The sequence below is a fragment of the Collinsella sp. AM44-11 genome, from assembly GCF_003467145.1.
In the GTDB taxonomy this organism is placed as follows: Bacteria; Actinomycetota; Coriobacteriia; order Coriobacteriales; family Coriobacteriaceae; genus Collinsella.
In genome coordinates this window covers 1-42,789 of sequence record NZ_QSFE01000017.1, presented here as the reverse complement: position 1 = coordinate 42,789, position 42,789 = coordinate 1, and the positions used below count along the sequence as shown (strand labels likewise).

At 58.2% G+C, this 42,789-nt stretch carries 34 protein-coding genes and 1 pseudogene; 17 read left to right on the top strand and 18 right to left on the bottom strand.

From position 1 onward, the window contains the following. The 3 genes and pseudogenes from DW943_RS09305 to DW943_RS09295 all read right to left on the bottom strand — a co-directional run. Positions 1-422 (bottom strand): annotated as a pseudogene (locus tag DW943_RS09305) (hypothetical protein); the annotation flags it as partial. Then, positions 410-1,108, bottom strand: a complete 699-nt coding sequence (locus DW943_RS09300) for a hypothetical protein (protein WP_117786441.1) — start codon at positions 1,106-1,108, stop codon at positions 410-412. The pseudogene DW943_RS09305 and the gene DW943_RS09300, both read right to left, overlap by 13 nt. Before the next feature lie 3 nt (positions 1,109-1,111). After that, entirely contained in the window at positions 1,112-2,128 is a 1,017-nt protein-coding gene (locus DW943_RS09295) for an NAD-dependent protein deacetylase (protein ID WP_117862859.1), read from the bottom strand. A gap of 92 nt (positions 2,129-2,220) precedes the next feature. Here DW943_RS09295 and DW943_RS09290 point away from each other — a divergent pair, with 92 nt between their 5' ends. The 3 genes from DW943_RS09290 (at position 2,221) to DW943_RS09280 (ending at position 4,980) form a co-directional block, all read left to right on the top strand. Next, positions 2,221-2,772: a TetR/AcrR family transcriptional regulator gene (locus tag DW943_RS09290; protein ID WP_117862856.1), complete on the top strand. Its 552-nt coding sequence runs from the start codon at positions 2,221-2,223 to the stop codon at positions 2,770-2,772. 207 nt (positions 2,773-2,979) lie between these two features. Further along, positions 2,980-3,510, top strand: a complete 531-nt coding sequence (locus DW943_RS09285) for a flavodoxin family protein (protein WP_117862855.1) — start codon at positions 2,980-2,982, stop codon at positions 3,508-3,510. Between the two features lie 180 nt (positions 3,511-3,690). Continuing rightward, a complete protein-coding gene (locus tag DW943_RS09280) occupies positions 3,691-4,980 on the top strand; it encodes an ATP-binding protein (protein WP_117583295.1) in 1,290 nt (429 codons plus the stop codon). A gap of 99 nt (positions 4,981-5,079) precedes the next feature. On the opposite strand, the gene DW943_RS09275 is transcribed toward DW943_RS09280, so the two are convergent. Beyond that, a complete protein-coding gene (locus tag DW943_RS09275; protein ID WP_117805939.1) occupies positions 5,080-7,320 on the bottom strand; it encodes a DNA gyrase subunit A in 2,241 nt (746 codons plus the stop codon). A 45-nt stretch (positions 7,321-7,365) separates the two neighbouring features. Then, a complete protein-coding gene (locus tag DW943_RS09270) occupies positions 7,366-9,363 on the bottom strand; it encodes a type IIA DNA topoisomerase subunit B (RefSeq protein ID WP_117862854.1) in 1,998 nt (665 codons plus the stop codon). Between the two features lie 234 nt (positions 9,364-9,597). Between DW943_RS09270 and DW943_RS09265 the strand changes: the two genes are divergently transcribed. Continuing rightward, entirely contained in the window at positions 9,598-10,158 is a 561-nt protein-coding gene (locus tag DW943_RS09265) for a sugar O-acetyltransferase (RefSeq protein ID WP_117635853.1), read from the top strand. 175 nt (positions 10,159-10,333) lie between these two features. On the opposite strand, the gene DW943_RS09260 is transcribed toward DW943_RS09265, so the two are convergent. Both DW943_RS09260 and DW943_RS10610 read right to left on the bottom strand, forming a co-directional pair. After that, complete coding sequence (locus DW943_RS09260) at positions 10,334-14,701, bottom strand: hypothetical protein (protein WP_117862853.1); 4,368 nt, start codon at positions 14,699-14,701, stop codon at positions 10,334-10,336. Positions 14,702-14,856: 155 nt separating this feature from the next. Next, positions 14,857-15,861 (bottom strand): helix-turn-helix transcriptional regulator, encoded by a 1,005-nt coding sequence (locus DW943_RS10610; protein ID WP_199407862.1) that lies wholly within the window; start codon positions 15,859-15,861, stop codon positions 14,857-14,859. Positions 15,862-16,157: 296 nt separating this feature from the next. Between DW943_RS10610 and guaA the strand changes: the two genes are divergently transcribed. After that, complete coding sequence (gene guaA, locus DW943_RS09250; RefSeq protein ID WP_117862852.1) at positions 16,158-17,138, top strand: glutamine-hydrolyzing GMP synthase; 981 nt, start codon at positions 16,158-16,160, stop codon at positions 17,136-17,138. 116 nt (positions 17,139-17,254) lie between these two features. Here guaA and DW943_RS09245 read toward each other — a convergent pair whose 3' ends face one another. Further along, entirely contained in the window at positions 17,255-18,403 is a 1,149-nt protein-coding gene (locus DW943_RS09245; protein ID WP_117862851.1) for a cell wall metabolism sensor histidine kinase WalK, read from the bottom strand. After that, positions 18,400-19,074: a response regulator transcription factor gene (locus DW943_RS09240; RefSeq protein ID WP_117636921.1), complete on the bottom strand. Its 675-nt coding sequence runs from the start codon at positions 19,072-19,074 to the stop codon at positions 18,400-18,402. The genes DW943_RS09245 and DW943_RS09240 overlap by 4 nt, the downstream gene beginning before the upstream one ends. Before the next feature lie 59 nt (positions 19,075-19,133). Between DW943_RS09240 and DW943_RS10825 the strand changes: the two genes are divergently transcribed. The 4 genes from DW943_RS10825 to DW943_RS09220 all read left to right on the top strand — a co-directional run bounded on the left by DW943_RS10825 (position 19,134) and on the right by DW943_RS09220 (position 24,720). After that, the gene (locus tag DW943_RS10825) at positions 19,134-19,310 is read left to right on the top strand and encodes a CD1871A family CXXC motif-containing protein (RefSeq protein WP_055252401.1); all 177 of its coding nucleotides are present in this window, start codon (positions 19,134-19,136) and stop codon (positions 19,308-19,310) included. Beyond that, a complete protein-coding gene (locus tag DW943_RS09230) occupies positions 19,255-20,214 on the top strand; it encodes a 4Fe-4S binding protein (protein WP_199572874.1) in 960 nt (319 codons plus the stop codon). Before DW943_RS10825 ends, DW943_RS09230 begins: the two co-directional genes overlap by 56 nt. A 35-nt stretch (positions 20,215-20,249) precedes the next feature. Beyond that, positions 20,250-21,212 carry a redoxin domain-containing protein gene (locus DW943_RS09225; protein ID WP_117799872.1) on the top strand — a complete coding sequence of 321 codons (963 nt, stop codon included), beginning with the start codon at positions 20,250-20,252 and terminating at the stop codon, positions 21,210-21,212. A 253-nt stretch (positions 21,213-21,465) separates the two neighbouring features. Beyond that, positions 21,466-24,720, top strand: a complete 3,255-nt coding sequence (locus tag DW943_RS09220) for an ABC transporter ATP-binding protein/permease (protein WP_117862849.1) — start codon at positions 21,466-21,468, stop codon at positions 24,718-24,720. A gap of 43 nt (positions 24,721-24,763) precedes the next feature. On the opposite strand, the gene DW943_RS09215 is transcribed toward DW943_RS09220, so the two are convergent. After that, a complete protein-coding gene (locus DW943_RS09215) occupies positions 24,764-25,897 on the bottom strand; it encodes a hypothetical protein (protein WP_117862848.1) in 1,134 nt (377 codons plus the stop codon). A gap of 258 nt (positions 25,898-26,155) precedes the next feature. Between DW943_RS09215 and DW943_RS09210 the strand changes: the two genes are divergently transcribed. After that, positions 26,156-27,109, top strand: a complete 954-nt coding sequence (locus tag DW943_RS09210; protein ID WP_117862858.1) for a tRNA-dihydrouridine synthase — start codon at positions 26,156-26,158, stop codon at positions 27,107-27,109. A 75-nt stretch (positions 27,110-27,184) separates the two neighbouring features. On the opposite strand, the gene DW943_RS09205 is transcribed toward DW943_RS09210, so the two are convergent. The 3 genes from DW943_RS09205 to DW943_RS09195 form a co-directional block, all read right to left on the bottom strand. Then, entirely contained in the window at positions 27,185-28,069 is an 885-nt protein-coding gene (locus tag DW943_RS09205; protein WP_117862847.1) for a Sir2 silent information regulator family NAD-dependent deacetylase, read from the bottom strand. Beyond that, on the bottom strand, positions 28,011-28,796 hold the full coding sequence (locus DW943_RS09200) for a protein-ADP-ribose hydrolase (RefSeq protein WP_117862846.1): 786 nt from the start codon (positions 28,794-28,796) through the stop codon (positions 28,011-28,013). Before DW943_RS09200 ends, DW943_RS09205 begins: the two co-directional genes overlap by 59 nt. A 141-nt stretch (positions 28,797-28,937) precedes the next feature. Next, complete coding sequence (locus DW943_RS09195) at positions 28,938-29,270, bottom strand: helix-turn-helix domain-containing protein (protein ID WP_117862845.1); 333 nt, start codon at positions 29,268-29,270, stop codon at positions 28,938-28,940. Positions 29,271-29,468: 198 nt separating this feature from the next. Between DW943_RS09195 and DW943_RS10765 the strand changes: the two genes are divergently transcribed. Genes DW943_RS10765 through acgM form a run of 3 tightly spaced genes read left to right on the top strand, consistent with a single transcriptional unit; the run spans position 29,469 to position 31,340 of the window. Beyond that, positions 29,469-29,603: a hypothetical protein gene (locus tag DW943_RS10765; protein WP_255415011.1), complete on the top strand. Its 135-nt coding sequence runs from the start codon at positions 29,469-29,471 to the stop codon at positions 29,601-29,603. Positions 29,604-29,627: 24 nt separating this feature from the next. Further along, complete coding sequence (locus DW943_RS09190) at positions 29,628-30,248, top strand: 4Fe-4S binding protein (RefSeq protein WP_117862844.1); 621 nt, start codon at positions 29,628-29,630, stop codon at positions 30,246-30,248. A gap of 45 nt (positions 30,249-30,293) precedes the next feature. Next, on the top strand, positions 30,294-31,340 hold the full coding sequence (gene acgM / locus DW943_RS09185) for a radical SAM/SPASM domain protein, ACGX system (protein WP_117862843.1): 1,047 nt from the start codon (positions 30,294-30,296) through the stop codon (positions 31,338-31,340). 179 nt (positions 31,341-31,519) lie between these two features. On the opposite strand, the gene DW943_RS09180 is transcribed toward acgM, so the two are convergent. From DW943_RS09180 to DW943_RS10530, 3 genes are all read right to left on the bottom strand, one after another. Next, positions 31,520-31,786, bottom strand: a complete 267-nt coding sequence (locus DW943_RS09180) for a ribbon-helix-helix protein, CopG family (protein ID WP_117862842.1) — start codon at positions 31,784-31,786, stop codon at positions 31,520-31,522. Between the two features lie 860 nt (positions 31,787-32,646). Beyond that, entirely contained in the window at positions 32,647-32,892 is a 246-nt protein-coding gene (locus DW943_RS09175) for a glutaredoxin (protein ID WP_117862841.1), read from the bottom strand. Positions 32,893-32,943: 51 nt separating this feature from the next. Next, positions 32,944-33,771: a TipAS antibiotic-recognition domain-containing protein gene (locus DW943_RS10530; protein WP_158566151.1), complete on the bottom strand. Its 828-nt coding sequence runs from the start codon at positions 33,769-33,771 to the stop codon at positions 32,944-32,946. 140 nt (positions 33,772-33,911) lie between these two features. Between DW943_RS10530 and DW943_RS09165 the strand changes: the two genes are divergently transcribed. From DW943_RS09165 to DW943_RS09150, 4 genes are all read left to right on the top strand, one after another. Next, on the top strand, positions 33,912-34,649 hold the full coding sequence (locus tag DW943_RS09165) for a tRNA (N6-threonylcarbamoyladenosine(37)-N6)-methyltransferase TrmO (RefSeq protein WP_233543645.1): 738 nt from the start codon (positions 33,912-33,914) through the stop codon (positions 34,647-34,649). A gap of 130 nt (positions 34,650-34,779) precedes the next feature. Next, positions 34,780-35,994, top strand: a complete 1,215-nt coding sequence (locus DW943_RS09160; RefSeq protein WP_117862840.1) for a MalY/PatB family protein — start codon at positions 34,780-34,782, stop codon at positions 35,992-35,994. A 142-nt stretch (positions 35,995-36,136) separates the two neighbouring features. Then, positions 36,137-37,006 carry an ABC transporter substrate-binding protein gene (locus DW943_RS09155; protein WP_117862839.1) on the top strand — a complete coding sequence of 290 codons (870 nt, stop codon included), beginning with the start codon at positions 36,137-36,139 and terminating at the stop codon, positions 37,004-37,006. Further along, complete coding sequence (locus DW943_RS09150; protein WP_117862838.1) at positions 37,003-39,195, top strand: ATP-binding protein; 2,193 nt, start codon at positions 37,003-37,005, stop codon at positions 39,193-39,195. The genes DW943_RS09155 and DW943_RS09150 overlap by 4 nt, the downstream gene beginning before the upstream one ends. A 69-nt stretch (positions 39,196-39,264) precedes the next feature. Here the strand turns inward: DW943_RS09150 and DW943_RS09145 are convergent, their stop codons facing one another. Then, entirely contained in the window at positions 39,265-39,744 is a 480-nt protein-coding gene (locus DW943_RS09145) for a pyridoxamine 5'-phosphate oxidase family protein (protein ID WP_117766836.1), read from the bottom strand. A 42-nt stretch (positions 39,745-39,786) separates the two neighbouring features. Next, positions 39,787-42,591, bottom strand: a complete 2,805-nt coding sequence (locus DW943_RS09140; protein ID WP_158566150.1) for a transporter substrate-binding domain-containing protein — start codon at positions 42,589-42,591, stop codon at positions 39,787-39,789. Between the last annotated feature and the right edge of the window lie 198 nt (positions 42,592-42,789).

Here is a 42,789-nt window from a genome sequence, read left to right as displayed (position 1 = left end):
GGCTGCTTGCACTGAAGGTGCGCGAAGCTTCCCTGATAGTTACAGGTTCTCTCGTCGGGAAACGTCTTCTCGACTTGGGTGTCTACATTGGTGCTCAGGATGAAGTAGTCCTTATGGCCGATGAGGGACCGTAGGTCGAGATAGGGCTGCGAGGTCGGCTCGCGCAGCATGAAATCGATATATCGCGCGTAGTAGGCCCATTGCTGCTCGAGGCTGGGGTAGAGGTGGTAGAAGCCGTCGAAAAGGCTCTTGAAGCCAAAGGCTTGCTGCCAGTCCGCCATTCCTGCGCGCGCCATGCCCGCGCGGTTGTAATGGTTGAACCCGGCGGCGCTCGACATGCCCGAGCCGATGCCGACGATGATGGCGTCGGCATCGTCGATAAGGCTTCGAAGCCTACGCGCTTCTCTTTCTAGGGGTGGCATCGGGCGATCTCCTCGAAAGCCGGGGCCATATCGCCGTCAACGAGAATCGTCTCGCACGATGCATCGGGCGCCATAGCCTGGCTGTAGTTGAACACGATGTAGGTGGCGTGCTCGCAGACGTTCGCGATCTGGGCGAGCATGTGCTTTATGATGCCGTTGCGCAGTCCCACGCCAAGTTCGAGGATGGCGACCCTGCCGTTGCGATGGGCTTGCACAAGGCGCTCGAGCTCCTCGAGCTGGGCCGTGGCGAGGGCGTCTGGATGGGCGAGACGCCGCTCGTCGATCGACGTGCGTATGCTCCCCTCCGTCTCGAGCACGCGCTCCTCGTCGAACCCGGCGCGCGCGAAGTGCCCGTCGATGTTGCATGTGACCACGAAGGTGTCGGCGTGCTCCGTAAGACGCCGCAGCCCGTTCATGAGCGAGCCGGGCTCATATTCGAGATACTCCTTTTGATGGAACCGCTCGGCCCATCGGCGTCGCACGCTGGCATCCGGGGAAGCGAGCCCCTGCAGTATGCAGCCGATGCCGTCTGCCTGGGCGAGGTCCCCGTACGCCTCTTGGAAATGAGCATCGGCGCAGAAAAGGTTGAGCCCCTCCGCCATGTCGAGTCCGTTGCTAGCGCCGATGATGACAAGATCCGCTTCGGCTAGCGCCCTGCCTATGCGAACTGCTTTCGCCGTCTCCATGCGCTACCTCCCCAGCGTCTTGCGCACGTCGGCGAGCACGTCGGCGATGTCGGCGCGAACGGCGAGCCCCCGATCCTCGATCGCGCGGGGGAGAAACTGCGTCTTGTTGTTTACGGCGATGTAGCTGGCCTGCGGTAACTGCGCCGTGAGGGCCCAGAACGGCTCCTGGATAAACGCGGGCGTCATGCGGCCCACACCCAGCTCGAGGAAGAGGATCCTCTGCCGTGCGTGCGCGTCGAGCCAGTCGGACACCTTGCGGTACTGCTCCTCGTAGAGTTCGCCCTGCAGGAAGTTGCCGTAGCCGCGAACCCAGGGGAACGCCTCTGCCCCGCAGTGCGGGCAGCGCGGCACGAGCTCTGTCGGAACCTCCAGACCGTCTCCCATGGCCTCTACCATGTGGGAGACCGGCTCGACCGCGTTCCACACCTCGTCGGTGCAACAGTGGGAGCACTGAAAGAAGCGGTGGTCGCCTTGGATCTCTGCCACTTTCTCCCAGGGATAGAGCTTCACAAACTGCGTGTCCTGGTTGGTGGTGAGCACGAAGAAATCCTTCTCGGCGATAATGGTGTCGAGGTCCCTGTAGGGCTTGCGCAGCGGGGCGTTGAGCGTGGTGTCGAGGAAGGTGGCGAGGTATCCCCAGCGCGCCTCGGCGGTGGGCCAGCGGTAGAACGACCCCTCGAAAGCGCCCTTGAAACCGTAGCGCTCGGCGAATTTGCCGAAATGCCTGCGATAGGTTGCGTTGTCCTCGTAATAGAAGTCGCCGCCGCCCGCCGCGGAGAGCCCAGAGGCCCCGCCCACCAGCACGCAATCGGCTTCCTCGATCATGCGGGCGAAGTCCCTGATTTGCTGGTCGTAGGGCTCGGGCTCGCGGTCACTCAGCTCATAGGGCGTGCCGCCGCTGCGGTAGGCGGCCTGAAGGGAAAACGATTGGTTGGTGAGCTCGATAACGAGCTGCTCGTACAGGGTCACTGGATACCTTCTTTCAGCTATTATAAACAGGTGTCTATAAAAAGTATCCATGTCGATTTGCTTAAGAGCAATGAACAGCTTCGGCCTGCTGTCGATAAACGAGCGTTTGCCGGGCATTGTCGAGCGTTACAATTGGAGGGGTAATGGAAGCGGGGAAGATCGATCGTCGCCGACGCTATACACTCTTGGTCATACGGGAGGCGTTCTTCGCGCTGCTGGCCGAGGTCGGCTTCGCGAAGATGACGGTAGCGGATATCTGCCGCCGCGCCGATATCAACCGTGGCACGTTCTATCTGCACTACGAGGACAAGTTCGCCCTGCTCGACGCGCTTATCGACGAGGCCTTGGCGGCGGTGCCGCCGCTCGAGGGAACGGAGGCGGGTGCCCTCTGCCAGCGTCCGCCGGCAAACGATGACTATTATCTGCTCTACTCGGATGACGACGCGTACGCCCGGGTGGCACAGCGCGTCGTCGAGCGCGGCGCCGAGCAGATGGTTCCCTCGATCATGGAGGAGACTGGGCTTTCGCGCGAGGACGCCTATCTGCTCTTCGTCCACAACGTCCAGGGAAATCTCGCGGTCAACCGCCTGCTCGGTTGGAGGCGAGGGCCCGAGTTTGCCCACGCTCAGGAGCTGCTCAGCGCCTATTCCGAAGGGGGCATGCGGGCGGTATCGGCTCGTCACGATCCCCTGTAGTTGATTTTGACCGCAGGCCATTTCAGGCAGGCGACGTTGCTATGGCCCCTCTTTGGTTTTCGATGTTGTATGAGGCAATCGCAATCGTTTTGAGCTTCTTTAGGGAACTTGAACAAGAGATATGGTCTGCTGGCGATTGATTAACTCCATTCGTTTTGGTTACAAAAAACATGCCGCGCGCCTGCAGCATGAAGGAGAGGGAATCCTATGAAAATCGTTGTATTGAGCGGCAGCCCGCGTAAGGGCGCCAATACCGACACCATGGTCGAGGCGTTTGCCGAGACCGCGCGTGAGGGCGGTAATACGGTTGAGGTCGTTCGCGTTGCCAGCAAGAAGATCGCCGGCTGCTTGGGATGCCAGTACTGCTTCGCCCATGGGGGCGTCTGCGTGCAGAAGGATGACATGGCCAACGTGATCGAATCGCTGAAAGATGCAGATATGGTCGTCTTTGCTTCGCCTATCTACTGGTTCGATATCACCGCGCAGGAAAAGGCCGCCATCGACCGTCTGTACGCTTTCGGTGCCACGGGATTCCCGTTCACCAAGACGGCCCTTCTGCTCGATAGCCACAGCCAGGGCGTCTATGACGCGGCGATCGCCATGTACAAGTCAACCTGCGCTTACTGCAAGTGGGCGGACCAGGGCATTGTCACCATCAGCGGTATGACCGAGCGCGACAGCATGGCATCCTCGCCCAAGTTGAAAGAGGTGCGCGAGCTCGCTCGCAAGCTCGCCTAAGGACAAGAAGAACGCATGGCAATCAGCGTTGGTGGAAATGCTTGCTATCCTTACCAAGAGATAGGGGTGTATTCCCTCAAGTGCCATATAGAACATTTTTTAAACGCAGAAAAATAACTGAAAACAAATTAATCCGCGTTAAAATATTGTCAAATAGAAGTTCATGAGGGAAGGTTGCGTATGCGTCGCAAGGCAGACGAGCTCCTTAGGGAATGGCGAGACAGAGCTGATAGAAAACCTTTGCTGGTCAAAGGCGTGCGCCAGTGTGGCAAGACCTATTTGCTCAGAACGTACGCCCAGGATCTTTTCGAATCGGTTGTCTACGTTAATCTTGAGAACGACCGGTCGGCGCGAGCGGATTTTTCGGGCGGTCTTGACCCTCATTCGATTGTGCGCGCGATCGAGGCTCGTACGGGACAGCGTATCGTGCCTGGCAAAACCTTACTGTTCATTGACGAGATCCAGGCATGCGAGGAAGCGCTCACTTCCCTTAAATACTTTTGCGAAGATGCTCCCGAGTATTACGTTGCGGCTGCCGGGTCGCTTCTTGGGGTTGCCATTAACCATCAGTCGTATTCGTTCCCCGTCGGAAAGACCGACTTGATCGAGATGACTCCACTCGATTTCGAGGAGTTTCTCTGGGCAATGGGGCACGATCAGCTGGTCGATGAGATACGCTCGTCATTCGAGTTAATGGGTCCTCTTGCGCCAAGCCTTCATGAAAAGGCGCTTAGGCTCTATCGACAGTATCTTGTTGTTGGCGGAATGCCCGAGGCGGTCCAAACGTATATCGATGATCAGTCAATCATTGATGTGGCCGAAAAGCATCGGATTATTCTCGACGGATATTCCGCCGACACCAATAAATATGCTGATGAACGCTTGAGCGCAAAGACGCGTGCGTGCTTCGATTCCATTCCACAGCAGCTTGCCAAAGAGAATCGCAAATTTCAATACAAGGTAGTGCGAGCGGGGGGCAATGCGTCTCTCTTTGGAGATGCTCTCGACTGGCTTGTATTGTCGGGTACGGTGGCGCGCTGCAGCCTAGTCGGGCAGATCGAAAGCCCTTTAGAGGCCTTCGTTAACCCTTCTGCTTTTAAAATCTATCAGGCGGATACAGGGCTGCTCGTCTCCAAGGCCGGTGCTCAACGCGCCGATATTCTTGCCGGCATCGGCGGCACATTCATGGGTGCACTTACCGAAAACTACGTCGCCCAACAGCTTTCAGCCATGGGCTATCCGCTGCATTATTGGGCGCGAGATAATCGTGCGGAAATCGACTTTGTAGTAGAGAAGCAGGGATGCTTGTCTGCGATTGAAGTCAAGGCGGGAGAGAACACAAGATCTCGAAGCCTGTCCTCACTTAAAAAGACCCATCCGGGCGTACGCCTTATCAGGCTATCGACTAAGCCCTTTGGAATGAATGATGGGCTTATGTCTGTTCCACTTTATGCGGCATTTTGTCTATAGGGATGATGCTGGTGTAATGCATGGGGCCCAGGGCGCAGCGTTTACTGCGCTCCGGGCCCCGCTGCTTTGTACAACCATGACGGTTTGGTCGCCGTTGTTTTAGTCAAACAGGCTCGGCATGTCGTTTTCCTTCATGAGGGCGCCGGCGGAGGGCAGGCTCTGCGCGGTGAACTTTTCGGCCGAGACGCCGGCGCCGAGGATCTCCTCGGTCGTGCCGACGGTGGTGACCGAGCGGCCCTTCTTGGCCGTAAAGGCCTGGACGCCCTGCGTGTTGGTGGTCGTCTTGGTCTTGAGCAGCGACGTGTTGAAGTTCATCAGGCGGTAGTCGCTCGAGACCAGCGCGAGGTCGCGGTCCTCCTTGAGCACCTGCGCATACAGCAGCTTGCTGCCGCCGTAGATGGCGTTCTTAAGGCGCTTGCGGTTGGTCTTGGTAACGTATCCAGAAAGCGCGACACGCACCACGCGGCCGTTCTCAAAGACGAACAGCACGTCGGCCTTGTAGTCCTCGGGGTCGATGACCCAGATGACGCTCTCGTCGGGTTCCATCTCGAGATCGGTCGGAAGGTACGAGCCCAGCTGGGCCGACTTGGTATCCTCAAACGCCGCGACCTTGCACTTGTACACCTGGCTCTTGTTGGTAAAGACCAGGAGCTCGTGCGTGTTGGAGGACGGGAACTCGATAAAGGGTTTGTCGCCGTCCTTGTACTTGAGCGTGGTCGCCTTCTTGAGCACGCGGTCCGTCATCTTCTTGAGGTAGCCATCGCGCGAAAGCATGATGGTAACCGGGTACTCCTCGACCTCGGGCTCCAGGCTTACCTCGATAACCTCATGGGGCTCGATCCTGCCCGTGCGGCGCGGCATCACGTACTTCTTGTTGACCGCGGCCAGCTCGTCGCTGATGACCTTCTTGATGTTGTCCTCGCTCGAGAGGATCTCCTCGAGTTCGGCGATCTCACCCTCGAGCTTGGCGATGTCCTTGGTGCGGTTGAGGATGTACTCCTCGTTGATGTTGCGGAGCTTGAGCTCGGCGACAAACTCGGCCTGGGTCTCGTCGATGTCGAAACCCTTCATAAGGTTGGGTACAACCTCTGCCTCGAGCTTAGTGCCGCGGATGATGGCGATGGCCTTGTCGATGTCGAGCAGAATTGCCTCAAGGCCGTGCAGCAGGTGCAGGCGCTCGGACTTTTTGCCCAGGTCAAAGTTAATGCGGCGACGCGTGGACTCAATACGCCACTTGACCCACTCGTGCAGAATCTGGCGCACGCCCATAACACGGGGATAGCCGTCGACGAGCACGTTGAAGTTGCACGAGAACGAATCCTGCAGCGTGGTCGAGCGATAGAGCTTGGCCATGAGCTTGTCGGGGTCGACACCGCGCTTAAGGTCGATGGCGATACGCAGACCCGAAAGGTCGGTTTCATCGCGGATGTCTGCGATCTCCTTGACCTTGCCCTCCTTGGAGAGCTTGACGATGCGCTCGATGATGACATCGGTCTTGGTGGTGTAGGGGATCTCGTAGACCTCGATGATGCGCTCTTCGGGAATCCAGCGCCAGCGGGAGCGAATCTGGAAGCTGCCCAGGCCGGTCTCGACGATCTTCTCCATCTCCTCGCGGCGGTAGATAATCTCGCCGCCGGTCGAGAAGTCGGGCATGGGCATGTACTCGAGCAGGTCGCAGTCGGGATCCTGCAGGTAGTGCATCGTGGCGGTGCAGACCTCGTTGAGGTTGAAACCGCAGATGTCGGACGCCATGGCGACGCCGATGCCCTTATTGGCCGAGACAAGGATGTTGGGGAACGTGGTGGGCAGCAGGCGCGGCTCCTTCATGGCGCCGTCGTAGCTGTCGACGAAGTCGACCGGGTCCTTGTCGATGTCCTTGAAGATCTCGGCGCTGATGGGGGAGAGCTTGGCCTCGGTGTAACGCGAGGCGGCGTAGCTCAGGTCGCCCGAATAGTACTTGCCAAAGTTGCCCTTCGACTCCACGAAGGGGGCAAGCAGCGCTTCGTTGCCCGTCGCCAGGCGCACCATCGTTTCGTAGATCGCGGCATCGCCGTGCGGGTTGAGCTTCATGGTCTGACCCACGATGTTGGCGCTCTTTTGGCGCTCGCCCTTGAGCAGGCCCATCTTGTACATAGTGTAGAGCAGCTTGCGGTGCGAGGGCTTAAAGCCGTCGATCTCGGGGAATGCGCGCGAGACGTTGACGCTCATGGCGTAGGGCATGTAGTTGACCTCGAGCGTCTGCGTGATCGGCTGGTCGGTGACCTCGGAGTGCAGGCCGATGACGTTCTCGGCGTTGACCTGCTTTTTCTTTGGCTGGTTCTTCGTCTTCTTCTTTGCCACGATTTCCTCTTGAACTTCTTATGGGCCGTCGTTATCGATTTGCTGCTATTGCAGGTCCAGCTGGTCCAGGTATTCCTTGCCGTGCTCGGAGATATGGCGCTTGCGGCCCGCCTCGTCGTTGCCCAGCAACAGGTTGAACATGGTTTCCATCTTGGTGACGTCCTCGGGCTCCACCTTGATCAGGCGGCGCGTCTCGGGGTTCATGGTGGTGAGCCACATCATGTCCGGATCGTTCTCACCAAGACCCTTGGAGCGGTTGATGGAGCACTTCTGGTCGCCGATCTCCTTGAGGATGCCGTTCTTCTCGAGCTCGGTGTAGGCAAAGTAGGTCTTCTCTTTGCAGTTGATCTCGTAGAGCGGCGACTCGGCGATATACACGTAGCCCTCGTCGATAAGTGTGGGCACCAGGCGGTAGAGCATGGTGAGCACGAGCGTGCGGATGTGGTAGCCGTCGACGTCGGCGTCCGTACAGATGATGACCTTGTTCCAGTTGAGGTTGTCCAGGTCAAAGGCACCAAGGTTCTTGATGCGCTTGTCCTTGATCTCCACGCCGCAGCCCAGCACGCGCATAAGGTCCATGATGATGTCGGACTTAAAGATGCGCGGGTAGTCCTCCTTCAGGCAGTTGAGGATCTTGCCGCGGACGGGCATAACACCCTGGAACTCGGCGTCGCGCGACGTGCGGATGGCGCCTGCTGCCGAGTCGCCCTCTACGATGTAGATCTCGCGACGGTTTTTGTCCTTGGAACGGCAGTCGATGAACTTCTGCACGCGGTTGGCCATGTCGGTCTTCTGCTGCAGGTTGGTTTTGATGCTCTGGCGGGTCTTCTCGGCGTTCTCACGCGAGCGCTTGTTGATGAGCACCTGCTCCATGATCTTGTTGGCGGCGTCCTTGTTCTCGATCAGGTAGGTCGAGAGGCGCTCCTTAAAGAAGGCAGTCATGGCCTGCTGGATAAAGCGGTTGTTGATGGCTTTCTTGGTCTGGTTCTCGTAGGACGTCTGGGTGGAGAAGCAGTTGGTCACCAGCACCAGGCAGTCCTGGACGTCTTGCCACTTAATGCCGCTCTCGTTTTTGTTGTATTTGCCCTGTTGCTTAATGTAGGCATCGATGGCGCTGGTCAGAGCGTTACGGGCCGCCTTCTCGGGTGAGCCGCCGTTCTCGAGCCACGATGAGTTGTGGTAGTACTCCTGCATCATGAAAGTGCGCGAGAAGCACATGCACGCGGTGATCTTTACGTTGTAGTCGGGCAGGTCTTCGCGGTCGCGACCGCGACGGTCGGCCTCGATAAAGAAGGGCTCGGTGAGGTAGTCGGCACCGACCTTCTCGAGCACATAGTCCTCGATGCCCTTGGGGTAGCAAAAGTCCTCTTCGGTAAACTCGCCATCATCGCCCTCGATGCGCAGGCGGAAGGTCACGTTGGCGTTGACCACGGCCTGGCGGCGCATGGTCTCGCGGTACCACTCGTGGGGAATGCTGATCGAGGTAAAGACCTCAAGATCGGGGCGCCACTTGATGGTGGTGCCGGTGCGGTTCTCGTCGCTGGGCTCAATCTCGAGCGCCTTCTTTTTGGCGCCGACGACCTTACCCTTCTTAAAGTGCAGAGAGTACTTGTTACCGTCACGCCAAACCGTGACGTCCATGTACTCGGAAGCGTACTGGGTCGCGCAGGAGCCCAGGCCGTTGGTGCCGAGCGAGAAGTCGTAGTCGCCGCCCTGGTTGTTGTTGTACTTGCCGCCGGCGTAGAGCTCGCAAAAGACGAGCTCCCAGTTAAAGCGCTTCTCGGAGGGGTTCCAGTCGAGTGGGCAGCCACGGCCGTTGTCCTCTACCTGAATAGAGCCATCGCGAAAGGCGGTGAGGGTGATGAGCTTGCCGTAGCCCTGGCGCGCCTCGTCAACGGCGTTGGACAGGATTTCGAAGGCGGCATGCGCGCAACCGTCGAGTCCGTCCGAGCCAAAGATGACGGCGGGGCGTAGGCGTACGCGCTCCTCGTCCTTGAGCTGGCGGATACTGTCGTTACCATAGTTTGCGGTGTTTTTTGCCATACTCGCTCTCTCGGTGCTCCCTTGCTGCGTTTAAGTCATATAGATAGTCAAGGTAGCATAGCCCAGCCCACAGACGATTCCACCTAACACGAAATCCATCGAACAATAGTTCGGAGTCGGGCACCTTTGGCTTCTGCGGTCATTCCCTGCGCGGTGTGGTGCTCGTGTTAAAACCGTGGCTTATCGGCTGGTAGAATTGCCGCATCAAGACTGCATGTTGTTTGAGGGGGCGCAATGACCGAGAAAGAGAAGATGGAGCGCGGTGAGTGGCATGATGCCAACTTTGACGAGGAGCTCCTGGCGCAACGCGCGAAGGCGGAGGCGCTCTGCTATGACTTTAATATGGCAAAACCTGGAAGCGACGCACAGCTCGATGCTTTGAAGTCCTTGCTCGATACCGATCTTCCCGGGGGGCTGACGGTCCTTTCGCCTGCCTACTTTGACTACGGGAGCAAGACGACCTTTGGTGAGGGCTGTTTTGTAAACCATGGCTGCTACTTTATGGACGGCGGCTCTATCACCTTTGGTGGCAACGTGTTTATCGGGCCGTTTTGCGGCTTCTACACCGCTTCGCACCCCCTAAAGGCAAAGGACCGCAACTTGGGTCTCGAGAAGGCTCTGCCCATCGTTGTCGGCGATAACTGCTGGTTTGGCGCGAACGTGTCAGTGCTGCAGGGAGTTACCATCGGCAGCGGTTGCGTAATTGCCGCGGGCAGCGTCGTGACTGAAGACCTTCCGGACAACGTGGTGGCGGCAGGCGTCCCCGCAGTCGTCAAGAAGACCATCGAACAATAACGAAGCCCTTAAACGATAGTGCTCCACTGTCCTCGGTGGAATGCGGGGCGAGGAAGCCGAGCTCGACTCCGCTGGCGACATCTAATGCGCAATGGGCTGGCTCTGGGTATTCAGAACCAGCCCATTTTGATGTTCGATGAGCCGAGCCGGCGTCTCTCGCAAAGGTAACTGAGAGCTAGCGAGGCCTATCCGAATCGACCTCATTGGCGGTGTCTTTTTCGAGCGCCGTGCGGCGGGCGCTGTAGGCGACAAGGCCGGCACCAACTGCGGCGAGCGCTGCTGCGGCTGCGGTTAGGGGGACGTTGCTGTCGCCCGTGCCCGCAAGCGCGCCCGCTTTTCCGGAGCGCTTGTTATTGCCGTGGTCCTTGCCACTGCCGGAGCTGCTTCCGCCGGAGCCGCCGCCCTCGTCAGTACCGCCGCCACTCGAGCCACCATCGCCGTCTACTGTCATCGGGGCGTCGTGAAGTCCTGTCGTATCCGCGCTGTCGCATACACCGACCTGAGCTTCTGAGCGTTCGCATGCCGCGTCGGGCACATGAAGCTCGTGCAGTACGGCACCCAGCGCCGAGTTTGCGCCCGGTCGAATTTCCTCGAGCGTTATGGGATCGAGCGCCACCAGATTACGTGCCTTCGCATACAGCGTTACGCGTTTGCCCACTTCGTCGCTCCAACTCTCGGGGATGGCGAAGCTCATGCGGAACTGTGCCGTGCAGCCCGGTGCCAGCACGGCGTTGCCGTTGTCGGCTACCAGCGGGTGCGTCGCAAAACGTGCGCCCAGCGTCTCGAGCGCGTACTTCACGCGTGCCATATCATTGGTCGAAGCATCCTCGGCAAGCTCTGGATCGTAGATCGAAGCCATGCGTACGTTCGCTCCGAATCCGATGGATGCGCTGGAGAACGGTTGGCTGGAGCCCTCTCGGTACAGATCGATCGTGCCGGCAGTCAGCAAAGTGTTGCCGTCGTTTCGCACCGTGACCATGAAGGATTCGCCTGCTGCTCCGGGCACCACCGCGCCCGAGGTAGCGACCGCGCCCGTCGGAGTGGCACACGCCACCAGAGGCACTTCGATACCGTGCAGCTCTGCCTCGCTCTTCTCCGCGCTCACAATGTGCGTGGCGAGCGCGGAGAGCATGCCTCCCGACGTCAAAAATGTCGTTATCTGATCGACGGGATGGTCCAGCTCGCACATCACGAACGGCTCCGTGAACAGTTCGCCTGCCAAGGTGCTGGCGAAGATGCGGAAGTGCTTGCCCATCACTGCTACCGGGTTGCCTTCTTCGTCGTAGGTTTGCCCCACCTTGCCATCGGTGTTCTCTACATAGAGCGCGCACCTGCCGTTGTTGCTTACGCTAAACGATGCCGGGCCACAGCCTGCGGCACCCACGGGCTGCGTTGCAAATGCCGATGCGCCTCGCGTCCAAGTAATATGCTGCAGCTGCTCGTTGACGGTGGCCAAAAAGCCCGAATGTTGTGGCCACGGCACCGCATGGGGCACCGTGGCGTCTGGTGGCATAACGCCCCAACCCGCAATGGACTGGCCGATCACGGCGTACGATGCGCAGCCGCAACCGCCTGCAGTCTCGTACGCAACGGGCACCACCATTTTGCCGTTGATATTCTCGGGCTCGCTCAGCTCGATACTCGACGGTGCCTGCGGAAAGCGAAGAACTTGGCGGAACGTCAGGCTGTCGCCCGAAACGTCCGACCACAGGGTGAAGCACTCCAGCGTAACCTCAGCCTCGCTGCCGAGCGCCTTCTCTGCGGTGGCTCCGCGGCGGTGGAGGTAGACACCCGACAGGCGTCCGTTGACCAGCGCCTTGCCTACCGTGATACGCGGGCACTGCAGGCAATGGTAGCCATCCTCTTGCAGGCGGCCGCGCGAGATGCTGCGCCATGACGTATGCGACACCACGCGGATCTCGTCATTACTTATGCGCAGACGCACGACGGACAGTATGCCGGCTGTGCTTGCCGTATCGAAAAGGGTGTTGTCGCCGGCGGGGCGCTCGCCCGAGACCAGCAGCACGTAGGCGTCCTGGTTTCCTCTTCCGTCCGTATATTCCACCACGTCGAAGTCGTAATCGAATATGCCGTCGCGCTCCACGTCGCCCTCGCCAAACCCAAGGGGAAAGTCCACGGGCGTGGGAGCGGACCACGTGCCGTTTGCCTTTGTGTGCACCACCAGGCGCGAGCGGCCATTGTCGCCGTAGCGCACCGAGGCGATACGGAACAGGCATTCTACGCCGGCAATCATCGTTAGCTTCATGTGGGCTTCGCTGAGCACGCCGGAAAACAGCACGTTGTCGCTCGAGGGTTTTATGCCGCCACGCTCGTCCTCCGACACGCCGGCAGAATTGGCGTTCGGGTCCGCAACGGCGTTCGTTGACTGACCGATGTAGGTGTACTCATACATCGGCGCGGCGTTTTCGTCGTTCTCTACCAGTGCATGGACGAAATGCTCGATCTGTCCCGTGTCGTCGCTTTCTGAATCCGCCTCGAGCTCAATGCGCGTGACCGCTTGATCCCAATCGCGCACGACAGGCGCGGCGTTTACGGCAGTGGCCTTAACCTCGGCGCGTGCGAGCAACTCGGCGTTGGTGACGATGGTGGCCGATGCGATAAATTGCGGCACGCCGCCCGCCTCGATGCTGCCGGCCGAGCCGAAGCGGGCATCCAGCGTGTAAGGCGTATCCCCACCCAATGCGAGCTCGGAACGCTGGAGCACATACTGGTCGCCATTGTTCACCGACATATTCCACGAATCGATGAGTGTGGGCCACGACCCCGACCAAGCCTTGGTGGTCCACTTGAACATTACGAACTGGAGTATCACGTCGACATCGACGTCTGCACCTACGCGCAGCCGCGGAAGCTGGTGTCCATCTGCCTTCTCGTACCCAATGAACAGCGTGAGGGATGCGGCGCCGCGCACGGCAGACGAAGCGACGCCTGCAACGCCGGCGCCAAAGGTGACGGCAAGTCCGATCTGGATGGTGAACGAGCCCGACGTGTTGGAATAGTCGAGCGAAATGTTTTTAAAAAACGCCGCGCCGCTGCCGTGCGTGTGGGCACCCACGGCGAGCGCCAGCTTCGCCAGCACCCAGGGGTTGACGTTTAGGAAAAACGGCACCGGTCCTAGGGTAAACTGCTCGGTCCAATTGAGGTCGGTTCTTACCTGGAAGAGGGCCTTAATATTGCCGTATGCGGGGTCGTTGTTGTTACCCCAGGTTTTGCCCACCCAATCGTAGGCGAGCGAGCCGTACAGCTGTGTGGCGATATCCATCGTGAACAGCGGCGTGCAATGGTGGCGAAGGAGCTTGGTGTTTCTTGGATCGGTGCCCGAACCGGCACTCATACTCTTGTACTGATTCCACTTCCCCTCCATCTCGTCGAGATAGCGGTTTGCCTGCTTGGCGCCCGACTCGCGCGGCGATTTCTTCCAGTATTCCGGATCAGGGTTGCCCGAATCGTTCATATAGCTGGCTGGTTTGTATCCTCCGCCAAACAGCACGTATCCAGCAAACGAGAAATCGAAGAGGATCGGAAATGTGGGCATCCAACACGTGAACTTATTGCCGCCGATGCCGGGAAACGCCGCGGGGAAATCAAACGGAGTGACCTCTTGGTCCATGGTAGTGGGGACGATAGTGGTCGAGCCCGATTCTGCCTTTGCGGCCGGCGCAGTGACAACGGCCATGGGGGAGGAGAGCGTGTAGGTTTTGCCCTGATAGTCGAGAACAAAGCGCAGCTTGCACCCTTCCTCCAGAAGGCCCGATGCCGCGTCGAGAAACTTGTCTTCGAGTGTGAACGTCGCCAGATTATCCGCGCCTGATGCGCTGGCCTTGATCTGGCCAATCTGCGTGACGGTTTCGGTTGAGCTGCCCGCAGCGGGCATCACTTTATTGATATGCAATGTTGCCTGCCCGCCCTGCGGCAGATGAGTCTGCACGGTAAAGGCGTGCGTATCGGGCTGCTCGTTTGCCGTGTCGTCCTTCGGCAATGCCATGAACGTGGCTTCAGCGTACTGGATGTCCCATTCGTCGAATGTGAGCTGTCGAAAGTACGGCTCGCCATCGGAGAGCGGACGTGTGGGTGCGGTAATGGCGGTGCCGCCCTGGATACGCGCAAGGGGAATCTCGACATCACGGTAGCCCGCCATGCTAATGGAGATGCCGCCGTTAAAGTCGTACGCGTCGAGAAGCGTTGCCTCGTCCACGTAGCCTTCCGAAAGAGGGGCGACCTCAAAGATGGCCGTGCCTTCTTCATCGGTCGTGGCGGCGAGCTGCTTGCCTGCGACGTAGCGCGACGTGAGCGTGACCTGCGCTCCTTTGATGGGCATATTCTTGTTGGCGACGTCGACCACGACCACACCAAACATGGTGCGCGAGAGAACGAGCACCCTGAAGGGATCTTTTTCGTCGGCATAGGCTTCGGTGGGCGCGAACGGCAGCAGGAAGGCATTTTCGCTTCCCGGCACGCGAGGCAACATGATGCTCGCTAGCGAGGACGCTCCGGCAACAAGTAACGAACGGCGATCAAGCATCTTGGGCTCCCATCCCGCAAATATCGGTGGAAATAATCCAATTGTGCGAGAAGGCGCCCCGTGGCGGTAGTGCCGTTCAAGGGTCAAAATGTCCAAATTGATCGAGCGAAGCGCCGGGTTCCGGAACGCGTTCGATGCGCTTGGCAGCCCGGTCGCTAACGCAACATATGCGCGACCAGCTCGGCGCGTGTGCCGATGCCAAGCTTTGCGTATACGCCGGATAGGCGGTTTTTGACGGTGCCCGGCGATACTCCCATATGGCGTGCGATTTCGGCGTTGGTCCACCCACGACAGGCGAGCATGGCCATGGTGAATTCCGTGGTCGTTAAATCGTCAGCAACGTCCTCGCCCGAATCGGGGTTGTGGATGCGCCGCCAGCCGTAGCTGAAGCGGTACGTGATCTCGATGATGTGCGCGAAGTCGTCAGGGTATTGCGTTTTTAGGCACGCCTCGATAAGCCCCTGCAAAAGGCCGTGGTGCTCGCCGATGAGCTCGATAAGGCCGTCGGGGCGCGCAATGTCCCAAGCGGCTCCAAAATGCGCTTTTGCGGCGTCGATGTCCTTGAGGCTCATGCATGCCATGGAAGCTGCCAGGTGCAGGAACAGTTCCGAGATGGGATAGCTTCCCTGTTTCATAATTAGGGCGTTTTCCGCCATGCCCAGGCTGCGGCCGTATTCGCCGCGCAGATACAAGGCGTGCGCCATCACGTAGCTGGCGAACAGTCGCAGGCCTTCGGGTAGGTGCGCCGCAAGTGGATAAAACTCTTCGGCAGAATACGGGGAAGGCAAGTGCAGCAGGACGCTCGCGGCCGAGGCGAACAGGATATGCGTGGCGTGGACGGCGGGCGATTCCTCGTCGGCCGGCGTATCGAGGATGCCCGCAAGGCACCGGCGGGCGTCGGCGATACGGTTGAGCGACAGACTGGCGTATCCGCAGATAAAGCATGCGGAATAGCGCAGCGCGGGATCGGTGACGTCAAGATAGGGGCGCGCCGTCTTGGCAGCGAGGGTGGCCTGTCCGCGAAAGTACAGCGCTTCTGCCGTGGCAATGGCGCGCGAATCGGGGTCGGAAATGCCTGCAACCGCAGCGTCAATCTGCCCCGGCACAAAGGCAGTGCACATCAACGGCATGGGAACGCATGGGTAGCCATCGCAGTCCATCTTCCATCTCCCAACAGCTGACAACAATAGCAGCCATTTTACTCCTGTTGCCCGGAACTGGAATTTGTGGGTATCGCCTACGATTATGCCGAACGCATAAAGGAAGAGTCTATTGGCGATGCTCTTAAGGTGGCTACCGAAGCCTAGCTGACCTTGGCATAAGGAAAAACTGCCGCCCCTGCAAAAAGCTCCGTCGCAGCGATGGGAAACGAACCTCGCTCTGCATATAATGAGGACATATGACAGCGCGTTTGCATATGCGCGGCGCGTTCCATCGAATCGAAAAGGAGCCCTGCATGGATCCCAACAAGCGTCCCGACGATATGGTGCGTATCACCACTCCCGAACTTGCCCAGGCGTTCATCGACGAGCAGGTCACCGCAATCCGCGAGCAGATCGGCGACAAGAAGGTCCTGCTGGCCCTTTCCGGCGGCGTCGACAGTTCTGTTGTCGCGGCCCTGCTGATCAAGGCCATTGGCAAGCAGCTTATCTGCGTGCACGTGAACCACGGCCTGATGCGCAAGGGCGAGAGCGAACAGGTCGTCGACGTCTTCAAGAACCAGATGGATGCGAACCTGGTCTATGTCGACGCTACTGATCGCTTCCTGGATAAGCTCGTGGACGTCGAGGAGCCCGAGGCCAAGCGCAAGATTATCGGCGCCGAGTTCATTCGCGTGTTCGAGGAGGAGGCCCGCAAGGTTGGCGACGAGGTCAGTTTCCTCGCCCAGGGCACCATCTATCCCGACATTCTGGAGTCGCAGGACGGCGTGAAGGCTCACCATAACGTTGGCGGTCTGCCCGAGGATCTGCAATTTGAGCTCTGCGAGCCCGTTAAGCTGCTGTACAAGGACGAGGTGCGCGTCGTGGGCCGTGAGCTCGGCCTGCCCGAGAACATGGTCGAGCGTCAGCCGTTCCCCGGTCCTGGCCTGGGCGTCCGCTGCCTTGGCGCCATCACCCGTGACCGTCTCGAGGCGCTGCGCGAGGCCGATGCCATCGTGCGCGAAGAGATCGACAAGGCCGGCCTGACCATCTGGCAGTACTTTGCCGTAGTGCCCGATTTCCGCGCTACCGGTGTGCGCGAGGGCAAGCGCGCCTACGACTGGCCCTGCATTATTCGCTGCATCAACACCGTCGACGTCATGACCGCCGAGGTGCCCGAGCTCGATTGGGCGCTGCTCAAGCGCATTACCGCTCGCGTGACCGCCGAGGTCCCCGGTATTTGCCGCGTTTGCTACGACCTCACGCCGAAGCCCGTTGGCACGGTCGAGTGGGAGTAAGCTAACTCAGCTGGTAGGCGACGAGAACTAGCAGATGTGACAAAGGGACAGTCCCTTTGTCACATCCTCGATATTATGTGAGGGATGGTACGCCACGCGGCGTGCCATCCCGTTCGTTATTTTAATGAGCCGAGTGCGCGAGTGGGAAGAGTTACGAGCATGGTCGTTCCGCGCTCCGAGCTCTTTTCGACCTCGATGGAGCCGCCGTGGAGCGCGGCGATCTCCCAGACCAGCGCAAGCCCCAGCCCCACGCCGCCGTATGCCCTGCTGCGCGATTTGTCGACACGAAAGAAGGGCTGAAAGATGCTCGTCTGGTATTGCTCGGGAATGCCCGGCCCCTGGTCGCGCACGCGTAGCAGCACGTGGTCGCCTTCGGCGCAGGCGTTGATTTGCACGGTCGAGTTGGGCGCGCTGTAACGTATGGCGTTTTCGGCCAAGTTGAACAGCAGCCGATAGATTAGCGTATCGCTGCCGATCGTTTGCGCGTCGCCCTCACTTGTAAGCGTGATGTCTTTTTGCTCGGCAAGGGGCGCCAGGTCCGTGAGTACTTCTTCGATCATCGGCGCAAGGTCAATCGCATCGTTGCAAGGGACACTGCGCAGCTCGCTCATCTCGAGCAGGGTCTTTGTCATGTGCGTCATTCGCTCGGTCTGCTCCTGCAGCAGCCCGAGCAGGCTCGCTGTATCGGCGTCGACGTCGGGGTGCTCGGCGCAAAACAGCTCAACCTGGGCCTGCATGAGCGCAAGCGGCGTGCGCAGCTCGTGCGCCGCATTGCCCGTAAACTGTCTTTGTGCGGAAAATCCCTCGTCAAGGCGGGCAATCATGTCGTTAAACGACGCGCTGCAGCGCCTGAGTTCAGAGGGCACGTCCTCGCTGATTTTTGTGTCGGCGAGGTTGTCGGGCCGCACGCTCTCGACTTGCGTCGCAAAGAAGCGCAACGGCCGCAGCGCATGTCCGCTTACAAAGTAGGCCAGCACGCCGCCGAGCAGCGTCACCGCCGCAGTTATATACCAGCTCGTCGCGCCAAACGATTCTTGGGCGTCGTTCACGACGATGGTCAGCGCGTCGTCGAGCTCTTTGTTTGTCGGGTCAAATGAGCTGGGCGAGGCCGCCTCCACCTTGCTGTGCGCCGATAGTTCATTGCCGATCGAGTCCATGTAGCGCATGCCGGAGTAGCCAACCAGGCAATTCATAAGTACGCAGGTTGAACATATCAGCAGTGCCGTCATCAGCGTGATGCGCCACTGCAGAGACAGCCGCTTCATTTGCCGTCCTCCATAACGTAGCCTTCGCCGATTCGGTTGCGGATGGGGTCGTGCCCCAACGCGCCGCGCAGCTTTTTGCGCAGCGACGAGATGTGCACGCGGGTCGCGTTGCTAAAGCTGTTGACGCTGCTGTCCCATACATGCTCGATAAGCTCTTCCTGGCTCACCGGCCGCCCCTGGTTAAGCATCAGGTATTCCAAGATGCCGGTCTCCTTGCGCGTGAGGGATAGGGTCTCGCCGCCCACGGAGGCGAGGCGCGCTTTGGTGTCAAAGCTCAGCGATCCACAGGTCAGGACAACGTCGCTTTGCGTAAAGCGCCTGAGCGTGAGACTGCGTATGCGTGCCGCCAGCTCGTCAAGATGGAACGGCTTGGTGAGGTAGTCGTTGGCGCCCGCATCGAGCCCCGCTACCTTGTCGGAAACCTCGCCACGTGCCGAGAGCACAAGCACCTTGGTCTCACAATCAGTTGTCCTGAGTTGCCTGAGCACGGTCATGCCGTCGACATGGGGGAGATTGAGGTCGAGCACGACAAGATCAAAGGTCTCGACATCGAGTAGATCGAGGGCCTGCTGCCCGTCGTAGCAGCAGTCGACGCTATAGGCCAAGTTGCGCAGGCTGCGTGCGATCGCATCGCACAGCGCCCGCTCGTCCTCGACGACCAAGATGCGCATAACGTTCTCCTTGCATAGTCATTCACGCTTAACACGGATTTTATAGTCGGTATGGTCCAATGGGTCGCGAAACGAAAGGAGTGGTCAGATTGTTCAAAGCGATTAAGCCTGTGGCGCAGGTGGCTTTGCTGATAGTTGGGGTAGCCATGGTTGGCTTTGGAATTATGCGCGGCGAGGCAGATGCCGTGCTGGCCAAGGCAATCAGGCTGTGCTTGGAGTGTATCGGAATTGGATAAAAGAAAAAACACTGCATCGCATCTTTTAGCGCGATTTCGTGGATTGATTCAGGCGGCGGCGACGCTTGCGACCAATATTCACCTGCCTAACTTTGCCAAGGGCGGTATCTACCAGGGAGCCGGCAAAGCCGTCTGCGTGCCGGGGCTTAACTGCTACTCGTGTCCAGCGGCCTCGGGTGCGTGCCCCATCGGGTCGTTTCAGTCGGTGGTGGGATCGTCTAAGTTCAGCTTTTCGTATTACGTCACCGGAACGCTCATTCTGATCGGCGTGCTACTGGGACGTTTTGTATGCGGCTTTTTGTGTCCGTTTGGATGGCTGCAAGAGCTTCTGCATAAGATTCCCAGCAAAAAGCTCTCCACGAAAAAGCTCAAGCCGCTCACGTACATCAAGTATGCCGTGCTGCTGTTTGCCGTGGTGCTGCTGCCCGTCTTGGTGGTCAACGATGTGGGTATGGGCGACCCGTTCTTTTGCAAGTACATCTGCCCGCAGGGCGTGCTCGAGGGCGCGATTCCGCTGTCCATCATGAACATGGGAATCCGCTCTGCGCTGGGAAAGCTCTTTACCTGGAAGCTCGCGATCCTCATTGCGGTTGCGGTGCTGAGCGTGCTGTTCTACCGCCCCTTCTGTAAATGGATTTGCCCCCTCGGCGCATTTTATGCACTCATGAACAAGGTGTCGTTGCTGGGGATTCAGGTCGATCATTGTAAATGCGTCTCGTGCGGCAAGTGCGCCAAGGTGTGCCAGATGGACGTGGACGTTACGCGTACGCCCGACCATGCCGAGTGCATTCGTTGCGGCAAATGCGTGGGCGCGTGCCCCGTCGATGCTATTAGCTTTCGCTACGGGCTGGGTGTGACGGGCGACAAACCCGCGCAGTCCACGCAAGCCCGCGAAAACAAATAGGTACCTATATAAGTTTCGATATAAACGGAGGAACCATGAAACTGTCAAAAATTGCGGCTCTGTTGATGCTGCCCGTGCTGGCGCTGACTCTCGCGGCGTGCTCTGCCCCCAAGGGCGACGCGAAGGATGCCACGAGCGGCGATGCGCAGATTGCCGAGCTCATAGCGCAAAAGCCGTCGAGTGCCGAGGAGGCGGCCGAGCTGTACCAGCAGCTGCTGCAAAAGGAAAACGAGATCTTTGCGAGCGATAACGCCCTATGGGAAAAGGTGTTCCTTGCGGCCAACAAAGACACTCCCATGATTGAGGACGGCAAGAACTACGGTGACTTCTTGCTCGATACCATCGAGGGCGCCAAGGATCAGTTTGCGGCTGACGAGCTTAAGACGCTTAAGGCCGGCGCGCAGCAGGTCAAGGAGATCGAGGACAAGCTCATGGCGCTGGAGAAGGAGTTCCCCGGATGTGGCAGCACGCCCGGCGAGGGGGAGAGCGTTGATGCCTCGACCGCGGGTATGACCAACGGCGAGAGCGGGGAGACGAAGTTCCCCAGCTTTAAGGGCAAGGACTTGGACGGCAACGATGTAAACAGCGACGAGCTGTTCTCCAAGAACAAGGTCACCGTCATGAACTTCTGGTTTACCACCTGCAAGCCGTGCGTGGGAGAGCTGGGCGATCTGGAGAAGCTCAACAAGGAGCTTGCCGAGAAGGGCGGCCAGGTCGTGGGCGTTAATTCCTTTACACTCGATGGCAACAAAGACGCGGTGGCCGATGCCAAGGACGTGCTTTCCAAGAAGGGCGTGACGTATAAGAACATCTGGTTTAAGTCGGACAGCGAGGCCGGAAAGTTCACCTCCAACCTGTACTCGTTCCCGACCACCTACGTGATCGACCAGAACGGTAACATTGTGGGAGAGCCGATTATGGGCGGCATCAACTCCGCTGAGCAGCGCGAGGCGCTCAACAAACTGATCGATCAGGCACTCGCTAAGAGCGAGCAGTAGAAAACGCGTAAAGCATGGCGAGGATCGTGCGCCGCTGTGCGGAGTAGTCCGCTGCCTTTCAAGATAATCTCCACCATATAGAGGTCCCGCTCGGGACCTCTTCTTTTAGGCACCGTCCCGTTCGTTTTTTGATGCGGTTCCCTACATTCCTCACTGGCGCCGGCAAAAAATGGGGATAGAGTAGGACAAACGCGTCGAATACGAACGGCGGGGGAGAGCGGGCAGGGTGCCTGCGCAGGAGAGGTTGCCGTCCATGCTGGAGCTCAAAGGAATTTGCAAAAGGTACGTCACGCAGTCGTTTACGCAGGTGGCGCTCGACAGCGTGAGCCTGTCTTTTCGCGATAACGAGTTCGTGGCCATTCTGGGCCCCTCGGGTTCGGGTAAGACCACGATGCTCAACGTTATCGGCGGACTCGACCACTTTGACTCGGGCGACCTGCTGATCGACGGTATTTCGACCAAGGATTTTCACGATCGCGATTGGGATGCCTACCGCAACAACCGCATCGGCTTTGTGTTCCAAAGCTATAACCTCATTCCGCATCAGACCATTTTGGAAAACGTGGAGCTGGTGCTCACGCTCACGGGTGTGGGGCATGCCGAGCGCCGCCAGCGTGCGCGCGAGGCGTTGGAGAAAGTCGGCCTGGGGGAGCACGTTAACAAGCGCCCGAGCCAGCTTTCGGGTGGGCAGATGCAGCGCGTGGCCATCGCCCGCGCTCTGATCAACGATCCCGAGATCGTGTTGGCAGACGAGCCGACCGGCGCCTTGGATTCCACAACGTCCGTGCAGGTCATGGATTTGCTCAAAGACGTTGCGCGCGACCGTCTGGTCATCATGGTCACGCACAATCCCGAGCTGGCGCACCAATACGCTACGCGCATCGTCAACCTGGCGGACGGCAAGATTACCGACGATTCCGACCCTTTTGATGTTGCCAAGGCCGCGCGTCGCGAGGCTAAGCCTACGCGAAAAACCTCGATGAGTTTTGTGACGGCGCTGGGGCTTTCTGCTCGAAATCTCATGACCAAGAAGGGCCGTACGGCCATGACTGCCTTTGCGGGCTCGATTGGCATTATCGGTATCGCGGCGATTCTGGCGCTGTCCAATGGCGTAAACGGCTACATCAAAAAGGTCGAGGAGGATACGCTCTCGAGCTACCCGCTCACCATTTCCAAGCAGGATTACGACCTGTCGTCCATGATGGGCGGGCAGGGGGCCACGGATGACAATACGTCCAACGGCGAGGATTCGTCCGACGATGGCACCGACGACAAGGCTCAGGGAACCGATAAAATCCCCGTGGTCACGGCCGTAAAGGATATGTTTGCGAGCGTTAAGTCCAACGACATGACGAGCTTTAAGGCATGGCTCGATGCCGGTGGCGACGGCATCGATAAAGAGGTCAACGCCATTCAGTACGGCTATGGCGTGACGCCGGTTGTCTATCGAGCGGGCAAGGGGGACGAGAAACCCGTGCGTCTGGTGCCCAACGCCATGACCGAGGCCATGAGCGGAGGCGCGAGCTCGGCAGCAACGGTGAGCATGGAGTCCATGGGAACCTCGGTCTTTAACGAGATGATTGACGACCAGAGCTTGCTCGACAGCCAGTACGATGTCGTGGCGGGGCATTGGCCTACGTCTGCTAACGAAGCCGTGATGGTGCTTTCGAGCCGTGGCACGGTGGGCGATTACACGCTCTACAGCATCGGTGCGCTGGAAATCGATGAGCTCAACGGCCTGGTTAACAGCGCCATGACGGCCGACGGCAAGGTCGAGACGCCCAAGACCGGCAGCGACTTTACCTACGACGACGCGCTGTCCACGGCGTTTAAAGTGTTGTCGCCGGCCGATGCCTATCGCAAAAACGAAGAGACCGGCATGTGGACCGACATGTCTGGCGATGCCGACTTTATGGCCGCCAAGGTTACTGACGGTATTGACGTGCGCATTGTGGGCGTGGTGCGACCGAACGAGACGGCCAATGCGAGCGCGTTGTCTCCGGGCATTGCCTATACGCATGCGCTGACTCGCCAGCTTATGGAGCGCGCCGCCAATTCGCAGATCGTAAAAGAGCAACTTGCCCATCCCGAGACGGATGTCTTTACGGGCAAGTCTTTCGATGAACTGCAGGGCGAGGCCAAGCAAGGCGTGGATCTGGGCAGCATGTTCAGCGTGGACGAGGCGGCACTCAAGGGCGCGTTCTCGTTCGATACGTCTGCGCTCTCGGGCACTGCCGGCGGTATGGACCTGTCGGGTCTTGACTTGTCCGGGCTGGACATTGACCTTTCGGGCGTAGGTAAGGATATCGACTTCAGCGACATTATGGCAAAAGCACCGACCCCAGATTTCTCGGGCATCTTTGACGGTCTGGAACTCACACCCGAGCAAATGCAGCAGGTGGGAATGCTCGCCAACCAGCTGTTTACGGGCTTTTTGCAGTCTGATCAGTTTAGGGCGCTGACACCCGATAATCTTAAGGACGCGTCAAAGCTCGCTGCCGCATTCTCGACGTATCTTGAGAGTGATGCCACAGCGCAGCAATACCTGGCTCAGCTCAAGGCACTCGGTGGCGATGCCCTGGCCGAGCGTCTGCAGCAGGCGATGACCGACTATGTGCAAAAGCAGCTGGCTCCGTATCTGCAGCAGGCTATGGATCAGGTGATGAGGACGATTAGCGAGCAGATCGCGACGACGGTATCGGCTCAGCTCAAGGCGGGCGCGGCAGGGCTTATGGACCAGATGGCGACGCAGATGTCTTCGAGTTTTGCTAACCTGGCGAGCGCCATGCGCGTGGATGCGAGCGCCTTTGCGCGTGCCATCCATTTCAACATGGACGCCGAGGACCTGAGTTCGCTCATGATGAGCTATGCCAAGGCGTCAAAGCTCACCTACGATAACAATCTGACCACGCTGGGCTATGCGGATGAGACAGACCCCATCTCGGTTAAGATTTTCCCGCGCGACTTTGAGGCCAAGGAGCGCGTGCTCGATCACATCGATGCGTACAACAAGCAGGTCAAAGCTGCCGGCCACGATGAACAGGCAATCTCGTACACCGACTACATGGGCATCATCATGGGTTCGGTGACCGACATCGTGAACACCATCAGCTTGGTGCTCATCGCGTTCGTGAGCATCAGCCTGGTCGTCAGCTCCATCATGATCGGCATCATCACCTACATCAGCGTGCTGGAGCGCAAAAAGGAGATCGGTATCCTGCGCGCGATCGGCGCGTCGAAGCGCAACGTGGCCAACGTGTTCAATGCCGAAACCTTTATCGAGGGTCTCATTGCCGGCGTCTTTGCCGTTACCGTCGTGGTGCTCGTAAGCTTTCCTGTTAATGCTTGGGCGCTTGCTGCCAAGCAGGTCCCCAACCTGATGAGCCTGCCCGTGCAGGATGCGTTGATACTCATTGCGATATCGGTGCTGCTGACGGTCGTCGCCGGCCTACTGCCGGCCCGCAGCGCATCTAAGAAAGACCCCGTAGAAGCCCTACGCTCCGAATAATGTGACAAAGGGACAGCCCCTTTGTCACATTTCTCTCCTGCGCCTAGCTTGTTTTGCCCATCAGCGTGATGCGGATGGCTGGATGGGTATACTCGTCAAACTCGTCCTCGGGTTCCGTATCAAACGAGTAATACGCTTTGACGGGGCCGTCGCTCGTCCTGATAGAGATTCTCTCGTAGAGCGAGCCGTTCAAAAAAGCCTGCCTAAACTCTTCAGGGAGCTTCTGCGGTGCTAGGAGCTCGGGACTTGCGGTCTTGACGTCTATGGTTTGGACGACAGAGGAAAGCTCGTCAAGGTCGAGCTCGATACGGGCGAGATTGTCCTCGAGGTTCGCATCGGGGTCGACCTCTGCCGCGTAGCTCACTTCCGCGAGCGTTCCCTTGTTGTCAAAATCCAGGTACGTATAGGTCTTTTGGGCATCGGAGTCGCCGTCGTGCAGATAGCCTCGGACGTGATAGCCGTAATCTTGGTATCGCTCGTAGGGGTCATCGGCGGATACGTACTCGCATGAGGGTTCCAGCGCCTTGCGGGCGATGGCGATCTGCTCGGCTGCAGCCGCGGCGTTCTCCTGCATCTCGATGTTTCCCTGCGCCAGCTGCGGGATATAGGCGCCGCACACGATTGCGAGGGGCAGCGCCACAAGCGCGACGATCCACTTTTTTGCACGGGGGATAGGCACGCCACAGGCCTCTGCCGCGGCCTTTGCGTTGGCGAAGCTCTCGGCAAGCACATCTGCCGCGGTGGCGACGGCGCCTACGGCAGCGGCGACCTCTGCCGCGCCGCCCAGGTTGCGCGCGGTCTCGTTGTCACTGTTCCTGAGCAGGCGCGCGGCGGCCTGCGTGCCAACAACGCCTGTGATCTGTGCCGAGCGGTCTTTCTCGCTCTGCTCGACGGCGAGCCGGTACTGCATTTCCTTCCACTGCTTGCCACGCATGCCAAAGCGCGGGGCGAGAGCGCAGTAGCAGAATATAACGAGCTCGATGGCGGTGAGCACCAAGGCGGTCATCATGCCTGTCTCTTGGAAGCCTTCGTGATGGAAGACGATGTCGTCGACCATTTCGAAAGGAATGATCGATAAGGGCAGCACGAATGCCATGGCAAGCGCCGCGCCGGCAACCTTGGGGCAGATGCAGTATCGCTGGATGCGCTTGCGTTCTTGTTCGGAGAGTGCTGCCATGGCGGGTCCTTGGTGTCGTGGCGGTCGTTGTGGCGCGATGCCGTCATATGTGACTCAGTATAGAGAATCCCGCCATCGATGAGCGCATGGTCATACGGCAAAAGTGCCACGGCAGCCCTGGTTTAGAGCGGCTGCTCCTGTGCCCACGCGATGATGCCGCCCGATACGTATGTGTGCCAAAATAAACAGCCGAATGATGATTTGCAAATGTGACAAAGGGACAGTCCCTTTGTCACATTGATGTGAGAATGGATGTCGATGTATTTATCGCTGGCCCCTATGGAGGGGATTACCGGGCATGTGTTCCGTCGCGTGCACGCGGAGTGTTTTGGCGCACTCGATTGTTATTACACGCCGTTTTTGCCGCCGCCACGGGTAGGCAACCGCTTTGGCGGCAAAGCGTTTAAAGAGGTCGATCCCGCCAATAACCAGGGGCTTAACGTAGTGCCTCAGCTGATGTCCAAGAATGCGGATGAGTTTGTGTGGGCGGCGCAGGTGCTCGCCGACATGGGTTATCACGAGGTCAATCTCAACCTTGGCTGCCCCTCGGGCACGGTTGTCGCCAAGGGGAAGGGCTCGGGCTTTCTGCGCAATCTGGATGAGCTCGAGGTGTTCTTGAGCGACGTGTGCGAACGCTCGCCGTTGCCGGTGTCGGTCAAGACCAGGCTGGGATTGGAGAACGACGACGAATACGAGCGCGTGCTCGATCTGTATTGCCGCATGCCGCTGGCAGAGCTGATTGTGCACCCGCGCGTGCAAAAGGACCGCTATACGGGCTCGCCGCGCAAAGAGTTTTACGGTGAGACGCTGAAGCGGGCGCCGTTTCCGGTGGCCTATAACGGCGACATCTTTGATCTTGAGGACATGGATGCGCTGGTGGAGGCCTATCCCGGAACGCGTCACGTCATGTTGGGGCGCGGCTTGCTTGCGAACCCCGCGCTGGCTCGCATGGTTAAGGGCGGTCCTACTGCCACGGCAACTGAACTGCAGCGCTTCCACGACACGCTGTTTGCGGCCTATGCAGAAGAGATCGGCGGTAACGCGGTCTTTCGCATGAAGGAGTGGTGGTTCTACGCCAAGTGCGCCTTCGCCGATCCCGCTAACGTTCACAAGATCGTGCGCAAGACCAAAAAGGTCGACGAATACCGCGCCGCCGTCGATCGCGTCTTTCGCGAGCAGCCACTTGCGCCTATCGCCCGCTTCCACGGCTAGTTAGTCATTGGGGACGTTCTTTAACGACTAGTCATTCAAGAACGTCCCCAACGACTATGTTGAGCATCGGCTTCGTCATCTGACGGCTTGGACGGCAAGTGCGTCCAGCACGCGCCCTGCGTCGGCGTCAATCAGGATGCTGCGATCGGCGATTTCTGCCGGAGCGACTGCCTCGCCAAAATTGACGCATGCGTACGTTGCGCGCTCGTTTTTGGCGGTCATCTGCCAAAACGGGTACTTGATGATGACGGGCGTGTTGCTGCCTACGCCAAGCTCCAAGAACAAGATGCGCATATTGTTGTGGCGGCGCAGGAAATCTTGGTAACGGTCGGCTGCGGCATACCAGCCCTTATCCTGCACAAACGTATCGTCGGCGCGCAGGTTCATCGTGAGCGGAGAGCCACAATGGGGACAACGAGGCACTAGCGCAGACGGAATGCGCAGGTCTTCTTGGGCGGCGGCCATGTAATGTACGAGCTCTTCGTTGTCCCAAGTTTCCTGACAGCAGGGCTTACTGCACTGGAATAGACCATAGTCGCCCTGCGTGTAAAAGAGTCGCTTTTTATCGAAACCGGCGCGTTGGAAGCAATGGTCTACGTTTGTGGTCAGCACAAAGTAATCTCGGTCGCGCAGCAGGCCCAAAAGCTGCCCATAGGTCGGCTTGGGTATGGGGTCATATCGGTTGCACTTGATATAGCGGCTCCAAAACGCCCAGTATTCCTCGAGCGAGTCATAGGGGTAGAACCCGCCGGAGTACATGTCAGTAAAGCCGTAGCGTGCGGCGAAGTCGCCAAAAAGTTTCTCGAAGCGCTCGCCCGAATAGGTGTAGCCGGCAGCGGTAGAAAGACCCGCGCCGGCGCCGATTATCACGGCGTCGGATGCATCGAGTGCAGCTCGGAGTTTAGCGATCTGCTTGGAGAAGGTCGCGGTAGATTGACTCGTCAGACGCGAGAAAAACATTGAAGATCACCTTAAGGTTGGGGTCGTTATGGTCTAGATGATGACGAACGGCATCGATGGCAACGCACGCGGCAGCTTGTTGGGGATAACCAAAGACGCCCGTCGAAATGCAGCAGAAGGCAAGCGTGTCGAGCTTTCGGCTCGTCGCTTCTTCCAGGCAGCTGGTGTAGCAACGGCGCAGTAGCAGTTCCTCGCGCGGGCCAGGCTTATGGTTGGGCACGATGGGACCGACGGTGTGGAAGATATGGCTGCTGGGCAGGTTAAAGGCTGGCGTGACCTTGACGCATGCGGTCGGTTCCTCATGCCCCTGTTTACACATGAGGCTGGCGCACGTCAGGCGCAGCTGCATGCCGGCGTATGTGTGGATGGCATTGTCGATGCAGTGGTGTCCCGGCACAAAACAGCCGAGCATTTGGCTGTTGGCGGCGTTGACGATGGCGTCGGCCTTAAGCAGCGTGATGTCGCCACGCCAGACGGCAATGCGATTGCAGTAGGGAAGCGTGCCGGCATCGGTTGCGCCGCCGCGCTCAACAAGCCGCTGCTGCAAGTAGGCATCCTGGATATCGAGCACCTCTGTCGCGAGCGCTTCGGGCGACCGCACGTTCATAAGGGCCCTGAGCAAATCATGCTGCTCGCCGGCTCCGGCGGGAACGGCAATGCCGCGTCCGTCCGGTCGCGCGTTGAGCAATGCGTCGATAAGCCAAATACGACGCTCGGCTTGATTCATGGCTGACCTCCTGTCCAATTGAGTTGGGCGTGTTTGACAGCAGTGTGCAACCCGGACCGCTTCTTCAAAAGAAGGCACAAAAAGGTAAGCGCCGTGGAGCGGTATGCCCCACGGCGCTCAATTTGCAAAAGCCCGTAGCTGCTAGGAGCTTCGCACAAGCTGCTGGTAGTCGGTGCCCCATTCCACAAGAGAATCGATGATGGGCATAAGGCTTTGACCCAGCTCGCTCAGCGCGTATTCGGTACGGATGGGCGTTTCGGGAATGACGGTGCGCGTGATAAGTCCCGCGGCATCCATTTCCTTTAGGTTTGACGAGAGCACCTTTTGACTGATGCCGGGAATAGAGCGATGCAGCGCGTTGAAGCCCAGGGGCTGCTCAATGAGCTGCTGGATGATATAGATTTTCCACTTGTTGCCAAAGAGCTGAAAACACGTAGCGACGGGGCAGGGAGGCAGTTCTTCTTTGGTGAGCATGGTAACCTCGCAATCGGGTAGGTTGCTTGCATTATCGCAGCTGCTGGCGCCCGCGGCTACAACTTACTTTTTGGTAACTGGCTAATAGATTAGTGCCTTCTTTTGGGTGGGGTGCATTCCTCGCATGATGTGCTTAGGCGCAAAAGCGTCTACGTCCGGGCGGCTTCGCTCAGCCGCCCCCAATCGAAAGGAATTGCCATGTCCGAGAATCTCGAGAACGTTGCCGCCTTCGCTTCTTGCGGTACCGCCGATCCCGCCCCTGCCTGCGGCTCCGCCGATCCCAAGGCCGCGCCGGCCTGCGGCACCGCTTGCGGCGCTGCGGACGCTCAGTAAGCAATCGCTCGGAAGGGACTCGTTATGGATGCCCAGACTTGCCTTAAAAAGATGCAGCTCGCTGGAACGCTCTCGCTGGCAACTGTGGACGAAAATGGCGCGCCGCAAATTCGCTGCGTGAGCGCTGTACATTACGAGTCCCGCGCCATCTACTTCCTCACGGCGCGCGGCAAGGAGATGGCCCGCCAGCTTATGGCCGATGGGCGCGTCCAAACGCTCGTCCACACGCGGTTTAACGAAATGATCCGCATGTCCGGCGTTGCCACTCCCGCCTTGGATTCCGAGCAAGTTTACTGGCGTGACGTTATTTATGCCGAGCAGCCGTATCTTGCCAACGTTTATCCCGGTGATACGCGTGATATTAACATTATCTTTAAGGTCGAAAACATCGTGCTCGACTACTTTAACCTGGGGGTTCGTCCTATTGAGCGCGCTGCCTTTACCCTAGACGAGGACATGGCGCCCGCACCCGTTAAGGGTTTTCGTATTGATTCCGATGCGTGTATCGGTTGCGGTGCCTGTCTTGAGCACTGTCCGCAGAAGTGCATCGAGCCGGGTGACTCGTATCGCATAGAGCCTGGGCACTGCTTGCACTGTGGCGCCTGTGAAGAGAATTGCCCCATCGGCGCCGTTGAGCGCCTGTAGCCCAATACCGTCATCAATTTGAACATCGACCAAGGGAGCCCCACGATGCAAAAGCCTGCGTTTGCCTTCCAGTGGCATATTACGGATGAATGCGATCAGCGTTGCAAACATTGCTATATCTTCGCCAACGGTGCCTGCGCTGGTTTTAAGCGAATGACGTCGGAGCAGATGGTCGAGGTCGTCGATCAGGCCCAGGCCCTCTGCGAGCGCATCGGTCGTCAGCCGTACTTTTACGTTACGGGCGGTGACCCCATTCTCCATCCCGATTTTTGGCGCCTTGCCGAGCTTTTGCATGAGCGGGGTTTTATGTGGTGTGTGATGGGCAATCCGTTCCACCTAACCGACGAGGTCTGCGCCCGCATGAAAGAGTTGGGGTGCCGCAAATACCAGCTCTCGCTCGATGGACTCGAGAAAACGCACGATTACTTCCGTAAGCCCGGTTCGTTTGCCGAGACCTTGCGTGCGATCGGGTGCCTTAAGCGCGCAGGTATCTGGGTTGCCGTTATGAATACGGTTTCGAGCATGAATGCCGCCGAGCTGCCGCAGCTCATTGACCTTGTGGCAAGCCTTGAAGTCGACGTGTTCGCTTTTGGACGATACTGTCCCACCTCGGGCCAAAAGCGCGATGAGTTCCATCTGGAGCCGCTGGAATATCGCGACGCGCTGCTGGCTGCGCAAGAGCGTATGGAGTTTCACCAGGCTGCGGGCTGCAAAACGTTCTTCCAGCTCAAAGATCACCTGTGGACGCTTCTTTTGTGGGAGCAGGGCAAATTCACCATCCCCAAGAGCGCCAAGCCCGGCATGATCTACGACGGCTGCCATTGCGGTACGGGCCATATGACGGTGCTGCCTACGGGCGACGTCTATGCATGTCGTCGCATGGAGAGCAAGGTGGGTAACGTTGCCGAGAACTCGCTCGAGGAGCTTTTCTTTTCGCCGCAGATGGAGGCAAAGCGCGACTTTAAAAAGTTCAAGAAATGCTCCAAATGCGAACTTTTTGGCTGGTGCCGCGGCTGCCCCGCTGTGACGTATGGCTACACAGGCGATATGTACGAAGCCGATCCTCAGTGCTGGAAAGAGATCGAGGAATAGGATCGCCGTGTCATCGGGTAGTCGTTGGGGACGTTCTTAAACGACTAGTCATTAAAGAACACCCAATGACTATACTAAGTGCGTCCCCAATGAGTGCAAGAAACTGTACGCCAGCATCCAAAGATGTCGAAAAATGTCGACTTTGGATGCTGGCGTACATGTTTGGGTTCGGCGGGGGACTAGGCAATCATTGCATCGAGTGTAATGAGCTCCCTGAGCCGCTCCGCGCGTGTCTGCCCATGACGCTGTGCCTTTGCGTCAAACGCCTCAAGAACCGATTCACCCACGCGTGCCGACAAAACAACGCTGGGCTCATCGGAGATCGGCGGCCTTCCCAACTTGATGGTGCGACCCTTCGGCCACTCATCTTTTTCGTATGCCTCCGCGGCTTTCTCCAACTCTCCGGGTGCAAACCCCATCATCTTTTCGAGCTGCTTAGCATCCATAGCGCCTCCTATCGATCGACATAATGTCGAGCGCTGGTTCTCGGAATCTCTTTTTGTATACAGTTTTGTAGACAAAAATACAAGCAGCTTATCAAGCTAATTAGCGTGTTTTGACTAGTTTTTTCGATAGGAAATGGGCATCGATGGTTTCGATATTTCTTCACTTTCCAAGTTGGAACATGAGCGCTCATTGAACCTGCAGAGGGGGCACTTTAACAAACTATCGAGGTTCTGGCCAGGAGCTTTCACCGGTCTTCGGTGGTGAGAACAGCTCAATTCGCGACACAGTGTGTCGCGAATTGGAGTAGTCGCTGAGTGTTCTTTAACAACTAGTCATTCAAGAAGAGAGCGTCTAAGTGCCGGAATTGCCATTTTGAGTCGTCCCTAACGACTATTCTGGAGGGCTGTGTGCAAAAAAGGGCAAATATGAGTACTGTTGCCATTATGGTTGCATTTATTTTGTTCAAAAATGAGGTCCCTGATGAGATTTAATACCATTAATCGTCTCTTTTATTGAACATATGGGGAGAAATAACGCCGTCTGCGGACGCTTAGGGCGTTGAATGATCCCTGAAATGATTAAAATCGCTGTTACTAAACAAGTAGCAGTACTCATATTTGCCATTTTTTGAACACGGTCCTCTAAGGAGCCCTTTCCAGAGACGTCGGATGGCCTCAAACAGCCATAATCCAAAGGCCGTCTCAAACAACTAGTCATTTAAGAACGTCCCCCCAATGACTAGTTAGAAAGCTGTACGTCAGCATCCAAAGATGTCGAAAAATGTCGACTTTGGATGCTGACGTACATGTTTGGGTCGTATGAGTTTGGATGCTGGCACGAGCCGACCGCGGCGCGTGTGCTAGAGCAGGTTCTTCTGCGCCCACGCGATGATGTCGCTCGATTCGTAGAGCGGCGTGCCGTCAATGAACAGGCAGGGGACCTGGCGCTTGCCGCCGACGGCGATGAGCGTCTGCTCGGCATCGGGGTCGGTCGAGATATTGCGCTCGGGGATGGTCACGCCGTTATCGGCCAGGAAGCGCTTGACCTTTATGCAATACGGGCAGCCGGTCATAACGTACAGCTCGAGCTCGTGATCAGTAGCCATGGGTCTCCAATCGGTTGAGGTTTCGATTGAGATACCCAAAGCCGCCGCGATCTATGCGCGAGCCAGGGACAACTCGATCGCCTGAACCAAAAACGCCGTGGCGCCTGCACCGCAGGGCTTGTCGTAGTAGTCAACAAAGCGCTGGTCGGCAAGGTAGCCGTGGGCGAGGCCCAGATACGCTTCGCCCTGGGGCTCATGTCCCCAGTTAAGACCAATCCAACGACGATGCATCGCAACAAGTTTTTGGACCTCGCTGCTCATTGGGTCGCCTCCGTCCATGGCAATCGAGAGCTGGCCCAAAATCGCGCGTTCAAGTTCTTTCATGTCGTTCCATGTCTGAGGATCCATGTCCAGCAACGCTTCGTTTGCTGCATCGATAGCCTCGTCGCCATAGCGCGCCCGGGCCTCGGCGCCGTAGCGCTCCTCGTTTTCCTGCACGGTACGCCAGCGCTCCAGTTGTGGCAGCACGGCGCCCATGAGCGAGACGGCTTCGTCGAGCGACATGCCGGTGTTTTGTGCCAGCCGCGGGGCACAATCCTCGATCATTGCCTCCATGGTGGTGTCGTAGGTGTACTTGCCGTGGTCGTAGCACCACTTGCAGTAATGGTCGGTCGCGGTGCCCGTGGCGTCGGTGCCGCAGTCATCGGGCGTGAGTATCATGCCGCAGCTCTGACAATAGTGCTCGGGCATTTCGAGCAGGTGAGACAGTGGCTCGCCGGTCACAGCGGCAATGAGCTTCATCATGTCGATGCCCGGTGTGACCTCGCCGCGTTCCCAACGGCTGATGGCCTGGCGTGTGACGAAGAGCTTGGAGGCGAGCTGCTCCTGCGTAAGGTGATGGGCGCGACGGACAGCAATGAGCTTTTCTGCAAAGGCCATAACGGCTCCTTTCTGCTGGTTGATGGCTTAAGCATACGCGGCGGCATGTGCCCTTCCAAGCAACCGTTGGTTGCAAAAAGGGCGGTCGTGGTGGGGGATTGCACGCAGCGTCCATGCCCTCATGCCGTACAATGACCGGCATGGAACCTATTGCACACATACATACCGACCTGCCGCAGAAGTTCGGCATCCCGCGCAACAGCTTTTTGGCGCCTCATCTGCAGGGGCGTATTGTCTTTGAGCCGGAATATGCTTCCAACGCGGCGGTTGAGGGCTTGGACTCCTTCTCGCACCTGTGGCTGCTCTGGCGCTTCGAAAACGGCACGCCCGGCGGCACGGCGGAAGACATCGCCGCCGATGCCAAGACGCAGGACAGGTCCGGCACCAACGCCAAGTGGTCGAAAACCGTGCGCCCGCCGCGCCTGGGTGGAGCCGAGCGCGTGGGCGTGTTTGCCACGCGCAGCCCGTTTCGCCCTAATCCCATTGGGCTTACCTGCGTCAAACTCGATCATGTCGAGCTTACCGACGATGGCCCCATCATCCATGTGTTAGGGGCCGATCTGCGCGACGGCACGCCCATCTACGATATCAAGCCCTATATTCCGTTTGCGGACTGCCACCCGGACGCGACGGGCGGCTGGATTGAGGATGCGCCGTGGCAAGAGCTCGACGTCGAGTTTCCGCAAGCGCTGCAGGATATGGTCCCGCCCGCAAAGCTCCCCGGCTTGATAGAGGTCCTTCGCCAAGATCCGCGCCGCGCGGGCAGCAAGCACGAGCCCAACCGCGTGTACCACCTGGCCTACGCCGGGCTCGACATATCGTTTACGGTTGACGGAGCCAGCTTGACGGTAACCGCCATCAACGACGCGCAGGACTAACTGGCTATTCGTTCGCAGCTCTCATTCGCCACACGCAACGCCAAAACCTGTGCAAACCACGCGCCAAAATCGCCCGTGCTGGTGGACAATAACGCCTATCGAAACAATCCGCTTTGCACGGGAGCTCAGCATGAAATACGACTTTACTTCGTTTATCGACCGCCACGGCATGGACGCCATCGCCGTTGACTCCTGGGGCGAGATCCCCGGCATGGCTCCGAACGCGCCCGACGAGGGCTTCGACCGCATCCCCATGTGGGTGGCGGACATGAACTTTGCCACGGTGCCTACGGTCCAGGAGCACATCATTGAGCGCGCCCAGCACCCCATGTTTGGCTATTTCGACCCGCGCGACGAGTACTTCGACCGCATCATCGAATGGCAGAGCCGCCGCAACGATGTAAAGGGCCTGCTCCCGGAGCATATCGGCTACGAAAACGGCATGCTGGGCGGCGTCGTGTCGACCCTGCGCGCGTATGTCCAGCCGGGCGATGCGGTGCTGGTCCACAGCCCCACCTACATCGGCTTTACCAAGTCCATCGAAGCCGCGGGCTATCGCATTGTCCACAGCCCGCTTAAGCTCGACGATCAGGGCGTGTGGCGCATGGACTTTGAGGACATGGAGCACAAGCTCGTCCAAAACCACATCCATGCTGCGGTGTTCTGCTCGCCGCACAACCCCTGCGGCCGCGTATGGGAGCGCGACGAGATCGAGCGCGCCTTGGACATCTATCGCCAGCACGATTGCGTGGTGATCTCGGACGAGATCTGGTCCGACATCATCTTGCCCGGCCACAAGCATATCCCGACGCAGTCGGTGAGCGAGGATGCCCGCATGCGCACAGTCGCCCTCTATGCGCCGAGCAAGACGTTTAACCTGGCGGGTCTGGTCGGCAGCTACCACATCATCTACAACGAGACGCTGCGCGACCGCGTGTGCGCCGTGTCCAACAAGACCCACTACAACGAGATGAACGTCCTTTCCATGCACGCGCTTATCGGTGCCTACCAGCCGCAGGGCTACGAGTGGGTCGATGAGCTCAACGAAGTTATCGAGGGCAACATTGACTACTTCTGCGATTACGTGGACGAGCATTTTGAGGGCGTGTCCTATTCGCGCCCGCAGGGCACGTACATGGTGTTCCTGGACTGCACCGAGTGGTGCCGCGAGCATGGCTGCGATATTCAGTGGCTGCTCGACGAGGGGGCGCGTGTGGGCGTGGGCTATCAGGACGGCCGTCCGTTCCACGGGCCCTGCCACATTCGCGTGAATCTGGCGCTGCCGCTTTCGCGTGTAAGGGAGGCGTGCGACCGCCTGGACCGCTACGTTTTTAATGCACGGTAAGTGAGCGCTGCATGCGGGGCCGTCTGCCAGATTGGCTGGAAGGCCCCGTATGGTAAAGCATCTGTAACCATTGAGCGCAAGCGCGGTTTTGTCTGCTAATATCTTTGCTCTTGAGTCTGTAAACAGGAACGTCTGGAGCTCGATGAAAAGACCTCGTCGCTCGGCCGCCATATCGTTGTTTGTTGCGCTTGCAGTGGTGAGTGCCTTTGTCGTGGCGATAGCTGGCTGTTCCGGGTCGAATGACGGGGCCGCGGCGTCTGCATCAGAAGGCGCGGCCGCCTCGCAGGTCAAAGACGACAATCTTAAGACGCTCAACGTCGGCAGCGACCTCTATCCGCCGTTTGTGTATAGCGACGAGTACGGCAATATCGTTGGCCTGGATGTCGAGATTTTGACCGAGGCTTTGGTCCGCATTGGTTACAAGCCAAAATACCAGCTGATCGACTGGGAAAAGAAGAAAGAACTGCTGGCGAGCGGCGAGCTCGACTGCGTCATGGGCAGCTTTAGTATGACGGGTCGCGAAAACGAGTATCGCTGGGCCGGCCCGTACCTTGCGAGCCGCCAGGTGGTCGCGGTCGATCCCGAGAGCGATATCTACACGCTTGCCGATCTTGAGGGTAAGGTCGTGGCGGTCCAGTCCACCACCAAGCCCGAGTCGATTCTGCTCAATCGTACCAGTGAAAACGTTCCGCAGATCAAGGAGCTCTACAGCTTTTCGGACCGCTCGTACCTGAACCCGGCGCTCGTCGAGGGCCTGGTCGATGCCATCGCCGCGCATGAGTCCTCGCTGCTTACTTACGAAAAAGACTATGGTGTGACGTATCGCATTCTGTCTGGGCCGCTGCTGGAGGTTGGGTTGGGCACCGCTTTCGATCTCAACGACACACGCGGCATTGACGTTAAGCTCACCCATGCCTATCAAGAAATGCTTGCCGATGGCACCATGGAACGCCTGGTGTCAAAGTACTATGATGACCCTTCGCCGTTTTTGAATGTGGAGGGCCTGTCATGATTGATGCGTCCGACCACACCGCTCAGGAGCGGGGCGATCGTTCGGCACGGGAATGGCTCATCGTCGTCCTGTTGGGGATAGCGCTCTCGATTGTTGCCGGCGTGACGAGCTACGCCTACACGACAGCTCAGGCCGAACAGCGCTTTGCCGACGTTGTCGATTACGTGGCGACACAGAGCCTTTCCTACGATGCGTTCAACAGCGCCTATGCGACCAAAAACCTGATTCGCGTTATGGAGATCGCCGGAGAGGCGGCGCGCGATATGGAGCGCGACGGCTCGGTGGATAACGCTACGTTGGAGCAATATGCTGACCAGTTTAATGTGACAGCGCTGATCGTAACGGATGCATCGGGCAACTTGGTGTCCGAGTCCTCGAAGGATGACGTGGGCTACGAGTCGCTCGCTGCGAATCTCAAAGAGGCGCCTGTGCTGGAGGTGGCAGCCCATCCGCTTAAGTCCTATACCGCTCGCATTACGCTTGCGGACGATTCGGTCGCAGACATTGGCTGCGTGGCCCGGCGGGACGGTGAGGGCATCGTTGTCGCGGTGAGGCACCAGAGCGCCAAGGCGGTCGCGAGCAATACGCTCAAGTTGCAGAGCTTGCTCGATGGTTATGAGACCATCGATAGCGGCAATATCGTGATCGAAAACGACGGTAAGGTCGTTGCGACCAACGCTGTTGAGCCCGCCGTGTCAGGCGTGTTCGATTTGCCTGCGACGGATGCCATCGTTGTCAACGGCATTAAGGAGCGTTGCCTGGCTGGTAAGGTCAGATTGGTTAACGACAGCGGTGAGTGGTATCTGGGCACATTTGGTAAAGCGCGCGATTTTTACGTGTACACCTATGCTCCCGCGCAGCGTTACTTTGAGGTTGTTGCCGCTGTTGTTGCCAGTGTGTTGGCACTCTACGGCGGTGTTATAGCCACTGTTGTGTTGGTGCGCCGCCGCGCCGAGAGCCAACGCTTTGCCGACCTGTTGCTGCAGGAGCGCGACTATGGCGACAAACTGGCAAAAGCGGCGCGCGAAGCTTCGTCTGCCAACTCTGCAAAGACGGAGTTCCTGCGTCGCATGAGTCACGACCTGCGCACGCCCATCAACGGCATTCGCGGTATGGTCGAGGTGGGCAATGCCAACGCGGACGACTTGCAAAAGCAGACTGAGTGCCGCTCAAAGATCTGGACGGCGTCGGGACTGTTGCTCGACCTTGCGAACGAGGCACTCGATATGAGCCGCTTGGAGAGCGGGCAGGTCGACCTGAATCTCGTGCCTACAGATATGGTGGCCCTCAACCGTGAGGTGTGCGATATTCTGGAGCGCCAAGCCGAGGAGCGCCTGGTGACAATTATCTGCGACCAACGGACTCTTGATCATCCCTATGCCCGGGTGAGCGTGACGCACCTCAAGCGTCTGTTGCTCAATATTGCCGGTAATGCCGTCAAGTACAACCGCCAGGGCGGCTATGTTCGCCTGACATGCCGCGAGGTGGAGCCGGTGGACGGTGTCCCCGTCTATGAATACACGATCGCCGATAACGGCATTGGCATGAGCGAGGAGTTTCAACAGCACCTCTACGAGCCGTTCAGCCGCGAGGAACAACAGGTGGAAGGCGCTTCATCGGGAACTGGCCTGGGCGCGTCTATTGCCAAACAGTTGGTCGAGCTTATGGGCGGAACCATGAGCTTTACGAGCGCCTTGGGGCGGGGGACGACGTTTACCATTTGCCTGCCGTTTGAGAAGTGCAAGAGTTCCGAGATTCCCCAGGCAGTTCGCGTGGATGCAGGCGACAGCGACGTGCTCCAGGGCCTGCGTGTTTTGCTCGTAGAGGATAACGACCTGAATGCCGAGATCGCACAGTTTACGCTCGACCGCGCCGGTGCCGTCGTGACACATGTCAAAGATGGCGAGTCTGCCGTCGAGACGTTTGCCGCGAGTGCGCCGCACGAGTACGACGTGGTATTGATGGACATCATGATGCCCGGCATCGATGGCCTTGAGGCCACGCGTCAGATTCGAGCGCTCGATCGCGAGGACGCCGCGACCACGCCGATTATCGCCGTGAGCGCCAATGCCTTTGCCGACGACCGTAGGCTTTCGCGCGAGGCGGGCATGAACGCGCATCTGAGCAAACCCGTGAGTTCTCAGGATCTCGTTGAGGCGCTTGCGCACATAGCCGCCGACGCTTCATAAACAAATGGCTCGGTTCCAATACTGGTTGGAACCGAGCCATTTTGCTATTTGCAGGACCTGTTTTTGGGCTTACTTTTCATGGATCTGCTTGCCGCAAAGATGCTCAATCGAAATCTCGTAGAGTTGGACGCCCTTGATGTCTTTGGCGATTTCCTCCTCGACTTCTTCGGCAGAAGGGTAGTACTTAAGCGCTAACTGGCGGACTTTGTCCTCGATAAACGAAGGCGTCTCGTTTACCAGGCGGCAACGGCCAAAGACCACGGTGCTCATAACGTAGGGAGCCCAGTCGTCGTCCTTGTACCACTCGTTGCCGTACACGGTAAAGCAGACTTTATCGTCACGCTTGAGCGAATCGACCTTGTGGCCAGCCTTGGCGCCATGGAAATAAATCTTGTCGTGCTTGGGGTCAAAGAAGTAGTTGACGGGAATGGCGTATGGGTAGCCATCATCGCCGTTAACGGCAAAGACGCCGCGCTTGCAGGTGGCCAGCAGCTCGCGCGCCTCCTCGTCGGTGATGGCACGTTTCTTTCGGCGTAAGGGTCTAAACATCGTCGGCTTCCTTTCTAACTGTGCATGACAGTTGGGCACAAACTATAGCGAAACAGTTCCGTTTTTCTTGATGCGGGCAAGGATGTTTTTGAGCTTGTTAAAGTCGAGCGGTTTGGGCAGATGGGCGTTCATGCTGGCATCGTGTGCCGCCTTGGCGTCCTCGGCAAAGGCATTGGCGGTGAGCGCGATGATGGGGATGTCGGCTGCATCGGCCTTCTCGCTCAGACGAATCGCGCGAGTTGCCTCGTAGCCATCCATACCCGGCATCATGATGTCCATCAGGATCGCATCGAAGCTGCCGGCGGGACGACTAGTGTATAGTTCGACCGCTTCTTTGCCGTCGGCGGCGCGAGTTACGACGATGCCTTCGCTTTCGAGCAGGGCCTGGGCAATTTCGGCATTGAGCTCGTTGTCTTCGGCCAAAAGAACGTTCATGCCGGCAAGCGAGCAGCTGATCGCCTGCTCGTCCGCACCTTCTCTTGCCTGAGGGTTCTTGTCGATATCGAGCGGAATCTGGACGTTGAACGTACTTCCCACGCCGACCTCGCTCGAAATCTCAATCGTGCCTCCCATCATGTCTATGAGCGATTTGACGATCGGCATGCCCATGCCAGTTCCCTGAAATTTACTGCGGGCATCGTTGCCCTCTTGGGCAAACGGTTCGTAGATGTGCTTAAGAAACTCGGGCGACATGCCGATGCCGGTGTCCGAGACGCTAAAGCAAAAGAGCACCTGGCTATCATCGATCGGTTTAATCTGCGATGTAAAAGCGACAGTTCCGCCATCTTTGTTGTACTTGATGCTGTTGTCGAGCAGGTTGATGATAATCTGACGAACATGAGTGGGGCTTCCCATTACATGTGGATTGCAGAGGGGATGTGCGCTTTGATCCTGCGTCGTAATATTGCGATCGGAAGCGCGGAGCTTGCACAGAACAATTGCATCGTTACAGAGATCTTCGAGGTTAAATGAGACATGCTCAAGCGTTAGCTTTCCATTTTCAATCCTGCCCATTTCTAGAATGTCGTTGATGAGTGAGAGCAGATGGTTGGCGGCGATTCGCGCCTTAGCTCGGTTTTTACGGGCGGCATCGACATCGTCTTCGTGCAATTCTTCAATTTCGATGAGCCCTAGAATGCCGTTGAGCGGCGTGCGGATGTCATGGCTCATGCGGGCGAGAAAGGCCGTTTTGGCCGCATTGGCGGCGAGTGCCTTGTTTTGCTCTACTCTGGCTCGCTGCAGGGCCCAGGTTAGAACCGCTACCCCAGTCAACAGTACACCGACGATGATGACGACAATCGAACTACGATGACGATATATAAACCTGAACGCGTCTGATTCCTGTGCGCTATACGACGTAGAGGAATAATTGCTCGCAGAAAGCGATTCTCCGGCGTTGATGATGCCCTTGTTGACGATACTCAATAATTCGGGATTTCCGCGTCGCATAAGGCAAGAAAGTTCGGCCGTGCGTGAGAGTTCCTGTATCTCGTAGTCTCTGATATCGTAGCTATCTCGGATGGTTTCCAGCCGTGCGTTGGGAACAACGATGCAGCTTGATCTTCCGTCCTTAAGGGCAGAAAGCATGTCGTCTGCAGACGGATACTCGGTTACATTTGCATTTGGAAACATAGTTTTTAATTCGCTGCGGTTGACGATGGAAAACCCTGTGCAACAGATATTACGGAGATCCTTGTTGAGATCGCTGGTGGCGTGGATGGCGGTAAGAGAGATCGTTCCCATCGAAATCGATTGAACGGTCCCCATTTGCTCGGCAAGCCAGTAGTCGCGAAATGCCGGTAGGGCGATGTCGATATTTCCCTTTGAGAGCGCTTCCGTCATTTGCTGGTTGCTTGAAAAAGCGAGCGTGTGTACGGTAACGCCAAATTTGTCGTGGAGCGTCGTAACGAGTGAGACGAGTGACCCTTCCATTTCTCCGTTTGCATCTTGGTTGCAGAAGGGGAGATTGTTGTTGAGATAACCAAGTGTAAGCGTGTTGTTATTGGCCTTGAGCCACGACCGTTCGGAGTTGGTAAGTGATGCGGATCCGCTATTTTGCGCCGAGTAGTTGGATTTGACTTCGTCGTTGTAGCGCGGGTTGGTGCGGTTGATTGCCGCCATGGCCGAGTTGATGTCGTTCATCAGATCGGGGCGGCTTTTGGGAACGGCAAAATAGTAGTCACTCGAGCCTACGTAGAACATGGGCGACGCATCGGGCGACGAAATGGTGTCGTTCATGATGACGGCGTCGACCTCGCCGTCTGAAAGCGCCTCAAAGAGGCCGCCGCCGGTGTCGATTTCTTTATAAGTACAGGTGACGCCTTCGTCGGCGAGCCACTGCTGGCCGACGAAGGTTTGCATAACGCCAGGGTTGCAGCCGATGGTAAGGCCTTGGAGCGCCTGGGGGTCACCCTTGGCCAGATCGTCGCGATTGGGCCTGGCGTAGATGTAGTAGCGCTCGGTGCCCTCGGGGTTTGAGGAAAAGAGCAACTTTTGCTCGCGTTCTACTGAATGCGAGATGTTGGGCATGAGGTCGATTTCGCCCTTCTCGAGCATGTCCATGAGCTCGGTGAAGGTGCCGGACACGTATTCGTACTGCCAGCCAGGGGTGTAGTACGAGAGGGTCTGGAGGTAGTCGTAGCCCCATCCCGAGAGGCGTTCGCCGGGGGTGCCATCCTGGAACCCCTCGTTGTTGACAAGCCAGCCGACGCGGACCGTCTTGACCTGCTGGTCGGAGTCGGCGGCAAAGGCCGGGGTGGGCATGACGGCGCTCAGTAGTGTGAGCGCAGCAAGCGCGACGGCTAGGGCGCGATATAGAGCTAAGCGAAGGACGGCGGAAGGTTTCACATGCAATCCCATCGAGTCGAGATAATACCGCATAAGGATACCAGCTCAGCCACCCTAACACCCGGCAGATGGGTAGTCATTGGGGACGTTCTTAAACGACTAGTCACTGGGGACACTCTTTGCTGTAGTCATTGGGGACGTTCTTGTTTGACTAGTCATGGTTGATTTCCGATCTCAGCCGAACACATTGAGCAAATA

Excerpts from the sequence above, each read along its gene's own strand:
- DW943_RS09300 (WP_117786441.1), bottom strand. The coding sequence starts at position 1,108 with ATGGAGACGGCGAAAGCAGTTCGCATAGGCAGGGCGCTAGCCGAAGCG.
- DW943_RS09295 (WP_117862859.1), bottom strand. The coding sequence starts at position 2,128 with ATGGATACTTTTTATAGACACCTGTTTATAATAGCTGAAAGAAGGTAT.
- DW943_RS09290 (WP_117862856.1), top strand. The coding sequence starts at position 2,221 with ATGGAAGCGGGGAAGATCGATCGTCGCCGACGCTATACACTCTTGGTC.
- DW943_RS09285 (WP_117862855.1), top strand. The coding sequence starts at position 2,980 with ATGAAAATCGTTGTATTGAGCGGCAGCCCGCGTAAGGGCGCCAATACC.
- DW943_RS09280 (WP_117583295.1), top strand. The coding sequence starts at position 3,691 with ATGCGTCGCAAGGCAGACGAGCTCCTTAGGGAATGGCGAGACAGAGCT.
- DW943_RS09270 (WP_117862854.1), bottom strand. The coding sequence starts at position 9,363 with ATGGCAAAAAACACCGCAAACTATGGTAACGACAGTATCCGCCAGCTC.
- DW943_RS09265 (WP_117635853.1), top strand. The coding sequence starts at position 9,598 with ATGACCGAGAAAGAGAAGATGGAGCGCGGTGAGTGGCATGATGCCAAC.
- DW943_RS09260 (WP_117862853.1), bottom strand. The coding sequence starts at position 14,701 with ATGCTTGATCGCCGTTCGTTACTTGTTGCCGGAGCGTCCTCGCTAGCG.
- DW943_RS10610 (WP_199407862.1), bottom strand. The coding sequence starts at position 15,861 with ATGGACTGCGATGGCTACCCATGCGTTCCCATGCCGTTGATGTGCACT.
- guaA (WP_117862852.1), top strand. The coding sequence starts at position 16,158 with ATGGATCCCAACAAGCGTCCCGACGATATGGTGCGTATCACCACTCCC.
- DW943_RS09245 (WP_117862851.1), bottom strand. The coding sequence starts at position 18,403 with ATGAAGCGGCTGTCTCTGCAGTGGCGCATCACGCTGATGACGGCACTG.
- DW943_RS09240 (WP_117636921.1), bottom strand. The coding sequence starts at position 19,074 with ATGCGCATCTTGGTCGTCGAGGACGAGCGGGCGCTGTGCGATGCGATC.
- DW943_RS10825 (WP_055252401.1), top strand. The coding sequence starts at position 19,134 with ATGGGTCGCGAAACGAAAGGAGTGGTCAGATTGTTCAAAGCGATTAAG.
- DW943_RS09230 (WP_199572874.1), top strand. The coding sequence starts at position 19,255 with ATGCCGTGCTGGCCAAGGCAATCAGGCTGTGCTTGGAGTGTATCGGAA.
- DW943_RS09225 (WP_117799872.1), top strand. The coding sequence starts at position 20,250 with ATGAAACTGTCAAAAATTGCGGCTCTGTTGATGCTGCCCGTGCTGGCG.
- DW943_RS09220 (WP_117862849.1), top strand. The coding sequence starts at position 21,466 with ATGCTGGAGCTCAAAGGAATTTGCAAAAGGTACGTCACGCAGTCGTTT.
- DW943_RS09215 (WP_117862848.1), bottom strand. The coding sequence starts at position 25,897 with ATGGCAGCACTCTCCGAACAAGAACGCAAGCGCATCCAGCGATACTGC.
- DW943_RS09210 (WP_117862858.1), top strand. The coding sequence starts at position 26,156 with ATGTATTTATCGCTGGCCCCTATGGAGGGGATTACCGGGCATGTGTTC.
- DW943_RS09205 (WP_117862847.1), bottom strand. The coding sequence starts at position 28,069 with ATGTTTTTCTCGCGTCTGACGAGTCAATCTACCGCGACCTTCTCCAAG.
- DW943_RS09200 (WP_117862846.1), bottom strand. The coding sequence starts at position 28,796 with ATGAATCAAGCCGAGCGTCGTATTTGGCTTATCGACGCATTGCTCAAC.
- DW943_RS09195 (WP_117862845.1), bottom strand. The coding sequence starts at position 29,270 with ATGCTCACCAAAGAAGAACTGCCTCCCTGCCCCGTCGCTACGTGTTTT.
- DW943_RS10765 (WP_255415011.1), top strand. The coding sequence starts at position 29,469 with ATGTCCGAGAATCTCGAGAACGTTGCCGCCTTCGCTTCTTGCGGTACC.
- DW943_RS09190 (WP_117862844.1), top strand. The coding sequence starts at position 29,628 with ATGGATGCCCAGACTTGCCTTAAAAAGATGCAGCTCGCTGGAACGCTC.
- acgM (WP_117862843.1), top strand. The coding sequence starts at position 30,294 with ATGCAAAAGCCTGCGTTTGCCTTCCAGTGGCATATTACGGATGAATGC.
- DW943_RS09180 (WP_117862842.1), bottom strand. The coding sequence starts at position 31,786 with ATGGATGCTAAGCAGCTCGAAAAGATGATGGGGTTTGCACCCGGAGAG.
- DW943_RS09175 (WP_117862841.1), bottom strand. The coding sequence starts at position 32,892 with ATGGCTACTGATCACGAGCTCGAGCTGTACGTTATGACCGGCTGCCCG.
- DW943_RS10530 (WP_158566151.1), bottom strand. The coding sequence starts at position 33,771 with ATGGCCTTTGCAGAAAAGCTCATTGCTGTCCGTCGCGCCCATCACCTT.
- DW943_RS09165 (WP_233543645.1), top strand. The coding sequence starts at position 33,912 with ATGGAACCTATTGCACACATACATACCGACCTGCCGCAGAAGTTCGGC.
- DW943_RS09160 (WP_117862840.1), top strand. The coding sequence starts at position 34,780 with ATGAAATACGACTTTACTTCGTTTATCGACCGCCACGGCATGGACGCC.
- DW943_RS09155 (WP_117862839.1), top strand. The coding sequence starts at position 36,137 with ATGAAAAGACCTCGTCGCTCGGCCGCCATATCGTTGTTTGTTGCGCTT.
- DW943_RS09150 (WP_117862838.1), top strand. The coding sequence starts at position 37,003 with ATGATTGATGCGTCCGACCACACCGCTCAGGAGCGGGGCGATCGTTCG.
- DW943_RS09145 (WP_117766836.1), bottom strand. The coding sequence starts at position 39,744 with ATGTTTAGACCCTTACGCCGAAAGAAACGTGCCATCACCGACGAGGAG.